The 57,671-nt window shown below is 43.8% G+C and carries 51 protein-coding genes (1 of these 51 cut by a window edge); 25 read left to right on the top strand and 26 right to left on the bottom strand.

Translation table 11 applies throughout. The features are described from left to right. Positions 1–161: 161 nt before the first annotated feature. From map to CLV51_RS26985, 3 genes are all read right to left on the bottom strand, one after another. Positions 162–926, bottom strand: a complete 765-nt coding sequence (gene map, locus CLV51_RS26995) for a type I methionyl aminopeptidase (protein WP_106531228.1) — start codon at positions 924–926, stop codon at positions 162–164. A gap of 30 nt (positions 927–956) precedes the next feature. Beyond that, a complete protein-coding gene (locus tag CLV51_RS26990) occupies positions 957–1,388 on the bottom strand; it encodes a preQ(1) synthase (RefSeq protein WP_106531227.1) in 432 nt (143 codons plus the stop codon). Positions 1,389–1,503: 115 nt separating this feature from the next. Then, entirely contained in the window at positions 1,504–2,046 is a 543-nt protein-coding gene (locus CLV51_RS26985; protein ID WP_106531226.1) for a riboflavin biosynthesis intermediates N-glycosidase, read from the bottom strand. Between the two features lie 346 nt (positions 2,047–2,392). On the opposite strand from CLV51_RS26985, the gene CLV51_RS26980 reads away from it, so the two are divergent. The 7 genes from CLV51_RS26980 (at position 2,393) to CLV51_RS26950 (ending at position 7,267) form a co-directional block, all read left to right on the top strand. Beyond that, a complete protein-coding gene (locus tag CLV51_RS26980; RefSeq protein WP_211302134.1) occupies positions 2,393–2,818 on the top strand; it encodes an organic hydroperoxide resistance protein in 426 nt (141 codons plus the stop codon). An 11-nt stretch (positions 2,819–2,829) separates the two neighbouring features. Beyond that, positions 2,830–3,507, top strand: a complete 678-nt coding sequence (locus CLV51_RS26975) for a type 1 glutamine amidotransferase domain-containing protein (protein WP_106531225.1) — start codon at positions 2,830–2,832, stop codon at positions 3,505–3,507. Positions 3,508–3,531: 24 nt separating this feature from the next. Continuing rightward, positions 3,532–3,960 (top strand): MarR family winged helix-turn-helix transcriptional regulator, encoded by a 429-nt coding sequence (locus CLV51_RS26970; protein WP_106531224.1) that lies wholly within the window; start codon positions 3,532–3,534, stop codon positions 3,958–3,960. Between the two features lie 163 nt (positions 3,961–4,123). Continuing rightward, complete coding sequence (locus CLV51_RS26965; protein WP_106531223.1) at positions 4,124–5,284, top strand: glycoside hydrolase family 172 protein; 1,161 nt, start codon at positions 4,124–4,126, stop codon at positions 5,282–5,284. 185 nt (positions 5,285–5,469) lie between these two features. Beyond that, positions 5,470–5,889, top strand: coding sequence for an SRPBCC family protein (locus CLV51_RS26960; protein ID WP_106531222.1), 420 nt, complete (start codon positions 5,470–5,472; stop codon positions 5,887–5,889). 150 nt (positions 5,890–6,039) lie between these two features. Then, positions 6,040–6,492, top strand: coding sequence for a MarR family winged helix-turn-helix transcriptional regulator (locus tag CLV51_RS26955; RefSeq protein ID WP_106531221.1), 453 nt, complete (start codon positions 6,040–6,042; stop codon positions 6,490–6,492). A 97-nt stretch (positions 6,493–6,589) separates the two neighbouring features. After that, entirely contained in the window at positions 6,590–7,267 is a 678-nt protein-coding gene (locus tag CLV51_RS26950) for a hypothetical protein (protein ID WP_106531220.1), read from the top strand. An 87-nt stretch (positions 7,268–7,354) separates the two neighbouring features. Here CLV51_RS26950 and CLV51_RS26945 read toward each other — a convergent pair whose 3' ends face one another. From CLV51_RS26945 to rhaT, 4 genes are read right to left on the bottom strand one after another with little or no spacing between them, the layout of a single operon-like run. Next, positions 7,355–8,740, bottom strand: a complete 1,386-nt coding sequence (locus CLV51_RS26945; protein ID WP_106531219.1) for an FGGY-family carbohydrate kinase — start codon at positions 8,738–8,740, stop codon at positions 7,355–7,357. 16 nt (positions 8,741–8,756) lie between these two features. Continuing rightward, a complete protein-coding gene (locus tag CLV51_RS26940; RefSeq protein WP_106531218.1) occupies positions 8,757–10,031 on the bottom strand; it encodes a sugar isomerase in 1,275 nt (424 codons plus the stop codon). 47 nt (positions 10,032–10,078) lie between these two features. Beyond that, the gene (locus CLV51_RS26935; RefSeq protein ID WP_106531217.1) at positions 10,079–12,205 is read right to left on the bottom strand and encodes a bifunctional aldolase/short-chain dehydrogenase; all 2,127 of its coding nucleotides are present in this window, start codon (positions 12,203–12,205) and stop codon (positions 10,079–10,081) included. 44 nt (positions 12,206–12,249) lie between these two features. Beyond that, entirely contained in the window at positions 12,250–13,305 is a 1,056-nt protein-coding gene (rhaT, locus tag CLV51_RS26930) for an L-rhamnose/proton symporter RhaT (protein ID WP_106531216.1), read from the bottom strand. Positions 13,306–13,498: 193 nt separating this feature from the next. Between rhaT and CLV51_RS26925 the strand changes: the two genes are divergently transcribed. Then, positions 13,499–14,530, top strand: coding sequence for a GntR family transcriptional regulator (locus CLV51_RS26925; protein ID WP_106531215.1), 1,032 nt, complete (start codon positions 13,499–13,501; stop codon positions 14,528–14,530). 49 nt (positions 14,531–14,579) lie between these two features. Next, positions 14,580–14,816: a VF530 family protein gene (locus tag CLV51_RS26920; RefSeq protein WP_106531214.1), complete on the top strand. Its 237-nt coding sequence runs from the start codon at positions 14,580–14,582 to the stop codon at positions 14,814–14,816. A gap of 74 nt (positions 14,817–14,890) precedes the next feature. Here the strand turns inward: CLV51_RS26920 and CLV51_RS26915 are convergent, their stop codons facing one another. Then, complete coding sequence (locus CLV51_RS26915; RefSeq protein ID WP_106531213.1) at positions 14,891–15,409, bottom strand: 3'-5' exonuclease family protein; 519 nt, start codon at positions 15,407–15,409, stop codon at positions 14,891–14,893. Positions 15,410–15,715: 306 nt separating this feature from the next. Beyond that, complete coding sequence (locus CLV51_RS26910) at positions 15,716–16,477, bottom strand: SGNH/GDSL hydrolase family protein (RefSeq protein WP_211302133.1); 762 nt, start codon at positions 16,475–16,477, stop codon at positions 15,716–15,718. Between the two features lie 399 nt (positions 16,478–16,876). On the opposite strand from CLV51_RS26910, the gene CLV51_RS26905 reads away from it, so the two are divergent. The 9 genes from CLV51_RS26905 to CLV51_RS26865 all read left to right on the top strand — a co-directional run bounded on the left by CLV51_RS26905 (position 16,877) and on the right by CLV51_RS26865 (position 33,765). Next, a complete protein-coding gene (locus CLV51_RS26905) occupies positions 16,877–19,999 on the top strand; it encodes a SusC/RagA family TonB-linked outer membrane protein (protein ID WP_106531212.1) in 3,123 nt (1,040 codons plus the stop codon). Positions 20,000–20,023: 24 nt separating this feature from the next. Further along, the gene (locus CLV51_RS26900; protein WP_106531211.1) at positions 20,024–21,505 is read left to right on the top strand and encodes a RagB/SusD family nutrient uptake outer membrane protein; all 1,482 of its coding nucleotides are present in this window, start codon (positions 20,024–20,026) and stop codon (positions 21,503–21,505) included. Between the two features lie 97 nt (positions 21,506–21,602). Then, complete coding sequence (locus CLV51_RS26895) at positions 21,603–24,296, top strand: c-type cytochrome (protein ID WP_106531210.1); 2,694 nt, start codon at positions 21,603–21,605, stop codon at positions 24,294–24,296. 69 nt (positions 24,297–24,365) lie between these two features. Continuing rightward, a complete protein-coding gene (locus CLV51_RS26890) occupies positions 24,366–25,430 on the top strand; it encodes an aldose 1-epimerase family protein (RefSeq protein ID WP_106531209.1) in 1,065 nt (354 codons plus the stop codon). Positions 25,431–25,450: 20 nt separating this feature from the next. Beyond that, positions 25,451–26,653, top strand: coding sequence for a cupin domain-containing protein (locus CLV51_RS26885; protein ID WP_106531208.1), 1,203 nt, complete (start codon positions 25,451–25,453; stop codon positions 26,651–26,653). Between the two features lie 25 nt (positions 26,654–26,678). After that, on the top strand, positions 26,679–27,719 hold the full coding sequence (locus CLV51_RS26880) for a sugar phosphate isomerase/epimerase family protein (protein WP_106531207.1): 1,041 nt from the start codon (positions 26,679–26,681) through the stop codon (positions 27,717–27,719). A gap of 57 nt (positions 27,720–27,776) precedes the next feature. Further along, positions 27,777–28,925 carry a Gfo/Idh/MocA family protein gene (locus tag CLV51_RS26875; protein ID WP_106531206.1) on the top strand — a complete coding sequence of 383 codons (1,149 nt, stop codon included), beginning with the start codon at positions 27,777–27,779 and terminating at the stop codon, positions 28,923–28,925. Between the two features lie 54 nt (positions 28,926–28,979). Next, complete coding sequence (locus CLV51_RS26870) at positions 28,980–29,741, top strand: 3-keto-disaccharide hydrolase (RefSeq protein ID WP_106531205.1); 762 nt, start codon at positions 28,980–28,982, stop codon at positions 29,739–29,741. Between the two features lie 331 nt (positions 29,742–30,072). Then, positions 30,073–33,765 (top strand): M43 family zinc metalloprotease, encoded by a 3,693-nt coding sequence (locus tag CLV51_RS26865; protein ID WP_106531204.1) that lies wholly within the window; start codon positions 30,073–30,075, stop codon positions 33,763–33,765. Positions 33,766–33,860: 95 nt separating this feature from the next. Here the strand turns inward: CLV51_RS26865 and CLV51_RS26860 are convergent, their stop codons facing one another. Both CLV51_RS26860 and CLV51_RS26855 read right to left on the bottom strand, forming a co-directional pair. After that, positions 33,861–34,772: a PorP/SprF family type IX secretion system membrane protein gene (locus tag CLV51_RS26860; protein ID WP_106531203.1), complete on the bottom strand. Its 912-nt coding sequence runs from the start codon at positions 34,770–34,772 to the stop codon at positions 33,861–33,863. Between the two features lie 402 nt (positions 34,773–35,174). Next, the gene (locus CLV51_RS26855; protein ID WP_106531202.1) at positions 35,175–36,563 is read right to left on the bottom strand and encodes an aminopeptidase P family protein; all 1,389 of its coding nucleotides are present in this window, start codon (positions 36,561–36,563) and stop codon (positions 35,175–35,177) included. 157 nt (positions 36,564–36,720) lie between these two features. Between CLV51_RS26855 and CLV51_RS26850 the strand changes: the two genes are divergently transcribed. After that, the gene (locus tag CLV51_RS26850) at positions 36,721–38,439 is read left to right on the top strand and encodes a peptide MFS transporter (protein WP_106531201.1); all 1,719 of its coding nucleotides are present in this window, start codon (positions 36,721–36,723) and stop codon (positions 38,437–38,439) included. 50 nt (positions 38,440–38,489) lie between these two features. Beyond that, the gene (locus CLV51_RS26845; RefSeq protein ID WP_106531200.1) at positions 38,490–39,017 is read left to right on the top strand and encodes a 5' nucleotidase, NT5C type; all 528 of its coding nucleotides are present in this window, start codon (positions 38,490–38,492) and stop codon (positions 39,015–39,017) included. Positions 39,018–39,026: 9 nt separating this feature from the next. Here the strand turns inward: CLV51_RS26845 and CLV51_RS26840 are convergent, their stop codons facing one another. From CLV51_RS26840 to CLV51_RS26825, 4 genes are all read right to left on the bottom strand, one after another. After that, a complete protein-coding gene (locus tag CLV51_RS26840; protein ID WP_106531199.1) occupies positions 39,027–39,707 on the bottom strand; it encodes an ABC transporter ATP-binding protein in 681 nt (226 codons plus the stop codon). A gap of 1 nt (position 39,708) precedes the next feature. Next, positions 39,709–40,968 carry an ABC transporter permease gene (locus CLV51_RS26835; RefSeq protein ID WP_106531198.1) on the bottom strand — a complete coding sequence of 420 codons (1,260 nt, stop codon included), beginning with the start codon at positions 40,966–40,968 and terminating at the stop codon, positions 39,709–39,711. Continuing rightward, positions 40,965–42,056, bottom strand: a complete 1,092-nt coding sequence (locus tag CLV51_RS26830; RefSeq protein WP_245898972.1) for an efflux RND transporter periplasmic adaptor subunit — start codon at positions 42,054–42,056, stop codon at positions 40,965–40,967. The genes CLV51_RS26835 and CLV51_RS26830 overlap by 4 nt, the downstream gene beginning before the upstream one ends. 116 nt (positions 42,057–42,172) lie before the next feature. Further along, positions 42,173–42,781 (bottom strand): hydrolase, encoded by a 609-nt coding sequence (locus CLV51_RS26825; protein WP_106531196.1) that lies wholly within the window; start codon positions 42,779–42,781, stop codon positions 42,173–42,175. Positions 42,782–42,909: 128 nt separating this feature from the next. Here CLV51_RS26825 and CLV51_RS26820 point away from each other — a divergent pair, with 128 nt between their 5' ends. Then, the gene (locus tag CLV51_RS26820; RefSeq protein ID WP_106531195.1) at positions 42,910–43,407 is read left to right on the top strand and encodes a GNAT family N-acetyltransferase; all 498 of its coding nucleotides are present in this window, start codon (positions 42,910–42,912) and stop codon (positions 43,405–43,407) included. A 5-nt stretch (positions 43,408–43,412) separates the two neighbouring features. Continuing rightward, positions 43,413–43,895: a MarR family winged helix-turn-helix transcriptional regulator gene (locus CLV51_RS26815; RefSeq protein WP_245898970.1), complete on the top strand. Its 483-nt coding sequence runs from the start codon at positions 43,413–43,415 to the stop codon at positions 43,893–43,895. An 11-nt stretch (positions 43,896–43,906) separates the two neighbouring features. Here the strand turns inward: CLV51_RS26815 and CLV51_RS26810 are convergent, their stop codons facing one another. The 6 genes from CLV51_RS26810 to CLV51_RS26785 form a co-directional block, all read right to left on the bottom strand. Continuing rightward, positions 43,907–44,518 (bottom strand): hypothetical protein, encoded by a 612-nt coding sequence (locus tag CLV51_RS26810; protein WP_106531194.1) that lies wholly within the window; start codon positions 44,516–44,518, stop codon positions 43,907–43,909. 259 nt (positions 44,519–44,777) lie between these two features. Then, a complete protein-coding gene (locus CLV51_RS26805) occupies positions 44,778–46,250 on the bottom strand; it encodes a RagB/SusD family nutrient uptake outer membrane protein (protein ID WP_106531193.1) in 1,473 nt (490 codons plus the stop codon). A 12-nt stretch (positions 46,251–46,262) separates the two neighbouring features. Then, complete coding sequence (locus tag CLV51_RS26800) at positions 46,263–49,532, bottom strand: SusC/RagA family TonB-linked outer membrane protein (RefSeq protein WP_106531192.1); 3,270 nt, start codon at positions 49,530–49,532, stop codon at positions 46,263–46,265. A 450-nt stretch (positions 49,533–49,982) separates the two neighbouring features. After that, positions 49,983–50,285 carry a hypothetical protein gene (locus CLV51_RS26795; protein WP_106531191.1) on the bottom strand — a complete coding sequence of 101 codons (303 nt, stop codon included), beginning with the start codon at positions 50,283–50,285 and terminating at the stop codon, positions 49,983–49,985. Between the two features lie 42 nt (positions 50,286–50,327). Then, complete coding sequence (locus CLV51_RS26790) at positions 50,328–51,224, bottom strand: DUF6929 family protein (protein WP_106531190.1); 897 nt, start codon at positions 51,222–51,224, stop codon at positions 50,328–50,330. Between the two features lie 19 nt (positions 51,225–51,243). Next, a complete protein-coding gene (locus CLV51_RS26785; RefSeq protein WP_106531189.1) occupies positions 51,244–52,014 on the bottom strand; it encodes a GDSL-type esterase/lipase family protein in 771 nt (256 codons plus the stop codon). A gap of 147 nt (positions 52,015–52,161) precedes the next feature. Here CLV51_RS26785 and CLV51_RS26780 point away from each other — a divergent pair, with 147 nt between their 5' ends. Together CLV51_RS26780 and CLV51_RS26775 are read left to right on the top strand one after the other, a co-directional pair. Further along, positions 52,162–52,491, top strand: coding sequence for an ArsR/SmtB family transcription factor (locus CLV51_RS26780; protein ID WP_106531238.1), 330 nt, complete (start codon positions 52,162–52,164; stop codon positions 52,489–52,491). Between the two features lie 35 nt (positions 52,492–52,526). Further along, the gene (locus CLV51_RS26775) at positions 52,527–52,961 is read left to right on the top strand and encodes an SRPBCC family protein (RefSeq protein WP_106531188.1); all 435 of its coding nucleotides are present in this window, start codon (positions 52,527–52,529) and stop codon (positions 52,959–52,961) included. 95 nt (positions 52,962–53,056) lie between these two features. On the opposite strand, the gene CLV51_RS26770 is transcribed toward CLV51_RS26775, so the two are convergent. Continuing rightward, the gene (locus CLV51_RS26770; RefSeq protein WP_106531187.1) at positions 53,057–53,737 is read right to left on the bottom strand and encodes a YiiX family permuted papain-like enzyme; all 681 of its coding nucleotides are present in this window, start codon (positions 53,735–53,737) and stop codon (positions 53,057–53,059) included. Positions 53,738–53,788: 51 nt separating this feature from the next. Between CLV51_RS26770 and CLV51_RS26765 the strand changes: the two genes are divergently transcribed. After that, positions 53,789–54,319 carry a GNAT family N-acetyltransferase gene (locus tag CLV51_RS26765; RefSeq protein ID WP_106531186.1) on the top strand — a complete coding sequence of 177 codons (531 nt, stop codon included), beginning with the start codon at positions 53,789–53,791 and terminating at the stop codon, positions 54,317–54,319. A gap of 68 nt (positions 54,320–54,387) precedes the next feature. On the opposite strand, the gene CLV51_RS26760 is transcribed toward CLV51_RS26765, so the two are convergent. The 4 genes from CLV51_RS26760 to CLV51_RS26745 all read right to left on the bottom strand — a co-directional run. Beyond that, positions 54,388–55,029: a murein L,D-transpeptidase catalytic domain-containing protein gene (locus CLV51_RS26760; RefSeq protein ID WP_106531185.1), complete on the bottom strand. Its 642-nt coding sequence runs from the start codon at positions 55,027–55,029 to the stop codon at positions 54,388–54,390. Between the two features lie 75 nt (positions 55,030–55,104). Continuing rightward, on the bottom strand, positions 55,105–55,467 hold the full coding sequence (locus CLV51_RS26755; RefSeq protein WP_106531184.1) for a hypothetical protein: 363 nt from the start codon (positions 55,465–55,467) through the stop codon (positions 55,105–55,107). A 62-nt stretch (positions 55,468–55,529) separates the two neighbouring features. Next, a complete protein-coding gene (locus tag CLV51_RS26750; RefSeq protein ID WP_106531183.1) occupies positions 55,530–56,435 on the bottom strand; it encodes an SMP-30/gluconolactonase/LRE family protein in 906 nt (301 codons plus the stop codon). 450 nt (positions 56,436–56,885) lie between these two features. After that, on the bottom strand, positions 56,886–57,671 hold the 3' portion of the coding sequence (locus tag CLV51_RS26745) for a helix-turn-helix domain-containing protein (RefSeq protein WP_106531182.1). Its footprint extends 42 nt past the window's final position; 786 of the gene's 828 nt are visible here — the last part of the coding sequence; the start codon falls outside the window, past its right edge; it ends in the stop codon at positions 56,886–56,888.

The following is a 57,671-nucleotide window of genomic DNA, read 5'->3' as shown; positions in this document are numbered from 1 at the left end:
AATTAAATAAAATCCTAATTCAGGCATCGACGCTGTTACTACGTCCAAAGGCTTGCAGGTATTGATTTACAATCCGGCGGTTACTGGAAAGGAATAGTTCAACGGCCGTAATGTTCGCGGGTAGCGGTTTCCGGGATGGTATACTGCAACTGCAGGAATAATTAATTCCATATATCGTTGGCAGCCGTCAATATAACAGGTTTGCCTTCTGTTACCACAATGGTATGTTCGTGTTGCGCTACAAAGCCGCCATTGTTGCCAATGAGCGTCCATCCATCCTTTCCTTCATTGGCGAAAGAAGACTCAGTGGCAATAAATGTTTCTATGGCTACCACCGTATTCTTTTTAAAACGGGTGTTGTTAAAGCGTACGTAGCAATTAAGAATATCATCCGGCGCTTCATGCAAACTTCTGCCAACACCATGACCAGCCAGGTTACGGATCACGCGATAACCTGATTTTTTTGCTTCCGTTTCTATTAACCGGCCTATATCAGATACCTTCACGCCTCCTTTAATGTGGTGTATTGCCTTATAAAGTATTGCTTTGGAAGCGTTGACCAGTGGCTGATGTTGATGAATATCCTTTCCCAACACAAAAGAGCCGCCGTTGTCTGACCAAAAGCCATCCAGTTCTGCAGACACATCTATATTCACCAGGTCACCTTCCTGCAAAACCTTTGTGGCAGAAGGAATACCATGTGCAATTTCTTTATTAACGCTGATGCAGGTCCACCCGGGAAAGCCGTAAGTGAGCCTTGGAGCTGACTTTGCGCCTAGCCTGTTTAAGATATCACCGCCAAAATCATCTACTTCTTTTGCGGTCATACCTGGTTTTGCATAGTTTCTCATTTCCTTCAGGGTGATAGCTACTACCTCACTGATTCTTTTCATCCCCTGCAATTCTGCTTCTGAAGTAATTGACATGATTTTTTATTTAAAAGTACAGATTTATGATTACATCAGAATACCCCATTCATCATCACGTTCCGGGTAATCTTTAAAACGTTCGGTGCCACCTCTGTCTTTCCAGTCGGAGTCAATTACCAGCTTGGAACTGATACCACCTCTGGGATTACAGATGAGCGTAATGCGCAAACGGTCTGCCTCGTAGGTTTCCATCATGTGATCATAAACGATATTGATAAGGCGCTCGTAAGACACAATGATATCACGCAGATGATATACATAATGTTTGAGCGATTTTAGTTCGATGATCTTGTTTTTAGGATAAAAAGTGATGTACAGTTTAGCAAAATCCGGTTGCTCCTGCATGCCCAGGAAGGTAAACTCAGGCACCTTTATCTTCATCTCATATTTTTCTTTCGACGGATTGGGTAATCCTTTCAGGATTGTTTTATCAATGTGGTGATAAAGTTTTTTAGTCATAATAGGCTTATGAATGATAGAATATTACAAATGTAATATCTCTCCCGGACAATAACCAAAGCATGATCCCGGGAATTATATTACCTATAAAATCTATACTTGGGCCTCGTTCATATTATTTTAATTGATCCCTTACCACCATTAACGCGTAACCAAGCAGGTTCTCTCCGCGCCACTGTAAAGGGTTTTCCACGTGTTCGTCAGCAGCTGACATACCAATACCCCAGATGCGATCCATTGGACTGGCTTCTACCAGCACACGTTGATGTGTATTTAATAAAAAATCTTTTAAGGCGGGGTGTTGTGAAAACTTGAGCAGATTGCCAGCTACCACCAGTTCAAACTTATGTGCGTCCCAGATGGCAGGATCAAAATTTTTCACTTGTCGTCCCAGCTTTTTTGCTTCATCCGGTGAATTAGCCAGGAGTATTTTTTCCAGCGTTACATTGTCATTGAATAATTGTGCTTTACCCGCCATCATCCAGTGCTCCGCGGTTTTATAAACAACGCCGTTCTTTTCAAAAGCGGATGGCATCCACTGGCTAAAACAGCTTTGTGTAATGCTTCCATCTGCTGAAGGCTGGTGGCCCCAGAAAAAGATGAATTTAATTTTTTCTTTGGCTGTATATTTTGTTATCAGCCATTCATTATTATACATCACTTTGTTGAAATTTATCTTTGAAAATATTAAAGGTGTCCTGCTTTTCAGATGTATTATATACCACGAATACAATGCCTGAAAATGCTTTGACTATTTCTATTCATGTCATCTTTCTTTTCCACCAGCGTACAGGAATTATAAATTGGAATAACAATTCTTTTGGATAGTGAAGGGTTTATCATTTGTTTACGTCAATATGACGCAAAGTAAAAGAATATTTATTTAACGGCCATATTTTTTTATATCTCGGGATAAAATATACGCAACAGGGTTCTTTCAAAAATAAATTTGGAATTAAATTGTACACAATCTAATTTTACAAAATAAATATAAAACAAACATCATGACATCCATAGAAAAATTATACACGGCACATGCAACCGCTACCGGTGGCAGAAGCGGACACGTAAAATCCTCAGATGGCGCATTAGACCTGGAAGTAAGAATGCCAAAGGAATTAGGCGGCAGCGGCGGCACTTACAGCAACCCGGAACAATTGTTTGCAGCAGGCTATGCGGCTTGTTTTGACAGCGCACTCAACCTGGTTATCAGGACCGCTAAAATTCAGACAGGCACCACTACCGTTGCGGCGGAGGTTAGTCTTGGTAAGAACAATACCGGCGGTTATGGGTTATCTGTAAAGTTAGATGTAGCTATTCCGGATACAGACAGAACGGTAGCGCAGCAATTGATGGAAAAAGCACACCAGGTATGCCCCTACTCTAATGCTACACGAGGTAATATTGAAGTTGAATTAACACTTATTTAAATTTTGATCTCATGAAAGTATTGATTGTACTGACCTCACATAGTGAGTTAGGTAATACTGGTCACAAGACCGGCTTCTGGATTGAAGAATTTGCAGCACCTTATTATGTACTGGCAGACGCGGGTGCGGAAGTAACCATTGCTTCTCCTAAAGGCGGACAACCACCTATTGATCCGAAAAGTGAACTGCCGGACTTTCAAACAGCGGCCACCAAAAGGTTTGATCAGGACGACACTTTAAAGAAAAAACTGGCTAATACAGCGAAACTGAACGAAGTGAACGCTGCAGATTATGATGCCGTGTTTTATCCCGGTGGTCATGGCCCGCTGTGGGACTTAGCCAACGACCCCAGCTCTATTGCACTCATTGAAACTTTTTACAAACAACACAAACCTGTCGCCTTTGTATGTCATGCACCGGGTGCATTGATTAAAGTGAAAGGCCCCAATGGCGAACCGCTGGTAAAAGGCAAAGAAGTAACCGGTTTCAGTAATACGGAAGAAGAAGCAGTACAGTTAACGAACGTTGTGCCGTTCCTGTTAGAAGATGAATTAAAAAAAGAAGGCGGCATTTATAGCAAAGGCCCGGACTGGCAACCTTATGCATTAAAGGACGGATTGTTGATCACTGGCCAGAATCCAGCCTCCTCTGAAGAAGTAGCGAAAATATTACTGGAAACATTAGCTTAATTTCGTGTTGTTAAATTTTTACAATTGAAACAACTAAAGTTATCCAACCAGCTTTGCTTTCCTATTTATGCATTGTCAAGACTGGTCACATCACACTACCTGCCATTGCTCAACGAGCTGGATCTTACCTACCCGCAATACCTGGTAATGCTATTATTATGGGAACACCAGACCTTGTCTGTAAAAGCACTGGGGAAGGAATTACGGCTGGACTCCGGCACTTTAACCCCATTGCTGAAAAGACTGGAAAGTAAAAAGATGATTAAGCGGGTACGCAGTAAAGAAGATGAACGTATTGTGAATATTCATTTAACCGAACAGGGATCGCAACTAAAAATACAGGCAGCAGATATTCCGAATCAGATACAGTGCAGCATGGGATTTACTGCTGAGGAGTTTAAAACATTGAAGTCGGTGATTGGTGGGGTTTTGCGACGGCACGCAGAAGAATAGTTTTTGTCTTTCTCCCGATTAGGCTGATTATACTGATTATCCTGATTTTATTTTGATTATAAAATCAGGGTAATCAGTATAATCAGCCTAATCGGGAGAAAGACAGCTATGATCTTTAACATTAATCTATTATCTTTCTTTCCTGCTTAAACCACGTTATAGTATGCGAAAGATTCCATTTTTATTGCTGCTCCTGGGCTGTGCCCTGCACTTACGTGCACAAAAGGCCGGTTCCTTTAATGGCCTTGACATGCATCTTGGTAACCTGTACCGCTTATCTGATGCGCAGACGCGATCTGTCAGTCCGGAGAATATTACCGGTGAAAAAGGTAAGGGTGGCATGGCTGTACCACAACAAAATGCGGCACCTAATACTGCCAATGCCTCTAATGCCGCCAGGGACCTGGGTCAGGGCTGGAAAGTAAATCCCTTTGTTATTATAAAGCCTGGTCAAACCTTTACCATGGCGGAAATCAGCGGCGCCGGCGCCATTCAGCATATCTGGATGACACCCACCGGCGTATGGCGTTATTCTATTCTGCGTATTTACTGGGATGATGAAACAACACCTTCTGTTGAATGTCCTGCCGGCGATTTCTTTGGCATGGGCTGGAATGAATATGCACCCTTGAATTCATTGCCTGTTACCGTTAATCCGGGTAGCGCCTTTAACTGCTACTGGATGATGCCTTTCCGTAAGAAATGCAGCATTACTATGGAGAATATCAACACAGAACAGATGACGTTATACTACCAGGTAGACTATACGCTCACGCAGGTACCTGATGATGCCGCCTATTTTCATGCACAGTTCCGGCAGTCGAAACCCAATACTACTTCCGATTACGTGCTGCTGGACAATGTCCGTGGCAAAGGGCAATACGTGGGTACATATATAGCAATGGGTGTAAATAATAACGGCTGGTGGGGAGAAGGTGAAATCAAATTTTTTATGGATGGAGATACGAAGTTCCCTACCATTTGCGGCACAGGTACAGAAGATTATTTTTGCGGCTCCTACAATTTTGACCGCGGTGGTAAGTACACCCCCTTCTGTACACCTTATACGGGTTTGCACCAGGTGATTGGTCCGGATGGCACTTATAAAGCGAGGCAACGTTTTGGAATGTATCGCTGGCATATTATGGACCCCGTGCGTTTCGACAAGGATCTCAAAGTTACTATTCAGGATCTGGGATGGCGCTCCGGTGGCCGTTACCTGAAACAGCAATCGGATATTTCCTCTGTGGTGTACTGGTATCAAAGCGAGCCCCATCAAGCATTTCCGAAGTTACCATCGCGTGAGGAGCTGGAAATATTGTAGGTCATATCGGTTGCAGCAACCAGCGTATAAAATCTTAAATGACAAAGCAATAGCGTCTTTACATAGCCCTCCTGAGCGCATCTGGTCGTTTCCTTAAATCTTTCTGAAAATTTATTTTGATACACTAAGTATACTTATTATATTTACACTTATAATATAACTACTAACTGTAAAACAACAATACTATGTGGTCAAAATCTCACACCATCGTAACAAAAGAAGTTACCAAAGAACAAATGTGGAAGCTGTTTGCAGATGTTAACAGCTGGCATACCTGGGATAAGGGCATCGAATACGCCAGGATAGACGGCGAATTTAAAAAGGGTAACCATTTCCTGCTAAAGCCAAAGAAAGGCCCCAAAGTGAAGATTAAAATATTGGAAACAATAGAGAACAAAAGATTTACAGACCTGACCCATTTCCCGTTAGCTAAAATGTATGGTGATCATACGTTTGAAGAAACAGCAGCCGGCTTAAAGATCACCGTTACCATGACCGTTTCCGGCGTATTAGGATTTTTATGGAGGAAGATTGTAGCACAGGAAATTGTAGACGGTTTACCTGAAGACATGCAGAACCAGGTAACGTTTGCCAGTAAATTATAAATGATGAGTACTACAAAATATTGGGTCGTTGTTGTTTCAAAGGAGCATGCGGGGCGGGGCTGGTGGATTTATGGGGTTATCCTTTCCACACCCGCTTTTTTGAGATCGGGAAAAGGACTTTAATCTTATTTTTGCAAAAATGATAGGGTCATGAAAAAAGATGAAAATGCATTTAGTTTTGAAGCGGCAGAGGAAAGTCCGGGTTTCTTATTGTGGCAGGTAACAAGTCTTTGGCAGAGAGAAATCAGAAAGGCACTTGAAAAATATGACCTTACCCATTCGCAATTTGTTTTGCTGGCCAGCATTATGTGGTTATCGCAACAGCAAGAGCCGGTTACGCAAATACTGCTTTCCGCCCATTCCAAAATAGATCCCATGACTACCTCCACGGTACTTCGCACCTTGCAAACAAAAGGATTGCTGGAACGAAAGGAACACGCCACAGATACAAGAGCCAAAACAGTTGTACTCACCGAAACAGGTATAAAAACAACGAAACAGGCCATTAAAATAGTGGAAAAGTTTGATGCGGAGTTCTTTGAGCCACTGGGTGCGAAAGTGAATGAGTTTAATAAAAAATTAAGGTTGCTGCTGGGGCAGTAAAAAGGTGTAGCCTGCGTTATTCTCTGCCCTCATTTACAGCGGCATCTGTAAAAGGGTTATATTTACGCCCTCGCATGTTACCAAACCTAACCGCATTATGAAAAAGGTTGATTTTCCTGACAGTGGCTTTCATAACACCTGGTATTTTTATGAAGATATACCTGCAGGATATCCAACAATACAAGCACTTCAAAAAGGTGCACCTATACCAGATGCAGTATTTGAAGATATACGGCATGTATTGGCCATTACTATCCAACACGAATTACTGATACCCACCTACATCCGGTTAGATGATGTCATTGAAATAGAGAATGATTCCCTGGATACATTCATGGCCGGGCTGAAAAAAGTGTTGGCCGATAAACAGGTCCTGAGCATTTTCAGCATTGGCGGCTATGGAAAAGTATTACTACCAGATGACGAACCCGGATGGCAACAGGATTTAATAACACTGGAAGATGTGCTTTTTTTTGACAGAGATCTGAATATATCTACCGCCAAAAGTGTGTGGGTACCAATATCTATAGACGATAGTCATCAGTTTCAGTGGCAATTACCACTAGCCAAACTAAATGCCGGCAGATTAGAACTGGCCCTGCAGGAAATTAAGCAGGCTTTGAAAATAAGCGATGCTCCCCCTGATGAACCAGACCCTGATAGCCCCTTTGTAATAAAGGATTTCAAGCTATTTCTCCGCCCGGAAATTATCCGGAATAAAAAAGATTATGATATCCTGGATGTGGATTTGAGCGAGTTTATAGTGGAGGAGTAAACAAATAAATCTCCTTAATCAACACTATGCCATTCATGTGTGATGTTTGTCATTAGAAGGGCATCGTTAATTGTGTTATTATGCCCATTACTTCATAACAGCATAATATTTTAATTCGATAATGTCGTTAGGCAACACTTTGCTATTCCACGATGAATGTATTGCCAGTGCTGCACCTACTGCTGTTGCCTGTGCCATAGAAGCAGCAAAAATTTCTATCTCCGGAAAAAGTGCAGCCAGTAAATTCATGTAGATGGCATTTTTACTGAAACCACCGTCAACGAATATACGTTTTACGCTTACACCTTTTAAAACCAGTCTGGTGGCCTTATACTGCTGAATAGCAATATCCATCATCAGCTGATGATAAGCTTCTGTGTCAGATGAAAAAGTATGCAGATCCCTTTGTGAGAATACTGATGCCTGCAATAGTTTTTTATCCGGCGGCATAGCAGGTGTATCCTGTTTATTCCGTTCTTTTAAACGAGTAACGATGGTTGCATCAAAATCAATGGAACGATAACGTCCGGTATGTTGATTAAAATGTGCCGCAATCCGTTTCACCTGTTGCTCATGCTCATAACCGGCAAATAAGCGGGAAGCCTTTACCGGCTTGCCCTGAAAGGTCATATAACACAGGCAGTCTTCCGCCAGCTCTTCATGGGTGAGGGGCGTATCATTAAAAGGATTAAAGCTGATACACCAGGTACCGGTGGAGAGCAGTACAAAAGGTTCGTGAAAATTTACGAGGTATGGAATAAGTGCTGCGGAGCTGTCGTGTAAACCGATACCCACCGCATAATTATTTCCGGGAAAGGTGGCCGGCAGCACTTCTCCGGAAGAAAAAAGAGGCGCCAGTTTATCCAGCACCCCTTCTTTTGTTACCCACATATGATATTGATTTTTAGAAAAGTCCCATAAGTTAGTATGACACCCGATGCTGGTGATATCAGAACAACCCACACCAGACAACAAATAGCTCATATATTGCGGCAAATGCAATGCATATTTCATCTGACTGAAAATAGCAGGCTGCTCATGCTTTATGCGATACAACTGCATCCCGGAGTTCAGGCTACCCAATACCGGCGAAGCTGTTTGCACGGAAAACTTTTCCGCCCCGCCGTATTTTTTATAAAACTGCTCACTCAATGGAGCAGGATATTCTTTCAGGTAATTGTACAGTGGTGTTAAGGAACGTCCTGCTTCATCTATATATACCAGGCTGGCGCCGTAGGTAGAAAAATTAATTGCTTTTACTGCCAGGTCTTTCCTGCTGAATACTTCTCTTAATGAATCAAACACAGACAGACGGAGGCTTTCCAGGTTTTCACAGGGCGCCCCGTCTTCATCTGTTGTTTCCGTAAAACGAGCTGTTCTTTCAAATATAATACGGTACTGTTCATCAAAGAGGAACAGTTTTTTGTTGGTTTTACCAACATCGAAAATTGCTATAACGGGAATTTCGCTCATAAAGGGAATTATTACGCTACAAACCCGTAGCCACTGTTTTCATACCTCTTTCATGTATCAGCTGTTCTCTTACCTTTTCTGTACGATACAATGCCAGCGGCTGTAAGGCGCCACCAGCCTGCAGGCGCGCTGCTGCCACCAATGCACGCACATCTGTACGAAAGGCATGTTGCAGTACTTCCTGAGCGGTTACCACATCATTGTTTTGTTGCGCTTCGGCTAATTTTTTCCTATCTACCAGCAAAGCCTGCGCATAGGTAATCATGATTGCTTCTATGGATTGCAGCAGATCTTCCAGCGGATCCTTTACATTATGTGAAGCATCAATCATCCAACCCAGGCCGGTGGCGTGGTTCATGCCTTTGGCATCCATACCTTCCACCAGCTCATTAAAGATAAGGAACAGCTGATAGGGTTTGATACTACCGACGGTAAGGTCATCATCACCATATTTGGAATCATTGAAATGGAAGCCTCCTAATTTTCCTTCCATCAGCAGCAGGGAAACAATCTGTTCAATGTTGGCATTGGGTAGATGATGCCCCAGATCCACGAGTGTAAAGGCTTTGGGGCCAAGCTTACTGGTATATAATAATGACTGCCCCCAATCGCCTACTGTGGTGGAATAAAAATTAGGTTCCGCTGCTTTGTATTCTACAAATATTTTCCAATCGTCCGGTAAGGCGGCGTAAATTTCCTGCAAGCTTTCCAGTGTATGCTGAAATGCCTGCCGGAAATTTAGCTGCCCCGGAAAGCAGGACCCATCTGCCAACCACACGGTGAGTGCATCTGAGCCCAGTGCGATACCATGGCGTATGACTTCTATATTGTGTGCTATTGCCTGCTTACGGATGTCTTTATTGACATGTTGCAGGGAACCAAATTTGTAGCTGAATACTTGTCCGGGTTGATCCTGAAAAGTATTGGAATTCATGGCATCAAAGCGCAGTCCATACTGTGCAGCCAGGGCTTTAATATGCGACGGATCTGATGGAATATCCCAGGGAATATGTAAAGAGATGGCACCACTGGATTGATTGAGCTGGTGCAGTAATCCGATGTCGGTAATTTTTTCTTCGAGACAACGCGGCTCACCGCCACCGGGAAAACGACCAAAGCGTGTACCACCGGTACCCAGCGCCCAGCTTGGAATAGCTACCTGGAAGGCGGCTAATTTATTGACAATATCGCCGGCATTTTCCACTTCACCTGCGATGTAATCGAAGGAACGCTGATGAGTGGCCAGTAATACGTCATTATGTATTGCTATCCTTGATTTCTCAATATTCATAAAAGATAATATTACAGCAGATAAAATAATTCTTTTAACGGTATTTTTTATCTGACAAAAGCCATCGTTACGCCACCATCTACATTCAGTACATTTCCGGTAGCCTTGCTGAGTAAGCCGCCAACAAAAACGAAGCAGGCATTGGCAATATCTTCGGGTACAATAATTTCGTTGAGTAAAGTACGTTTAGCATAAAAAGCCGGCAGCTCTTCCACTTTTATACTGTAGGCTTTCGCCCTTCCTTCCGCCCAGGCACCTGCCCATATTTTGCTGTCGGAAATTACTGCGTCCGGGTTGACTACGTTCACGCGTATACGATCTTTTCCCAGCTCGGCAGCATTGAGGCGGCTGAGGTGCAACTGTGCCGCTTTAGCAGAGCCATAGGCGGCGTTATCAGGACCAGACACCAATGCATTCTTACTCACAATATTCAATACATCTCCGCCTTTTCCCTGCTTGCGCATGATCTCTACACCAGCCTGTGTAACCAGGAACTGTCCTTTTACCAATACATCGTACAGCAGATCCCAATCTTTTTCTGTGTGTTCTTCCAATGGTTTTGAAATGGAGAGGCCTGCGCAGTTGACAAGAATATCTATCCCGCCAAAGGCCAGTACAGCTGTGTTACAGGTTTTATGGATAGATTCCACATTTGTTACATCAAGTATATCCGCGGCAAAAACATCTTTTCCATATAGTTTTGTAAATTCTTCTGTAGCCACTGCGAGGCGTTGTACATCATTATCATTGATGACTACCACCGCTCCTTCATCTGCAAATTTTTTAGCGATGGCTTTGCCGATACCGCCTGCGCTACCTGTTACCAGCGCTATGCTGCCAGTCAGCGCTTTAGGCTTAGGCATACGTTGCAGCTTCGCTTCTTCCAGCAGCCAGTATTCGATATTAAATGCTTCCTGACGCGGCAGCGCCATATATTCAGAGATAGCTTCGGCACCTTTCATTACGTTGATAGCATTGATGTAGAACTCTGCTGCTACCCTGGCCGTTTGTTTATCTTTTGCAAAAGTAAACATCCCTACACCGGGATATAATATCACCACCGGGTTAGGATCCCGCATAGCCGGGCTGTTCGGATGTTTGCAGGTATTATAGTAATCCGCATACATCATCCTGTAATCCCCGAACAACGGTGAAAGACAGGCTTTTATCGCAGCTACATCACTGAGATCTGCTGTAGCAGGTAAGTTCAGCACCAGCGGACTAATTTTAGTGCGCAAAAAGTGGTCGGGGCAACTGGTCCCTAATGGTGCCAGTCTGTCCAGGTCGTTGGAGTTAATAAATTCCAATACGCGCTGGTCATCTGTAAAATGACCGATCATCTTCCTGAAAGAAGAACAGTAACCCCGCAATACCGGCGCCAGTGCCACAGCCTGTGCCAGCCGGGCCTCTTTTTCCAGTGACGCTATTTTTGTTCCGCCGAAAACCAGTTTATGCCGGCCGGTGTTTTCCTGCAGGTATTCCGCACAACGTTCTATTACTTCCAGGGTGTTGGTATAGCTTTCATAGGCGGTATCGCCCCAGGTGAACAGTCCGTGCGAGCCCAGCATGATCCCGCGTATACCGGGGTTCTCCGCCAGGCATTGTTTTAATTGCAATCCGAGGTCGAATCCGGGCTTTTGCCAGGGCACCCACCCTATTGTGCCACTGAATAGTTCCTGCGTGATTTTTTTGCCGTCTTTTGCCGCCGCAATAGCAATGGCAGCATCGGGGTGCAGGTGATCAATATGTTTGAATGGCAAAAAGCCATGCAGAGGGGTATCAATAGAAGGCACTTTTGAGTTCAGATCGTAAATGCAGTGGTTAAATAATTCCACCATTTCATCTTCGTGCGCAATGCCCCTGTAAATATGTTGCAGGCTGTGAAGGCGATCTACATATAACGCCGCCAGGCCACTTCTTTTTAATGTGCCGAGGTCGCCGCCGGAGCCCTTTACCCACATCACTTCTGTGGGAGCGCCGGTGAGCGGGTCTTTAGCGATAACTTTGCATGATGTGTTGCCACCGCCATAATTCGTGAGCCGGAGATCAGCACCGAGTAAATTGGAACGATAGATCAGTAAGGCTACTTCATCACCCGCCATGGTAGCGGCGGTTGCGTCATCCCATAAATAGCTGACATGCCTGAATCGTGTAGTGGTTCCATCTATAGACATACAATATAGTTTTAACGTTTTTAAATACGATGGGGACCGGGACATTAATTGTTTAATGAATTGCCATACCCCACCAGGATTACAGAGAGAATGATAGTGATGATGCCGAGGGAAATAGCGCCAACAATTTTTTTGCTGACACCCTTCCATTCTTTCAAAACAAAGCCCCACATACTGGAAACGAGAATAATAAAAGCCATATGCAGGATCCAGGAGCTGGCATCATTGCCTAACTTACTTTCACCCATGCCATAAAAAAAGAATTGCAGGAACCAGGTAGTGCCGGCCAATGCAGCAAATAAATAGTTTTTTGCCAGGGGCGTTTTCCTGTTTGTATAATCAGTAAAAGATTTGTTCCGTGTGTTCAGGATCATGCACCAGATAAAATTAGTGGTAAGGCCACCCAACATGATCACTACAAAAATAACATTGTTTTTAAACAGCGGATTTACATGATTAGCTACTGCTGCTTTGCCCATGGTACCTCCTGCCGTGATAGCAAAACTCATACAGGCACTTAATATACCTGATACAATGGCTACCAGCAGCCCTTTACGAAGATTAAATTCTTTGATACCGGCCGTTTGCTGTTCTGCCGAAAGCTCCCGTTCCTTAAGCATACCCGCCCTGCCGCTGATGGCAATACCCACCAGGCATACTACTACGCCCAATAAAACAAACAGTCCCTTATTGGTGTGGAACATGGCTTCCAGTGTGTTAGGATCGTTTGTGAAGAGCCCTCTGTAAACAGGTGGTATTAAAGCGCCGAAAGCAGCGCAGAAACCCAGTGCCACCGCCATACCCAGCGACATGCCCAGGTAGCGCATAGATAACCCAAAGGTTAAACCACCAATGCCCCATAAAACGCCCAGGAAATATGTCCGGAATAAGATACTGTTGTTTGTGCTGCGGATAATTTCCATAAAGCCCGGAACAGTCCACCACGCAGCAATGAAGGGAACAACCAACCAGGAAAACAGGCCGCCGGCGATCCAATAACTTTCCCAACTCCATCCCTTTACTTTTTTATAGGGGATATAAAAACTTCCGGATGCGAATCCACCAATAAAGTGGAATAAAACTCCCAATAAAGCCTGCATAATTACGACTGAATTTGTAACGTGGAAAACAAAACTTTCATAAAAATAAAGCATGTTCATTTTTAAACTGTCATGCACTGTCATGCTTCCATCATCATGTATCAACTTTACAATTAAATCACTATCATTGTTTACGAAAACAGTAATACCAATACCAGCGTACTATTTCCACGTGATAAATGCCGACTGAACCATGAAACAACATCCGATCTTTAAGTATTTGTTTATTGATGATTTCTCTGCTACACCTAAATACTATCAGCTGGCCAATTCTATTATCAAGGCCATTGTAGACCGGAAGCTGCAGCAGGATGACATTTTACCTTCTATCAATGAAGTAAGCTATGCTTTTGAGATTTCCCGTGATACTGCTGAAAAAGCCTATAAATACCTGAAGGGGCTGGGCATCCTGGGTTCTGTACCCGGCAAAGGCTATTATGTGCAGCATACCAACCTGGATCAACAGTATAAGATACTGCTCTTATTCAACAAACTCAGTGAACATAAAAAATTAATTTATGATTCCTTCGCCGATAAATTAGGCGAACAGGCCAACATCGACTTCTACATCTATAACAGTGATTTCAGTCTCTTTAAGAAACTGCTCTCACAAAAAATCAATGAGTACACACACGTGGTGATCCTGCCGCATTTCCGGGAACGCTGGGAACATGTGGACGAAGTGATTAATACCATTCCAAAAGAGAAACTTATTTTGCTGGATAAAAAGCTCAAAGGTGTTACCGGTGAATATGGCGCTGTATATGAAAATTTTCAGCAGGATATTTACGGTGCACTGGAACAGGCAAAAGATAAGCTGCAACAGTATCATACCATCAAAATCATTTATCCGGAAAACACTTATTATCCGGAAGAGATCTATGAAGGATTCATTCAGTTTTGTCAGAATTATGCCTTTACCAGCAAAATAGTAAATGAGATTGCAGATGAAGATATTCAGCCGGGTGATGTGTACATCAACCTGCGGGAAAGCGACCTGGTAGAGCTGATCGAGAAAATCATCTCCCTGAATTTACAAATCGGGAAAGACGTAGGGGTGATCTCCTACAATGAAACACCGCTGAAAAAATTCATTTTAAGCGGCATCACCACCATCTCTACCGACTTTAAAGCCATGGGAGAAATGGCCGCGCAGCTGATCCTGGATAACTCCAGGGCTCAGATAGAAGTGCCTTTTTATGTGACCATGCGGGCCTCTTTATAGTTTTTCTTTGTTGTTTCTCTTTATCTTTGTGGCGATTAAACGGTAAAGCATGCAAACACAAGGACCATCCAACGACCCACTGCACGGACTCACACTGGAGAAAATAGTTACCCACCTGGTAGAGAGTTATGGCTGGGAAGAGTTGGGACAACAGATCAGAATTAACTGCTTCACAAGCAATCCTTCTATACAAAGCAGTTTAAAATTTTTACGGAAGACGCCATGGGCGCGGACCAAAGTAGAAGATTTTTATAAGTATTCTTTGCGGAAGCATAAATTGAAATAGGGTGTTCAAAATCAGTCTGTAAAAGCAGGATTGGTGAACCCAGTGAAAAGTTTAAAGATGTGAGATGATCTTCTCTAAAACTTAATTTTCAATCCCCGCTCCTTTTTCATCGTTAGCAATGCTTCGGCATTGCCTTTAGCATCATCTACCGGATGATGGGTGTGTTCGGTTTTTCGTAGGTGCTTAAACGTTGTAAATGTATCTTTTTCCAGTCCTTTATATAAGCTGCCAAGGTTTTGTGAGCTATGTCCGAACGGATTAGCGCCAAGGAAGTGATGGAAATACCAGCAGATAAACATCCAGTCGAAACCGTTATTATCACTGATAAAAATGGGCCTGTCCTTGCAAACGGAAGTTATCCAGTTCTTAAAATCAGTCATTACCGCCACCGGATCTTCAAAGGTCAGTGTTTCTTCACGGGTATGTGTGGATACGGCGAGTGCTTCCGGAATGTATTTATCGGATATAGGTTTGAGTTGTCCGTAAAAAGACTGATCCAGCTGTTCATCTACCAGTACAGCGCCAAATGAAATCATAGAATAATCTCCGGGTATAGGTCCGTCACTTTCCATGTCCACCATTATGTAAGCCATAATTTTTTTAATTTTTATTTTGATACAGATTTAATGAGAAAGGCATCCCGGCCAAGCCAGGATGCCTTTAACGCCAAAGCGTTAACAGATTTCTTTGATGGAGAACCCGGCTAAACTAAATTAACCGATGGTGTCCATGAATATTCTGTAGATAGCATGAATACCTCCTTTTCTTTGGTGAATAATGAAATTAAGATAAAATATCCGGATTTGACAGCACCGCAGAAAAAAAATGAGATATGGCAGCAGTCAGAATGGCTATTCCGGTTAACAGCAGCCAATGGAGATGTTTGCGCATATAAGATTTTATTTACTTTTTAAAGCTGCAGCAATAGCCTTTTCGGCCAATGGCCCCATTACCTGGTAGCCTGCTTTATTAGGATGTACACCATCGTAAGTCAGCGCTGCTTTTAATCCTTTTCTTTCATCTGCCATTGCAGTATAATAATCCAGGTAGATGAAGCCTTTTTTAGCAGCATAGCTTTTTATGCGCTGGTTGAGATCTGCAATCTTTTCTACTGGTTGCAGGCCTTTGCGCCAGGGGTAATCAAAAACAGGGAGTACAGAAGACAATACTACTTTAATGCCGTTGGCTTTAGCCAATTCCGCCATAGATGCGAGATTGCCGAAAATAGTTTCTATAGCAGTATAGCCGGTATTACCAGCAATATCATTGGTTCCTGCCAAAATCACCACCACTTTAGGTTTCAGATTAATAACGTCCGGGCGGAAACGAATCAGCATTTGTGGGGTTGTTTGTCCGCTGATGCCTCTGTTGATATAAGGTTTACCGGTGAAATATTCCGGGTCGAGGTTCGCCCATCCGATGGTAATAGAATTGCCCATGAATACCACGCGTTGCTCACCTGGCTTAGGTGCTGCTACCGTAGCATTGGCATCCTGAAAACATTTTAAACAGGCCCAGTCCTGGCTCATTCTTTCTGCGTCCTGTTGCTTTTGACGCGCTGTGGCCTGAGCGGTGGAATCATTGACGTTCTGCGCATATGTAGTTGTTACCAACATAACAGACAATGCCATTAATGGCATCATTACTTTTCTAATTTTCATAAGGCACTTATAAGTTTGGGGTATAAAAATAATTGAAAAAAATTATGAATGGTGTGTTTGTGGGGAAGGCCTTCGGCCTTTGTCTTTTCTTTAGCAGGATTAGACTGATTTAGATGATTTTTCTGATTTCATTTATTTCTAATCATTAACCCATACTAATTTTCTAAAAGCTTACCGTATAGAGATGCCATATTTTACAGAAGAAAACAAAATCAGGGTAATCATCTAAATCAGCCTAATCCTGCTAAAGAAAAGACAAAGGCCGAAGGCCTTCCACCTCGCTAATACAGGACAGTACAGGACAGTACAGGACGCAACAGGACAGGAATCTATGATTCTTCAATTAAATTTATTGCTGTAAAACCAAATGCCCTTTCACCAAATCTAATTCCACTCGTTATGATTAAAGTTCCCATCCTTTATCATAAAGGATATTCCCGTCTTGTTCGTTTCGGGGAAATCTTTTTCGTGCTGTTGTTCATCTGCTCCTATAGCTATGCACAAAAAGGTAATGCTGTTACCGGACAGCTCACCGATGCCGGTAGCGGTCAGCCGCTGCCCAGTGTTACCATCGGCATTAAAGGTACCGGTCAGGGTACTTTCTCTGACGCTAACGGCAGGTATACTATTTCAGCTGCTGCTACAGACTCACTGGTATTTAGTTTTGTAGGATATGTTACAAAGACGGTACATGTAGGCAACCGTACTAAAATTAATATGCCACTGGAATCCAGTAATAAATTGCTGAATCAGGTGGTAGTAGTGGGATATGGTACACAACAAAAAAAGGATGTTACCGGTGCAGTGGGCATTGTTTCCATGAAGAGCATCAAAGACATGCCTGTAGCGGGTCCTGACCAGGCACTCGCCGGGCAGATTGCAGGTATCCAAGTAAGTACTTCCAATGGTATTCCCGGAGGCGGGCCACAGGTACAGGTGAGAGGTATAGGTGCCGTAGGTGCCGGCAGTCAGCCTTTGTATGTAGTAGACGGTTATCCGCTCGCTTCTTCTTCCGAACAGATATCTGATCCGATGAACGCTATTAACCCACAGGATATTGAATCCATGGCGGTGTTGAAAGACGCCTCTGCTACTGCTATCTATGGCTCCAGAGGCGCTAACGGCGTGGTACTGATTACCACTAAAAGAGGATCAGCCGGCATCCCACTGATACAGGTATCTGCCAATTATGGTACACAGGTTATTCCGCAAAAAGGCAGACCCAATCTGATGAACGGGCAGGAATTTGCCCAGTTCAGAAAAGAAGCCATTGAAGATAATATCCGCTTCACCGAACACAGGGAACCTACGGATGCAGATATTCCTGCAATTTATCGCCACCCTGAGCTGATTGGCAAAGGCACCAACTGGTTTGATGCAGTAACACGCGTAGCACCTATGGAAGATATCAATCTTAGTATGAGTGGTGGCAACGAAAAAATCAGGACTTATATTTCTGCCGGATACTTTAACCAGGATGGTGTAATTATTAATAGCGGGTATCAGCGGTTTAGCGTAAGAGCCAATGTGGATGCCACTTTATCAGACAGATTTAAAGTTGGTTTTAATGTGGCGCCCTCCTATACTACCCGGAAAGGCAGTGCCAACGGTGAAGGAAGAGGCGAAGTTTTTGGTATCGCCAGTCCTATTGAACCGGTGTACAATCCTGATGGCACTTACAATGCATTTATTCAAAGCCCCGGTACTTTTGGTTTGCCTAACCCGGTAATGTCGCTGAATGAAACGGTGAACAGGTCAAAAAGCAGTCGTATACTTTTTAATGTTTACGGAGAGTATGAAATACTGAAAAATTTAAAGTTTAAATCCACTTTCAACACAGACTACCAGGAAGGCAGCAGTGAATATTTCAGGCCATCTACATTGGGAAATACCAATGCAGCGCCACCAAGCATTCCCAGTGGCAGTTACGGCAATGGCAACTACTTAAACTGGCTGAATGAAAATACACTGACCTATCAACATACCACTACCAGCGGGCATGCTTTCACCGGATTACTGGGATATACTATCCAGTCGCAGAAAGAGCAGTACGCTGGTTTTAACGGCGCCAATTATCCCGATGATGATATTAAAACCTTAAACGCAGCAGCTACTATTACAGGTGGTACAGATAAAACAGAGTGGGCATTATTATCTTATCTGGCCAGGGTGAATTATGCTTATAAAGATAAATACCTGGTAACAGCTACTGTGAGAAGCGATGGTTCTTCCAGGTTTGGACCCAACAACCGCTGGGGAACGTTCCCTTCTGTAGCCCTTGGCTGGCGTGTATCACAGGAGTCTTTCATGAAATCCCTGACAAACATCAGTGATCTGAAGTTAAGAGCATCCTATGGTTTCTCCGGTAATTTCAACATCGGGAATTATTCCTACATGAGCAGTATCGGTACCAGCGATTATGTATTAGGTGGTTCCCTGGCTGGTGGCCGCGTGATGAATTCACTCGGCAATCCTAAACTGGGCTGGGAAAAAATGAAAGAACTGAATATAGGTATCGATATAGGTTTGTGGAAAGATCGCGTATATATTACTGCAGATATCTACAAAAGAAATACACAGGACCTGTTGTTAAACGTGGAAATACCACAATCCAGTGGATTTGGTACGGTAACAGAAAACAGGGGTGATATGGAAAACAGGGGACTTGAAATAGGTATCAGCTCCCGCAATATTGAAACCAAACGTCTTATCTGGACCACCAACTTCAACATTTCTTTCAACAGAAATAAAGTACTGGCACTTGGAAAAGATAATGCACCAATTTACTCCGGCAACAGCAGTGAAGGTAATCCTACCAACATAAGCATGGTAGGCAAGCCACTGGCTATGCTATACGGTTATGTTTTCGACGGCATTTATCAGAACCAGGGTGAAGTAGATAAGGGCCCTGCTTTTCCCGGTGCTATTCCCGGTAATATCCGTTTTAAAGATATCAATGGTGATGGTGTTATCACACCTGTACAGGATTTCGCTATTATCGGTAACCCCTATCCTGATTTCAACTGGGGCATGACCAACATCCTGAACTACAAAAATTTTGACCTGCGTGTATTGGTGGTTGGTTCTATGGGAGCCGACAGATTACATGCTACCAATGATTACAACGGCAACATAGATGGTGTGTTTAATGTAAGAAAAGATGTAGCCCGGAGATGGAGATCCGAATCTAATCCGGGCAACGGGAAAGTACCTACCACCAATGGTTCCGGCCGTGGCAGGGTAATGTACAGAGATGTTAGTTCGCTCACTGTAGAAAAAAATAATTATGCATGGGTTAAAAATATCACACTTGGTTATAGCATTCCAAGAAGAGGATTTGTACAGAGTGCACGCGTTTATGTGAGTGTACAAAATGTCATTCTTTTCACCAAATACAGCGGCAACCCCGAAGTAACCAACTACCTCGGTAAAGGAGGAAGCGGTGCACTGGTACCGGGTATCGATTATTCCAACTACCCTGTTCCCAGAATTTTTTCACTGGGCACCAACCTCACCTTTTAATTCAGTTTCTAAAAGAATAGCAACATGAAAACGAAAATATCTTTTATTGCGCTGTTGGCGCTCACACTGAATAGTTGTAATAATATGCTGGATGTAAAACCCAATTCGTTCTCCAGCGGTTCTAATTATTATACTACAGAAGCACAGGTACTGCGTGCTGTAAATGGCTGCTATGGCGTATTACAGAATTTTTACACCAGCGACTACTGGGCCCTCTCTGAAATGAGAGCAGACAATACCAACTATCAGTATGATGAAAGTGACCGTGGAGCACAGCAAAGAGAAGAAATCGACGAGTTCCTGATTACTTCCAGTAACAACTATGTAAATATTACTTGGGCGCAGATATACAGGAACATACAACAATCCAATGTGATCATCAGTCGCATTGATGCGGTGAAATTTGCCAGTGATGCTACCAAAAAACAGTACCTCGGTGAAGCTAAATTCCTGCGGGCATTATACTACTTCCACCTGGTGCGCCTATTTGGCGGTGTTCCGTTGCTGGTAAAAGAAGTATCCGGTCCGGAAGATGCTGCCACACCTAAAAGAGCAACCGTAGCAGAAGTATATGCACAGATCATTGCAGATGCTACCGATGCCGCCGCCGGCTTACCGGCAACCCATAGCAGCAGCGAAACAGGAAGAGCTACCAGGGGAGCAGCATTAACACTGTTGGGAGATGTGTATTTAACGATGAAAGATTTTCCCAAAGCTGTAGCTACGCTGCAACAGGTAACCACCCTGAACTATTCGCTGGTACCTGTCTATGGTGATAATTTTGATCCTGCCCAAAAGAACAATGCAGAATCGGTTTTTGCGGTACAATTTAATTCCGGGCTGGAAACAGAAAGCAGCAATTTTATTTTTGTATTTGGTCCGCGTAATGGCAAAAAAGATTTAACCGGCTTCAATGGCAACCTGGGCGGGAATAATATTCCTACACCCAGTATTGTGAATGCTTATGAGGCGGGTGATAAAAGAAAGGATGCATCTATCTATATGTATGATAGTCCTACCAATGCTGCGTTTGCAGAATCTGTTGCTTTTGGTGGCAAAATGCCGTTGATCAAAAAATTCTATCATCCTCCGTATGCGTTGGATGGACGGGCTAATGAAAACTGGCCGGTGTATCGTTACTCGCAGGTATTGCTGATGCTGGCAGAAGCCATCAATGAAACCGGTACCGGCGATCCTAATCAATATATTAATACGGTGCGTGTTCGTGCCGGCCTGGCTCCTTTGCCGGCCTTAAACCAGGCTGCTTTCAGAGATACCGTTTTTCACGAAGAAAGAGTGGAGCTGGCTTTTGAAGATCAGCGCTGGTATCAGCTGCTACGCACCGGTAAAGCAGTATCCATAATGACACAACATGGCACAGAAGAAAAGAAACGGTTATCGCGCCTCAGTGCTGCTTCTTATAATATTCAACCGTTTCAGCTATTGTTTCCTATTCCTGAAAGAGAAGTACGTTTAAATGGATTTGCACAAAATATAGGGTGGTAAAAAATAGTCAAAAAAACAGGAAAACGTTTGCTTATATTACCATAGCGAACAACCCATACCCATTATACCAGATCAGGAAACTTTTTAAGTAAATATTATGACCACGTTACGAAAATCATCACTCAGGCTACTATTGCTGTATGCCGCCGTTATTATTACAGGAGTAGCCTGTCATAACGGGAATGACTCAACGTCAAAAAAGAATAAACCTAAAAACCCGAAAACGGATGCGCTGAAGTTGCCCGACAACTTTGTAGCAGAACATTTGTACAGCCCCGGCGACAACAAGCAGGGCTCCTGGGTTTCCATGGCATTCGACAACAAAGGCCGCCTCATTGTATCCGACCAATATGGCTTCCTGTACCGGCTGCATCTTCCGGCTGTTGGAGAAGATTCCTCTAAATTTAAAATTGAACGGCTGATCATCGGCCATGATACGAGTACACAACACGTATCCATGGGCTATGCACAGGGATTGCTGTATGCATTCAACAGTCTTTATGTAATGGTGAATCATAACAGTGATGATAAATTTAATAAAGGCAGTGGCTTATATCGTTTGCAGGATACTGACGGAGATGATCAGTTTGATAAAGTTACCCTGCTAAAGGCATTGGATGGAGAAGGCGAACACGGGCCACACAGCGTGGTACTGTCGCCTGACAAAAAATCCATTTATGTGATTGCAGGAAATTTCACCAAAATACCGGAGATGAATTCCTATAAGGTGCCCCCTTCCTGGAACATCGACAATATACTGCCATTGATCAGGGACCCTAACGGTCACGACAATACGGTAAATACCCACGGCGGATGGATTGCTCACATAGATTCTACCGGTTCCAACTGGGAGCTGATCAGCTCAGGTTATCGCAATCCTTTTGACCTCACCTTTAATGATGCCGGTGATATGTTTACTTATGATTCAGATATGGAATGGGATTTTGGTACCCCCTGGTATCGTCCTACCCGTATTTGCCAGGTAACCAGCGGCAGTGAATATGGCTGGAGGCCCGGCACCGAAAAATGGTCGCCTGCCTATCCTGATAATTTACCACCGTTATTAAATATAGGCCAGGGCTCTCCTACTAACCTGATCTATGGCGGTAATGCACGGTTTCCGGAGAAATACCGCAAATCATTATTTGCGTTCGACTGGAGCTTTGGAATCATCTATGCTATTCATTTACAGCCGGAAGGCGCTTCTTATAAAGCAGATGCAGAAGAGTTTTTATCCGGTTCTCCGTTGCCTTTAACAGACGGTGTGATTGGTCCTGATGGTGCTTTGTATTTCCTCACCGGTGGCCGCAGACTGGAATCAGATCTATATCGTGTTTATTATAAAGATAACCAGGAGAATGCCACGCAACTCGCTGCCACAGCGCCTAATGAAGCTTCCAAAATCCGCAGACAGCTGGAAACATATCATGGAGGACCAAAGCCAGGTGCAGTAGATTTTGCGTGGCCTTATCTGAAAAACAGTGATCGTTTCATTCGTTTTGCTGCAAGAATTGCGATAGAAAATCAGCCTTTAAGTGAATGGCAAAATAAAGTATTGCAGGAAAAAGATCCGGAAACACTGATCCAGTCGAGCATTGCACTGGCACGCCAGGGAAAGGAAGATGTAAAAAAATTCCTGCTGCCACAACTCATGACCATCAATTATGCGCAGTTATCTCCATCTCAGCAAATAGATCTGCTGCGTGCTTTTGAGCTGGTATTTGTGCGCATGGGAAAACCCGATGCTGCGCTGAGGGACCAGATAGCAGCCTATCTTGATCCACAGTATCCTGCCACCACTAATGACCTGAACCGATCCCTGAGCAAGGTACTGGTATACCTGGATGCTCCAAAGGCAGTAGAAAAAACCATGGCCTTGCTGGCTACAGCAAAAGACGATACCGCTGCCCAAAAAACAGCGATGCAGTCTGCCGATCTGATTCTCCGCAATCCGCAGTACGGACTGGATATAGCCGGCATGTTATCTAAAATGCCGCCACTGCAGCAAACGTGGTACGCCACTGTATTGAGTCAGGCTAAAAATGGCTGGACACCGGAATTACAGGAAGCCTACTTCCAATGGTTTTATCATGCATTTACTTTCAAAGGCGGGCATAGCTTTATTGGCTTCATCAACATTGCCAGGAAAAATGCGTTGAAAAATGCACCTAAAAACCAGTTCGCACATTTTAACAAGCTCTCAGGCGATTCGCTGATAAACAATAGTGGTAGCCTTGCGCAGGGATATCCGCAACCTAAAGGTCCAGGCAGACAGTGGAAACTGGCAGAAGCAGTAGCCGTGGTAGATAGCGGATTAACCCAACGTAATTTTGAACAGGGCAAGGCCATGTTCGCCGTATCGCTGTGCAGCTCCTGTCATGGTATGCGTGGCGAAGGTGGTGTAGCGGGTCCTGATCTAACGCAATTGGGTACACGTTTTTCTACAAAAGATATCCTGGAATCAATTATTGATCCGAGCAAAACAATCTCTGATCAGTATGCTGCTACGGTGTTTTCGCTGAAAGATGGCAGCTCTGTTTTAGGCCGTTTGGTGAGCCAGGATAAGGATAAATATATCATCTCTCAAAATCCTTTTGCCCCACAGGCACAGCGGGAACTGCTGAAAAAAGATGTAGCCGGCACCAAGGTATCTGCCGTTTCTGTAATGCTGCCAGGGCTGATCAACCGTTTAAATGAAGATGAATTAAGGGATCTCATGGCTTACCTGAAATCTGGTGGTAATAAGCAGGATTCTGTATTTATGTCTTCCAGACAGTTGGGCAGTAAATAATATTGTCATTCAGACAATTAATCTGATTTTATTTTATTATTTTTTAGGAAGATAAAAAACGATGCGCGGATGAATTCTAAAAATCAGGATTGGCACCATAAGCTATCACATCATTCGCAGCTGGGTGGCATAGAAACTGCTGTGCTGGATAATGGCGCCGGGCGTGGCACCCGCATTGCCTGGATAAATACGGGAACGGGCCTACGCTATAAAGTAGTCATAGACCGGGCCATGGATATTGCAGATGCTTTTTACAATCAGCATAGCCTGGCCTGGCTGAGTCATGGCGGTATCACCGCCCCGCTGCGTTCATCAGATAAAGGTTTGGACTGGCTCCAAACCTTTGGTGGTGGCCTGATGACCACCTGCGGCCTTATACACGTGGGTGGTCCGGAAACAGATGCCTTCGGGGAACGTGGGCTGCACGGCCCTATCAGCAACACACCGGCAGAAATTATTGCTATCATACAACCCGATCCTGTAGCCGGCCATATGGAAATGAGTATTACCGGTGTTATGCAACAGGCCAGGGTATTGGGCCCGCAGCTGGTATTAAAACGTACCATCTCCGGCACGCTGGGGCAAGCCACCATTCGTATTCGCGACGAAGTGATCAACAGGGGCAATACCATTGCTCCGCATATGCTGCTCTATCATTTTAATTTAGGGTGGCCGTTGGTGAACGAAGGCGCCAGCATCTGCTGGCAGGGCGCCTGGCAGCCCAGAGATGGAAATCCGAATCACATCTTCCAAAATAAAAATAATTACCACTTGTGCCCCGCACCTATGGACAGCCACGCGGGTACAGGAGAAGAAGCCGCTATCATAGACATCCGGGCAGCTGCCGATGGATGGTGCACTTGTGGCATTCATAATCCGGCATTAGGCATCGCGCTCTCTTTACGCTTTCAGAAAAAACAATTGCCCTGGCTCACCAACTGGCAGCATTGGGGCAAAGGCGAATATGTAACCGGGCTGGAACCCGGCACCCATCCACCTGTTGGCCAGTCTAAAGCACGGGAGCAAGGCACGCTCCTGTTTTTGGAACCCGGCGAAAGCAGGTCGTATGAATTGCAAATAGACCTCTTACACAGTGACGATAAAATTGCCTCTTTTTTAACTGATCTATCATAATCCATATTTAATTAAAGCCCATGGAAAAATTAAGTTTAGCCGAAAAAGCACTGGAGCAGGGACAAGGAATTTTGCGTTTGGCGCCCACCTGGGTGCCCAGGTCGTTTTGCGTACCAGGACGGAGAATAAAATTACATCCGGACGATTATTACATATTGGGCGGGCAACGTGGCGGCATTGACGAACGATGGTTATCTTCTACCACACCGGCAAAAAATGGCCCGTTGACCGGCGAAAATGAAGGGCTCAGCAAAGTGATAGTAGATGATGCAACTATTTTATTAAAAGATGCCATCAGCGAATTAAAAGATAAACTGATCGGCAAAAGATTGTGGGATGAACACGGCGCATGGCCTATGTATTCCAAATTCTTTGATAACATGGGACCACTCCCCCATCATATTCATCATAACGATGAAAAGGCCGCCCTCATTGGGCAGGCAGGTAAACCGGAAGCTTATTATTTTCCACCACAACTGAATAATCATGGCGGCGATTTCCCCTATACCTTCATGGGTATTGCACCTGGTACTACCCGCGAACAAATCCGTGAATGCCTGGTAAACTTCACAAAAGGAGATAATAAGATCACCAGTTACTCGCAGGCGTTTAAGCTGGAACCCGGCACCGGATGGGATGTACCGCCTGGACTGTTACACGCACCGGGTAGTATGTGTACTTATGAACCACAAAAAGCATCCGATGTATTTGCGATGTATCAGTCGCTCGTAAATGAGGCCATCATCCCGGAAGAACTACTGTGGAATGGCACCCCCAAAGAAAGCATCGGTGATTTTGAACAACTCCTCGATGTGATTGACTGGGATCTTAATCAGGATCCTGATCTCTACGCCAACCGCTACATGCATCCCAAACCGGTGAAGCCGCTGGCAGAGATAAACGCTAACGGCTATACGGAGAATTGGGTATGCTATAAATCAGATGCTTTCAGTGCGAAAGAGCTTATCATCCAACCTGGTGCCACTGTGGTGATCAAAGACAGTGCTGCCTATGGTATCATCATGATGCAGGGACATGGTAAAATGGGCGTATGGGACATTGAAACACCCGCCCTTATCCGTTACGGACAGCTCACCCATGATGAGTTCTTCATCAGCGAAGCCGCTGCGCTGACAGGTGTGAAAATAGTCAATGCCTCCACTACAGATCCTATTGTAATGCTAAAACATTTTGGTCCGGGTAACCCCGACCTCGTGTTGTAAAATATTCCTGCATTAATGCTACATTATGAAAGAAAATAATTATCCAAAGCTCCACAACGCCACCTGGCCGGGCATTGTAGGCAAAGGGGCTGATTCAGAGCCTGTCATTGCATTTGATACCCTATTGGAAATGACTGCCGCTGCCGAAGTAGACGGCGTTAAATTCGACGGCATAGACATCGGTCTTTTTGATCCTCATTTTCCTGTTGACAGTTCCGCAGACGGCATCAAAAAGCTGGCAGACAAAGTAGCTTCCTTTAACCTGGAGATAGGCAGCCTGGTAGCACCTATCTGGCCACCCAGTGGTGGTTCCGCCATGGGCAGCAAAGAAGAGCGGGCGCAATTTGTAACGCAGGTACGCAAGTCGTGCCAGATAGCTCAACAATTGCGTGAGCTGGGTATTCGTCCCAATGGTGTCATACGCATTGATTCTGCCAGCACACCCGAAAGCTGGACAAAGGACCCTGCTACCAATACCAAACTCATTGCACAAACATTCCGGGAAGCGGGTGATGTAGCCGCTGACTATGGCGAAAAATTAGCAGCAGAGGGCGAAATTTGCTGGGGCGGCATGCATAGCTGGAAAGCTATGATCGAAACATTAGAAGCCGTAAACCGGCCTAATATTGGCTTCCAGGCGGATATGGCACACACTCTGCTCTACCTCCTGGGTTATAATAGTCCAGCAGACCGCATATTACCGGCTGATTTCAACTGGAATGACAGGGACGCACTTGCTGCCGGACTGCGTACATTAACGCAAGCGCTGCGCCCATGGACCACAGATTTTCACGTTGCGCAAAATGATGGCACCGTGCATGGTACCGGTTCACACGATAAAACAGGGCGGCATTGTTTAGCTACTGATCCAAACGGCAAGCTGGATATTGCCACCGATGCGGGCTACTGGCTGCGTGATGATAAAGGTGCGCTCACTAAGGCATTCCGCCACATTTGCTGGGATGGTTGCATGTTCCCTAATGAAGTGATGACGCAACCGAAGACATGGAACGATATTCTGGCGTCGATGGTACAGGTGCGGCAGCTGCATGGATGGTATGAATAGTTTATTAAGGAGAGGCCCGGATGAAAAACATTTCAGGCCACATAATCACTCACAACTATGACAAAAAAGAAAGAACTGAGGATAGGCTTAATAGGATGTGGCTTTATGGGCAGAACACATTCCAATGGTTACCTGCGCGTGGGAAACTTTTTCCCGGAGCTGACTTATCAGCCGGTGCTGAAAGCGGTTTGTTCCCGCACCGAAAACAAAGCGCAGGCTTTTGCCGGTCAATGGGGTTACCAGTCTGTAGAAACAGATTGGAAATCCATGATTGCACGTGACGATATTGATGCTATAGATATTTGTACACCCAATGATAAACACGCAGAAATTGCTATTGCAGCTGCAGCAGCGGGTAAAATGATCCTCTGCGAAAAGCCGCTGGCGCGCACGCTGGACGAATCACGTGGAATGGTGGACGCTATTGAAAAAGCAGGTGTAGCTAATACCGTATGGTATAATTACCGCCGCATCCCGGCAGTTACACTGGCCAAACAAATCATTGATTCGGGTAAGCTGGGCCGTATCTTTCATTATCGTGCTAACTTCCTGCAGGATTGGACCATCAACGCTAATCTGCCACAAGGTGGAGAAGGCTTATGGCGTATGGATGCCGATGTAGCCGGTTCCGGTGTGGTAGGTGATCTGCTCTCCCACTGTATTGACACAGCCATATGGCTTAACGGCAGTATCAAAAATGTGTCCGGCATGACAGAAACATTTGTGAAAGAACGTATGCATCAGCTGACCGGTAAAGTAGAAAAAGTAAATATTGATGATGCGTGCGCTTTCATGTGCCGATTTAACAACGGCTCCCTTGGCCTGTTTGAATCAACCCGTTATGCACGCGGACATAAAGCTTTATATACATTTGAAATCAATGGAGAAAACGCTTCTATCCGCTGGGACTTACACGATTTAAACCGCCTGGAATATTTTGATAACGCAGACGCATCTACGTTACGTGGGTGGCGTTCTATTCATGTTACAGACGGGGATCAGCCTTACATGGATAAATGGTGGGTACCCGGACTGGGTATCGGTTATGAGCATTCGTTTGTACACCAGGTAGCAGATTTTCTCCGGAGCCTGGAAACAGGCACACCATGTTCACCTACCTTCAGGGAGGCATTGGAAACACAGCAGGTATGCCAGGCAGTACTGGATTCTGCAGCTTCCGGCACCTGGAAAAATACCAATGCCTGACAAGGTACCGTTTATGGCTATACGAAAATTAATCATCATCTTAAAAAAATAACTATGCTGAAAAGACCGCATGCTTTATTTGCTCCGCTCGCAGCCATTCCTTTCCTGTTCATGGCGGGCAGCTGTAATACCAGCAACGGCATGGACAATAAAAATGGCTATGTACAAATTTTTGATGGCAAAACATTAAAGGGCTGGGAAGCTGATGGTACTCACTGGCGCGTAGAAAATGGTAATTTAGTAGGTGAAGTGACGCCTGCTACAGCAATAAAAACCAACAACTTTATTATCTGGAAAGGCGGACTGCCAGCTAATTTCGAGCTCACGCTCGAATTTAGGATTTCAAAAGACGGTAACAGCGGTATCAATTACCGCAGTGAAACTTTACCGGATATACCGTATGCTTTAAAAGGCTACCAGGCAGATATAGATGGCGCCAACCATTACACAGGACAGAACTATGAAGAACGCGGACGCACTACACTGGCGTATCGCGGACAAAAAACAACTATCCCGCCGCCAACAACATCTTTACAGGATGGGATAAAAAATAATGCCTGGACCGCCGCCAAACCCACTGCATCACTGGGCAATTCAGATTCCCTGCAAAGGCTTATTAAAAGTGAGGATTGGAATAAATGTCATTTAGTGATAAAGGGCAACCATTTACAGCACTATATCAATGGTGTTTTAATGAGCGACGTGACAGATAATGATAAAGTGAATGGCAAGTCGAAAGGCTTATTGGGCCTGCAAGTACACGTAGGACCTCCTATGAAAGTGGAGTACCGCAATATTATGCTGAAACAAAAATAAACGGTGAATGCTGAGATAGACTGTGTCAGAGGCTAACACCTTTGACGCAGTTTTTTTTGCGGAAATAAAATAAACACCTTCTTTATTATCTGTCCCGGATAACTGCCATTTTCCCGCATTGATCTCAAAAAATAAAAAAAATTTAATACTGGTTACACCCATTTTCTCGTACTGGTTGTTTATGTATCACCGGTATTGTTGAAATACCGGTTGGGCGATCGTTCAAACCAAAATCAAACCTTTTAAAAAATAGTTTCACGTATGAATTTAACTGTCCGGATTTCCGGGCCAGGCATTGCTATGCCGCTGTAACCACTAAAATCCCTTTACAATGAAAATCTATCTACACAAGTGCAGGACGCTGGTTGCGCTCCTGTTATGTTTAACTGTCCACGTAAGTACGGCGCAAAAAAAGATTCCGCCGCTGCCCGATCACTGCGCTTCCAGCAGGGTTATGAAAGATTTGTATCATCAAATTCCATCAACACAAAACGCTGCTAATAAACAGGAGGCTTTTACACGCCAGTTTATCAGCAACAAACAAAATCAGCGCCTCGCGGCAACTGCAGTACCGGTGGAATACGTGATACCGATTGTTTTTCACGTGAATGATGCGGTGAATCCCGAAAAGGTTACCATGGCCCAGATAGAGTCTGCTATGGACATCCTCAATGAAGATTACAGTGCCACCAACTGGGATTTTTCCGCTATTGATCCACGTTTCAAGTCACTGGCAGCCAATCTTCATATCACTTTCAAACTGGCTGATATTGATCCGGATGGTAATCCTACTACAGGTGTCACCTATCATTACAACGACCTCGATGGCCGTTCTCCTGATGGTTACGGCAGCGCCGTGAAGCATATCTCTTACTGGCCAGGTGAAAAATACCTGAACGTATGGGTTGTAAATGAAGTAGAGAAAAAAGGCGTCTTCAATAACTCAGGCTGGGCTTTTCTTCCGGATGACTGGGTATATAACAATAAGCTGGATGGGATTATGTACAACTGCCGGTACCTGGGTGCTGAAGGCGTAGGTTGTTCAGAAGTAGGCTACCCGGGCATGAAACGGGTATTAACGCATGAAATAGGGCACTTCCTTAATTTGCTGCATACCTTCGAGAACGGGTGTAATGCACCCGGTGATTATGTAGACGATACCCCGCCTACTACTGTAAACTCCGGTTGTGACGTGAATGCGCACCCCTGTGGCCCTGTAGCCAATATTGAAAATTACATGGACTACGCTTCCTGTACCAAAATGTTTACCCTGGGGCAGAGCGACAGGATGATAGCTGCACTTAATAGTAATACAGGCCGGCGCAGTAACCTTTGGTCAGCCACTAATCTTGCAGCCACCATTATCACGGCGCCGGCTAAACGATTTTTATTTTCTACTGTACAATTTGTTGAAAGCGATAAAAACGATGGTAGTGTAGGCGTAGATATGGGAAATGGTACATGGGGCAAAGCTACTGTTACTGCCCTTGATGGAGCAAAATTTGTTAACAGCACAGGGCTATTGGTGAGTGGTGTGGATTTCACCACCCAAAACCTGCCTGCTGGTCTTGCTGTTAAAATTGATCTGCAAACAGACAGCACTGCGCTGCTTTCCTTCACTGGTAAAGCGCTTCAACACGGTGTTGCCAACAATACAGACAGCCTGAAAATAACATTCCTGAACCCTGCCATTGCAGGAGGCACAGCCGGTTTGTTTAATCCAACAACTACGCTGAGTATTCACTTTATTGATCCCTATAAGATAGTTTATAAGGACGTGGATGATGTAGTTATTGATCAGAATAATAACTTTGTTTACTTCAGTATGGGTGTGGGAGACGCTAACTATGGAGGATGGTGGTACCAGGGCAAATTAAGATTTGAAACCTACCAGAAAGCAGCGGTATGTGAGGATCGTACCGTAAATATCACACCACTGGAGGCTAATACCCTGATCGGCCTAAATTCAAACTTTGTAAATGGTGGTCCGTTCCCCTTCGAGCATGATATTTATTCCCCTACTTATAATCAATGGGATGGAAAAACAGCCTTCATCGGTGTTCGTTTTACCATTAAAGGAAAGTATCATTATGGCTGGATGAGAATGACCGTCTTCCCCGGAGGCAATAAATATATCATCCGCGACTATGCTTACAATGAAGCTCCGGAGGCAGATATTCGTGCCGGAGAAGTATCGTCAGTCGAAGTATCCTGGTCTGGTGGCAATTACAAGGAAACATTGGCCAACGATGGCAGCATCGGCGATACCACTGATCTTTTCATGTACAGCACCCGGTTTGCTATCGGCACAGGTAATTTCATAAAGAATACGCATTATACGGTGAGTAATTTACCGGCAGGACTGGAAGTACAGCTGGTAGCTACTGACAGGAAAAATGCACGGCTATATTTTAGCGGTAAAGCCTATGACCATACCACTGCCAACAATACCAATAATGTGGTGGTTACATTACTCCCTGCTGCCTTTGAAGGCATCAGTAAAACATTTGGCACTGCTTCCAAAACGTTGAGTATCACCTATCGTAATCCATATATCATCAAGTATGTAGATGTTCCGGATACGACCGTCAGCCCATCCAATCCATGGTCATTCTTCTGGCTGGAAGATGCGCCGGACATAGGTTATGGCATCTGGATACAAAACGGGCAGGCACGTTTTGAAACCTATAACCGTGAAATGGTTTGTGTAAACGGTACAAAAAATATCACCCTGATTCCTGCCAATACCGTCATTGACAGTAGCGCTAATTTTGTAGCCGGTGGTAATTACCCTGATGAACATAATATTAATGCTGCCAATTATACTACCTGGAATGGACAAAACGGCTACGCCGGATTCAGGTATGTAAATGCAGGAGAAACCAATTATGGCTGGTTCCATTTTAGTGTTGCGGCAGACGGGCATTCCTATACCCTGCTGGATTATGCTTATAATACCAAACCTGGTGCCCCTATCACCACAGGACAACATACGATAGACAGCAGCATTATTCCGGTAGCGGCATTCACGGCGGATAGCAGTACTACCATTAAAAAAGGTAAGACCGTTGGCTTTACAGATCAAAGCACCGGCTATGTACTTCACCGCAACTGGACTTTTACAGGCGGTTCTCCTGCTTCAGACACCAGTATGCATCCGGTGGTTACTTATCTTAACAAGGGCGTTTACCTGGTAACGTTAGTTGTAACCGGAAAATCAGGTAACGACACGCTTACCAAAGCAACTTATATCACCGTAACAGATGATTCGCTTGCACACGTTGGTGATTACTGTACAGCCAGTACTGCACTTAATTACAATAGTATTACCAATGTTAAATTTGCAGGGATCGATCAGCCTTCTTTGTGGAATGGATACAGCGACTTCACTACTGATAAAGCAGTAGTTGTTCCGGGACGTTCGTATGACCTGGAAATTAGTACACAGATTGATTACTGGAATGACATTGCGGTAGCGGCATGGATAGACTGGAATGGCGATAAGGTACTGGATGAGGCTACGGAAAAAGTATATGTAAAACGCGGTACCGGTCCGTATAAACAAACCATTACAGTGCCGGCCAATGCTGTAACCGGGCCTACGTTGATGCGTATACGTTTGGGTTACGGCTATGATTTAATCAGCTGTGGCCAGGATGCTTATATGGGAGAGGTAGAAGATTATTCCATCAACATTACTACTGATACCCTCGCCATGGCAACTGCAAGGATGGCTACAACTTCCGTTATTGCCATTGTTCCTCATCTTCAGTCAGTTGATGGTTTGAAAGCAACCAATCCGTTTACAGATAATATCAGTATATGGTATACAGCAAAATCTGAAGGCAAGGCATTGATCAGGTTATTTGATCTGCAAGGGAACATTATAGTTCAAAAAATAAAATATGCTAACAAAGGACAACAGGTCTTCCGGCTGGAAGGATTGTCTGGCTTGCCTGCGGGATTTTATATCATCGATATAAATTCATCCGGAGAACATGCCCGTACGAAGGTGGTGAAATAGATATGTGTGGTTATAAAATGAGGGAGGCCGTCTCAGAACAATGAGACGGCCTTTTTTATTTAAAACAGCCTGATTCCGGGCAAATCAGACCAGACTTACCTGATATTCAAACGCAGATTGATCTCAAAACTATTAGCCATAATAGTGCTATAACCGGTTGTTTGGGTAATATAGACAGCCTGTAAGGCAATAAATGACTTATAATTAAACCCGGCACCGGCACTAACACTGCCACTGCTGTGATACATGCCAAATACATTGGCCCAGTCGTTGAGTAAACCTATGTTGGCACCGGCATCAATAATATTTTCTTCTCCCCTTACACCCCTGTAACAAACTTTAGGCTCAATGCCGCTGATCTCATTACCCAGGTTAAATTTATAGGCAGCAGCGCTGAAGAAAGTGGCCAGTCCTGCTATATTCTTCTCATCGTTCTTAACCTGTCCTATCAGGTTAGGCATAGCCACCTGTATAGTGAAATGATGATCTGTATAGGCCATTCCGAAATCGCTTTCAAAATAATTATCCCTGCGGTTAAAAGCGCCCAGAGACGGGTCATTCATATCTCCGTTCAGGTCTTTGATATTAAGGCGCTGCACTTCAACGGCGAGCGACAAACCAAAACTAAGCGACTGGTCATTCATTCCCACCGGAAGATGGTATGCATAGGTAAGCGCCGCTTTGGTACGCTGTAATAAACCGGCTTTATCGTTGTATACATTGAAGCCCGCTCCTACCCGATGTCCCATGTAAGCATCCACAGAAGCCGTTTGTGTAACCGGTGCACCGGGAATACCATCTGATGGACGGCGGTAAGATACATTGATATGTATACCTGAATCCAGGCCGGCCATAGCCGGGTTAGCCAGGTACTGATTAAAAAAATACTGGGCGGCAGGAGGATCAAACACACTAACAGTCCTGCCTACCGTCTGCGCCTGTAGCGTATGCACAGAGAACGTCATCAGAAAAAAAACAACCGCGTATAGGGGAGTACAAAATTTCATATTGTTTTAATTATTATTAGAAGCATTTTTCTAAGCATAGGAAAGAAATGATGCCAAAATAGCCATGGGACTTGTTTCAACTTAAAATAAATCAGCTGCACTATTGGAGTTCATCTTGGGATATGGGTAAATTTCTTCGACTCTTCAGACTTATAAGGATGGTTGATACTATATGATCCGATAGAAGTGGATGCAAGTTTATGATAAAAACTTACATATACAAGTTTTTAATACAAAAAATAAATGGTAGCCTTATTGCTGCAGGGAGGAAGCAGGAGAAAACAAAACGGGGTATCCTGGCTTTTTAAAAATCTTTACAGGCAGCTACATAAAAATTCCATGCAACTGCCTGTAAAGTAATCTAAAAATTATTTGATAGCCAACATCCTATGGGACACACGGTCAGGAGGCTATTTCTTTTTCAATTTCAGCAGCAGTAGCAGCCAAAGGTCGTCCTAATAAACGGCTGCCAGTTGCTGTTATCAGGAAGTTGTTTTCTACACGCACACCGCCAAAATTTTTATACCCGGCTAATTTTTCATAATTGATGAAATTCGTATGTTTCCCGGCAGCCTGCCATGCATCGGTTAACAGCGGATTAAAATAAATGCCTGGTTCTACGGTTAACACAAAACCGTCTTCCAGTGCACGTCCCAGGCGAAGAGACTTCAGACCGAAATCAGTACTCTTTTTCAGGTCATCTGTATAACCTACGTATTCCTCTCCCAGATTCTCCATATCATGAATATCCAATCCCATCATATGCCCCAGGCCACAGGGAAAAAACAGCGTGTGCGCCCCTGCCTGTACGGCTTCTTTCGCATCACCTTTCATGACACCAATCTGCGCCAGCCCCTCTGCCAGCTTTTCACAGGCCAGCAAATGTACCTCTTTAAATAAAATACCTGGTTTTAATGCATTGACAGCCGTCTGATATGCATTAAATACGATATCATAAATTTCCCGTTGCACAGTACTGAACTTTTTATTTACCGGATGGGTACGGGTAAGATCACCGGCATAGTGCATAGCACTCTCTGCTCCGCAATCACATAAAACTAATTGTCCGTTTTGCAGCACATGATTACCGGGATGATTATGCAAAAACTCTCCGTTCACGGTCAGGATAACAGGAAAAGAGAGGTTGCCCCCTGCCCCTACAGCAACGCCCTGCAACTGACCGGCGATCTCGGTTTCTGTGACACCTGCCTTTGCCAGCTGCATGGCTTTCAATTGCATATCAATAGTTGTATTCACTGCAATTTCAATCTCCTGCACTTCTGCTACCGTTTTTATTGAACGCTGTTTTACGATAGCCTTAATTAAAGTAAGCGATGCCTGCTCCGCTAACAAAGCCACCGGAATATTCAGGTAACCACTCAACATCACTGCGGTATCTGCTTTGTATGGTGGCAGGAAGTGAACAGTTTGTTTTTTACGCAGCGCATTTTCCAGCAAAGAGGCTAGCGCAGACAAAGGCTGTACATCCGTAATCCCCGACCATGCGGCTTGTGCAGCTAATGTATCCGTGGGGCCTGTCCACATGATCTCTTCTATTGTCAGGTCATTGCCAAATAATACTTCCCGGTCGTTATCAACATCAATAACGAAAGTAAGGCCTGGTCTGTCTATTCCAGTAAAATATAAAAAACAGCTATCCTGACGGAAAGGATACAGGTTATCCTTGTAATTCATACTGCTGTCTTCATTTCCGGGGAGTAAGATGATGCCGTTTCCCAGATCTGACTTTAAGCGATTTCTTCTCGAGATATAAGTTTCTTTTGAAAACATACGGATGCTTTTAGATGATATTGCATCAAAAGTATTTAACAAAAATTAATAAACACCAGTTAGGTTAAAATAAGCAGACACCTGGTTAATTATTGCAAACAGATATCTGCGCAGGAAACGCATATTTGAATAAGTATCATCGTACTGCCAAAACACTATGCCTGTAAATATCAACCAGCAACCGCACCCCAAAGGACTTTATATTTTATTTGCAACAGAAATGTGGGAGCGGTTTAACTACTATGGCATGCGTGCTGTACTTATCCTGTTCATGACCAAAGCATTATTATTTAATAAGGTTTTTGCGTCTAATCTTTATGGCAGCTATACCGGGCTTATTTATCTTACACCACTGCTGGGAGGCTATATTGCCGACCGCTACTGGGGTAATTCCCGCGCTATTATTGCAGGCGGGATCGTGATGGTCATAGGAGAAATCATCCTGTTTATGAGCAGCACCGTTTATCATACGATGCCGTCCCTTTCTATCCTGCTCTTTTTCTCCGGATTGGGATGTATGATTGCAGGCAATGGTTTTTTCAAGCCTAACATATCTTCCCTGGTAGGACAGCTGTATCCTGCGGGTGATAAAAGAACAGATGTTGCTTATACTATTTTTTACATGGGCATTAATACCGGTGGCGCCTTAGGTCCTGTTATTTGTGGACTTACCGGAGATACCGGTGATCCTTCGGATTTCAAATGGGCCTTCATGGCTGGCGGTATCAGTATGGCGCTCAGTGTGGTGGTACAAAAAATATTTCATCACAAATATGTAGTTGATCCTGCAGGAAAAGTGCTTGGATTAACGCCGGAAAATGCATCTCCCAAAGCATTACAGCCCCTGTTAATGATCGGCGGGCTAATGCTGACCTCATTCCTGATGATTGGCTTATTATACATCGACGCCAAAGTGGTAAATTACCTGTCATATTTGATGCTGGCGGCGGTAATATTCATTGCGGCAATTATTTTTGGTGACAAATCGCTTACCCGTATTGAGCGACAACGGATCAAGGTTATTTTTATCATCTCTTTCTTTGTTATATTTTTCTGGAGTGCTTTTGAGCAGGCAGGTGCTTCGCTTACCTTTTTTGCAGATGAACAAACCAACAGGCACCTGGGCTGGAAGATCCCGGTCTGGTGTATAGGTATCATATCCTGTTTTTTACTATACATTGTATACCGGCTTTTCAGAAAAGCACAACATCACTTATCATCAGCGGCAGACCGATTATTACGCAATACCATGTATGTATTGTTATTGCTCTTCTTCATTGGTATTGTTGGCATTAATAGTTATCTCTTTTTGCTGCATGGCGCCTATATTTTACTCGACGATGTACCTCCCAGTCTGTTTCTTTCCCTGGGCTCTTTCTTTATCGTAATTTTTGCGCCTCTCTTTGCCTGGTTATGGACGCGATTAGGGAAATATGAACCGTTGCCACCCACCAAAATGGCTATAGGCTTGTTATTCCTATCTCTTGGATATTTATGGATTGCTTTTGGCGTAAAAGAAGTACAGCCCGGTGTTAAGGTGAGTATGATCTGGATTACCGGTATGTATGCCCTGCATACTTTTGGAGAACTGTGTTTGTCGCCGGTTGGGCTTTCACTGGTAAATAAACTCGCACCCATTAAATTTGCTTCCCTGTTGATGGCAGTATGGTTTCTGGCTACAGCGGCGGCCAACAAGCTCGCCGGTGTATTAAGCACCCTGTATCCTGAGAAAAACAAGGTAATTATGCTGATAGGTCATCCTATTCGTAATGCTTACGATTTCTTTATGTTGTTTGTATTTATGGCAAGTTTCGCTGCAGTCATACTTTTGCTGATTACCAAACGGCTAACCGCCATGACAATACTGAAAAAATAGCACAGCGTATGCAGTAATTATTATCTTAGTAGTCATAAAATGATGAACCGATGCAGCTATCTATTGCCATAGACATGGACGAAACCATTGCCGATCCTATTAAAAAAGCCAGAGAATGGTATTACAGAGATTTTGGTAAAACCTTTACTACAGAAGAATTACACGGCAAATCACTAACAGATATATTGCCGGCTGAGCATAAACTCAAAATCAGGGAATACCTGAATACGCCCGGTTTTTTCCGTGATATCGATGTATTTCCGCATGCACAGGAAGTGTTGGAAGAACTGAATAAAAAATACAAATTGTTTATTGTGTCTGCTGCCATGGAGTTTCCTACTTCGCTGAAAGATAAATACGACTGGCTGCAGGATAACTTTCCGTTTCTGAGCTGGAAACAGTTTTGTTTTTGCGGCGACAAATCCATTGTACAAACGGATATTATGATTGACGATCTTACCCGCAACTTTGCGCATTTTAAGGGCAAACCTTATTTATACAGCGGCCATCATAATATTCATGCAGAAGGCTTTGAGCGGATCCTTGACTGGCAGGACGCAGTAGCCAAGCTATTGTAAGCAGCTTTGTCACTGCCTGATAATTTTACCATCTTCCATTTCTATAATCCGGTTAGTATGATCGGCAAAGGTTTGGTCGTGGGTTACGATCAGTAGCGTTTGATTGTATTCTGCCGTCAGTTGCTGAAAAATATCAAATACAATTTGCCCGTTTTTTTTGTCAAGATTGCCAGTAGGCTCATCACCAATAACTATTATAGGATCATTGATGAGTGCCCTGCAAATAGCTACCCTTTGTTTTTCACCACCAGATAACTGGTTTGCATTTTTTAACGCCAGCTGATCAATATGCAACATTTTCAGGCGTTCAATGGCCCGGTGCTCCACTTCTTTTTCTGCATACCTGTTCAGCTTGAGCCCCGGCAGCATTACATTTTTGAGCACACTAAACTCATTCAGTAAATAATGGAACTGAAACACAAAACCTATTTTTTCATTGCGGATACGCGCCAGTTGTTTTTCTTTTTTGTTGGTGATACGTTCCTGATCAATAAATAATTCTCCTTCGTAATCAGTGTCCATAGTAGAAAGGATGTACAGCAGCGTAGACTTACCACAGCCGGATTTCCCTACTACGGAAACAAATTCTCCTTTATTAACAGCAATATTGATATCATGTAGTACCGGTACCGTTACCGGGTCATGAAAAGATTTATTAATATGCCTCGCCTGCAAAATAACCTCGTTCATATTATTTTCCTCTTATAATAATTACAGGATCTACCCTGCTGGCCTTTCTGGCAGGAAAGAAGCCGGCAAAATAAGTAGTGACCAATGAAAACGTTGCGCCTATGAAATAAAAAGCAGGATCATAATTCACCGGATAGGTAGTAATAGTAGGCAATGCAGCCGTTTTAAAGGGGATCTGATCAATGACATTTGACAACAAAAAACCAAAAAACAATCCTACTATTCCGCCAAAAAAACCGATACTCAGCGCTATCACTAAAAACACGCGGTTCACATCACTGCCGGAAAATCCGGTTGCTTTTAAAATGGCGATGGAATCCATCTTCTCATAAATCATCATGTTTAAAATATTATAGATCCCGAATCCGGCTACTATCAATAAGGTGATACCTACTGCATATGAGATGAGTGTTCTGATAAAACTACCTGTTTCAAATTGTGAATTAGCTGTTTGAATATCTTCTGTATCAGCCTGAAACAATGTGCTGTATTCCTTTGCCACAGCGGGCGCCAGGTTTATATCCTTTAACTTTACCTGTATATCAGTAATATAATTATTAGGTTTCCCTAATAATTTTTGTGTGGTATTAATAGATGCATAACATTGCACTTTATCAAAATCCTGTAAGCCGGATTGAAAGAAGCCTACTACTTTTAATGGTACAATGCCGCCCTGGGAAGTGGTTACCTGTACTACATCTCCGGGTTCTGCCAACAATTTCTCCGCTACGCCTTTTCCCAGGATAATACTATTGGGCACATTATTAAGATCAACGGCTGCACCTGTAATGATATAATCATTAAAATGAAACAGGTTACTTTCTGCCAGCACATCAATACCATTAATCACACCAGTGATATCGATGGTACCGGTATTGAAGAGAACAGGCGCCGTTATTCTGGGTGCAAAACCCAGTACACGCAGATCGCTTCTGATAGATTGCATAACAGCGCCGCTGTTGTAGATCTCCTGCCGGCTGCCGGTAGCCTTTATCGACTTAATAAAATTGTAGGATTTTTTATATTGACCAGATACATTTACCGGTTGATTTTTGTTAGGCTTAATTTCATTATAGATACGCACATGAGGTGTTCTGTTCAGAATTAATCCATCCAGCAAACCATTCAATCCTGTCATAAAGCTCAACAAAGTAATGAACATGGTGATACTGAATGTAACGCCAATAGCTGCTACCAGCGTTTGTTTCCAGCGTGCCAGCAACAGTGATGCCGATATATTAAAAATTAATTTGTAATTCATTTCACCGGTTTAATAATTACATCTCCCGCTGTAAGTCCGCTGACTATTTCTACTTTCTGATAATCTTTTAATCCGGTTGTTACTTTTCTTTTTTCCTTATTCTCCAACAAAACGTAGGCATCTTCTACCAGGTAATTACGCGGAATAGTTAATGCTTTATCTTTTGTTTGTATGATGATATTTGCTTCCAGTGTGAGGTTGGGATAGATGACCGGTGGTTGTGTCACAAACCGGGCATCTACTGTAAATGACCTGGAACGTTCGTTCATGATGGGGTATATTTTTTCTACTGTTGCCTCAAAGGCTTGTCCCTTATAGCTATCCAGGGTAATCAATACTTTTTGTCCTAACCTGATCCTGGCAATATCATATTCATCGGCCTGTAATTCCAGGTAAAAGTCGCTGGCATCACCAATAATAGCCACCGGAGCTTGTGTGTTTACCATTTCACCGGCCTTCTTCAACACACTGTATACTTTACCATTGATATCGCTTTTCACTGTATAATCATTGCTCATGGTAGTGCTGATCTGCAAATTTTTACTGGATTGTTTAGCTGTAAAGTTCAGCTGCTTCTGCAGGTCGTTGTATTTGAATACCGCTGCATTATATGCGGTGAGTGAGCTTTTATAGGCCAGTTCCGCCTGTTCCACCTGGTGTAAGCTACCAATTTGTTGCTGCCAGAGGCTGCGTTGCCGGAACAGCAACAGGGAGTCATTGGCCAGTTTTACTTTAGCGAGGTCAATATTTATTTTCAGCTCATTGAGTTTATCGGTATTGGCGCTCACGGCTGCATATGCGGCGGATAGCCTGGCATTCTCTGTATTTAATTCCGATGTTTCATTTAAAACCTTCAGGATAGGATCTCCTTTTTTCACCGTATCCCCTTCTGTTACCGCGATGCTTACTATCAGGCCGTTTACCTTAGAATACACCTGGTACTGGTGCCTGCTTTTAATGATGCCGGATGCGTACACCGACTCTGAAATATTTTCTACCACAGGCTGTGTCTTATCCCATTTGCTTTTACAGGAAGCCAGCATAAAAATGACCAGTATAGCGGAAAATAATATTTTCATCGTCTTCATGCAATACATTTTTCCCGGTAAACAGGCTTTTGCCTTCGTTGATACAAGGGCGTTAGTGATCTTTACCGGTTTACCAAATGTAGCGATTATAAGAGAAATAGCGGTCCGGTAAATAGTTAAAACAATACCGCTGACGGCTGGTGTTTCACTATAAATGCAATCAGATCGTCCTGTGCGATGGCTGCGCGTTCGCAGGCATCCTGGATATCATCACGCGATACATTCGCAGCAAAAGATTTTTCTTTCAGTCTTTTTTTAACTCCCTTTACATCCATACTATCATAACCACCAGGGCGCATGAGCGAATAAGCGTGCACCAATCCTGATAGCTCATCGAAGGCATACAGCATCTTATCCATTTGTGTGACGGGATCTACACCAAAATAGGCCGGACCATGGGAGGCAATGGCCCTGATTATTTCCGGGCATATCTTCCGTGATTCCAGTTCTGTAATAATTTTAATACAATGCTGATCCGGCCACTGGTCCCAGTCTGCATCATGTAATAGTCCTGCCATTTCCCAGCGCCATTGTCCCTGCTCATCAAGCCCTTCTTTTTCAGCTGCCCATCGTTGCATCAGGTAACCCACCTGTTGCATATGCACGCGCAGCTTTGTGTTGATTACCCAGCTGAGTAATAGTTCCTGTGCGGCCTCTTTTGTTAATGTATTCCCCGCATTTTCGGGCTGCCCAAATTCATTTCTTCCAAGATTCAAATTCGCCATAACATAGTTGTTTACATCTATCTAAAAATATTGCCGGTACTGGCAATATCTAATTTTTTATCTGTTAAAAAAATTTTATTTTGATTTATGTAGTCAACTACGTAGTTTTGTACTATAAATCCATGGTAATGACTACAGTACCCACTATCACAATGATTGATAATCGATTCTGCAAAGAAATTATTGACATTATCCTGCCTATCCAGCAAATTGAGTTCAACGTGCCTATCACCCTGGAAGATCAGCCGGACCTGTTGGATATTGAGGCTAACTATCATCAGACAGGCGGCGGTTTTTGGGGCGCCAGCGTAGACGATGAGCTGGTGGGCACTATTGCCTTGATTGCCACCGGGCACCAGGCAGGCGCCATCCGCAAAATGTTTGTAAAAAAAGCGTTCCGGGGAAAAGAGCTGGGCCTCGCCCAACAGTTGCTGGAAACCCTCATTGCTTATTGTAAGTCCGTACAGATAACAGATCTTTACCTGGGAACAGTAACCAAGCTACAAGCTGCTATGCGCTTTTATGAACGTAATAATTTTAAAGAGATAAAAAAAGCGGATTTACCATCGTATTTTCCGGTGATGAATGCCGATAATATCTTCTATCATTTACACCTTAACGATTAATAAGCATGATAAATGTTATTGACCAATCGGGTATCCTGGCTATTTCTACCCGGTTACAAAGACTCAGCGACCAGCTACGCAAAGATGGACAGCTGATCTATAAGGCTAATGGCATTGACTTTGAGCCCAAATGGTTCCCCGTCATTTATACCCTGCACCAAAAAAATATTCTCAGCGTGGTGGAAGTAGCCCTTGAAATAGGCTACTCCCATCCTTCCACCATCAGCCTGCTCAAAGAACTGGAGAAACAAAAGCTCATCCGTTCTAAAAAAGATAAAACGGATGAAAGAAAACGTTTGATACAACTCACTGAAAAGGGGAACCTGTTAGTAATACAGATGCAACCGGTATGGAAGAACATGGTAAAAGCGCTGACAGCACTAACGGATACAAAAAACAACCTGATGAAAGCGATTGATGAGGTAGAGAAACAAATGAGGCAACAAAGTTTTTTTGAGCGGGAGCAGTTGATCAATCGGGATAAATAGCCGGCTGTTATTTAGCTTAAAATGCCTTCCACCAATGCCTTCCATTGGATCTTTGATACACTCATCGCACTGGAGGAGCCTATTATTGCATTCCTGATCTTATCGGCTATATCGGCTACTTTGGTATTAGGCACTTCATTGCGCCCGTAAACACTGGCCGTTACGGTGTTATGATCCCTGGTTATTACAAATGAACTGCTGGCTTCCTTGCGTAAAAAATGAGCAATGCCGGAATGCTTTTGAACGGGATGCTCGCTGGGTCTGGCCCTGATGAAAAATACTTCCTGGTGTGTGTTGAGGATCACATGTTCTTTCTGTTCAATCTTTACCCAGTCGAATCCCTTGCCGGCATTGGTTCCCGGACCGGGGATATCTATTCGTATATACATGCCCGTTTCTGCAAAACCATCTATCGGTTTATCGGCAGCATTTACCAGCTGAAATGCAGATAACAAAGTGCCGCACCAGTTTGCCCAATGATTTACATCTACCAGTCGTTCCATTGCCTCCTGAAAAAAACGTCTGGCTGCAGATTCATCCTCCGCCTTCCTTATAGCAGAAGTGGCGGTTTCTTCACCAGTGTACTGTGCAGGTATAAACGGTGCTGCAATATTATTTCCCATATCAAAAATTTTATTAGTGGAAAATATGCGGGCCTGATCAGGCAGAGAGGAGATCAGGGGCTACTACCCTTCCCTCTATCTCAATATAGGCAAATCCTGCGAATCGTTGTACAATAAAGTAGACGCAGCCATACATGTAGCGGCGTTGTTTTACTCACACAGCGTCACTGGCATGCTGCGCCTCTGCCGGGAAACAAGCCAATGCTCCCGGCAACATAAAACGCTTCTTCCTTGTCTGTTTAGTTCAAACCGGCTATCATCATGGATTCTGAGGAAAGTTAGCCGGATCGTTGTGAATATCAATTTCGCTTTGCGGAATAGGGTACAGCAACCGGTTAGCCGTTAGCACCGGTGTTTGTAATCCATACTCTTTCAGCAAATGCGCCTGCATAATAGCTAACCCTTTGGAATAGCGGATGAGATCAAACCAGCGGTTGTTCTCAAAGGCAAGCTCCACGCGCCTTTCGGCAAAGATGGCATCCCGGAAACTGTTCTGGTCCGGTAAGTCGGCGGCCGTTTTTGCATTCAACCCTGCTCGTCGTCTTACCTGGTTCAGGTAATCAAAGGCAGTACCAGCACCGGCAGCGGGGCTATAACCCTGTTCATTTAATGCCTCAGCGGCCAGCAACAGTACATCTGCATAACGCAATATCGGGAAGCTGCTGCCTCCATCTGCGGTAGCACCCGGAGGATCTAAATATTTCTTTACATAATTACCTTTCTGCTGCGTAGTGGCGTTACTGTTAGACACTGTATCCAGCGATGCTATCAGGCGCTTATCACCCCCTTCATAAGCAGCAACGATGTCGTGTGTAGGCCGGTTGTTATTGGAGCCGCCGTAGCTGGCGCCATTAAAGTAAAAGGAAAATGGTACCATATCCGAAAAAAAGTTGTTGCCTTCGGAAGGGCTCAGGCCCTTTTTAAACCGCACGGTAAACAGCACTTCCGGGTTGATAACATTGGCCGGCGTATACAGACTGGCATAATCCGTCAACAACGTATAGCCGTTTACGTTTTTTAATACATTGGTGGCATCACTCCACTTTTTTTCCGTTACGTATACTTTACCCAGCAAACCATTGGCACTGCCTGCGGTAGCTCTCCCATAGTCGTTTGCGTTAGTGTATGCAGCAGGAAGCAGTGTAGCCGCGGATTGCAGATCTTTTTCAATCTGTGCATATACCACTGCTACATCATTTCTTTTATCATTTAAAGCTTCGGAGGTAGATTCTGTTTTAATCACCAGCGGCACCTTGCCGTAGAGCCGTACCAGGTCGAAGTATACGAGGGCTCTCAGAAACAAGGCCTCCCCTTTGAATTGTTTTTTTGAGGAGTCCGGAATACCTGCTGCATCAATATGATCCAGTACTGCATTGGCTCTGGAGATGGTTACATAAGAACCGGCATATACATCTGTAATAAAAGAGTTGCTGCTGGTTTCTGTAAACAGGTCCAGTTGTGAAGCGCCGCCGCCGAGTGCTGCCCTGTCCTGAATATCTGTATTATCACTTCTCACTTCCATCAGGTAATAACTGGATTTACCATAGGTGCGTATGCTCTGTAACCCATCGTAGACGGCATTTACGCCTTGTTGAAAGTCTGAGGCCGACTTAAAAAAAGTAGCCGTCGTTTGATTGGACACGGGTGCCAGGTCAATAAAATCTTTTTTGCAGGAAGATACTACCGTTGCCAGCGACATTGTGATGAATGCGATTGTTATATTAAACTTCATAAGTTCCTGTTTTTAGAATGAAAGATTTAAACCGGCAGTGAATGTTTTGGGTAACGGATACGTACCATAATCTTCTCCCTGTGATAAAGGGCTGTCCGGTCTGGCATTGACTTCCGGGTTATAGCCCGTGTAATGTGTCCAGGTATAAATATTCTGACCGGAGAGATAAATGCGCAGGCCCTGTATTTTGTTATGCACCAGTTTTGGATTGATGGTGTAACCGATCGTCAGGTTACGTAAACGCACATACGAACCATCTTCTACAAAAAAGGAACTGATCTGTGCACTGTTGCCGCTGGTAGCGCGGTTGGCCCGCAAAGAATTACCATCACCGGGGTCTGTAGGGGATTTCCAGTAACCAAGCTCTCCTGCCATCTGGTTAGCATTACCTTCTCCGTTATAAAGATACCTGCGTTGCAGGTTCATCACCTGGTTACCTTGTGTTGCCTGTAGTGCCACTGTCAGATCAAAACCTTTGTACTTAAATTCGTTGGTAAGCCCCCATATAAATTTGGGAAAATAGCTGCCTATATCGGTTCTGTCTTTTGCATCAATTTTATTATCCTGGTTCACGTCTATGAATTTGCGGTCCCCTGGTTTAGTGCTGGCATAATGCGGATAAGCATCTATTGCTGCCTGATCTTTATAAGTGCCTCCGTTCACATAGCCGTAATAGCTGCCTATGGGCGATCCTACCTTAGTGATGAACAATTGAGAGATAGTACCGTTACCGCCATCAGAGATGATAGGTGCGCCGTTAGCACCGAGCTGCAACACTTTGTTTTTATTAGCTGAAATATTGAAACTGGTATTCCAGATAAAAGCATGGGTAAAGTTGCGGGTAGTAAGACCAAACTCCACACCTGTATTCCGTACCTTACCGATATTCTTTAAAGCAGTACCAAAGCCGGAACTCAGCGGCACCGGTACATTCAGTAACAGGTCTGAAGTAGTAGCCCGATAATAATCTGCGCTGAGATAAATTCTGTTGGTGAATAATCCTATATCGATACCTGCATTCAGTTGTACCGTTCTTTCCCAGGTAAGATCTGCATTGGCAGGCTGTGATAAACCTACGCCATTTACCGCAGTACCGGTACCACTGCCTAATACGTAGTTGTTGGATGACAATAAATCATATGATGCATAATTCGCAATCTGGAAATTACCGGAGGTACCATAACTTACCCTGGCCTTCAATTCAGAAATAGCAGGCACTTTAAAGAAAGGCTCATTGCTGATGAGCCATCCGCCTGAAACGGAGGGGAAATAACCCCATTTATTATTAGCACCAAAGCGGGAAGATCCGTCACTACGAATGCTGGCAGATACAAAATATTTATCTGCATAATTATAATTTATTCTTCCCAAAAAAGATAACAACGACCATTGCGATGTGGTGGAAGTACCGCTGGTAATAGTTGCCGCATTCAACGTTTGCACTGCATCGTTAGGAAAACCGGTACCATCTGTTTCGTTGGCTTTGGTGGTATTCTTCTGCGAAGTGTAACCTGCCAATACATCAAACTTATGTTTACTGTTGAGCGCAAACTGGTAGTTCAGGGTATTTTCCCAGAGCCAGTTGGCAGACAATGCTGTTTGCGCAGCACCTTTAGGGATAGTGGGGGCCGACTGCTGCACGGGTTTATAACTACCCAATGTAGAAGGCCGGAAATAATTGCGACTAAAATAATTGATATCTGATCCGAAGAAAGTTTTAAACTTTAATCCTTTTATGATTTCATATTCGCCATATACACTTCCCAGGTTGCGCACATGATCCATTTTATCTTTGATCTGCGTAGCCAGTGCTACCGGGTTTTCGCCACCTGAATAACCATATGCCCAGGAGTTTTGTTTGTTGGTAGCAAAAGAGCCATCGGGGTTATACACGGGGAATACCGGGGAGGCTTTCAGCGCATTACTGAGGATGCCGTCGTAGGTCCATGGTCCTTCTGTATTGATCAGGTCATAGTGATCAAAAGTAGGGTTTAATGACACACCTACTTTTAATTTTGAAGTAAGATCTGCGGTGAGATTTACCCGTACACCATATCGCTTATAACCTGATCCGATAACGATACCGCTCTGATCGAGATAGTTACCGGAGATGTAATACTGAAACTTATCATTACCACCGGAAGCCGACAGCGTATGATTTTGTATAGGTGCTGTTCTGAACAATGCACTTTGCCAGTCGGTGTTTGTTAAGCCGCTGTTACCCGCCAGGTAAGGCAATATTTCAGGCGGGATCTGGAAGTTGGCATTACTGCCACGGGTAGCATTGTCGTCTGTAATTTTACCGGTGGGTATTGCGTCCAGGTAAGCATTGTTTTTGGCATCAAAGGAAAATTTAGACCACTGATATGCGTCCATTACCTTGATCTTTTTAGTTACCTGCTGAAAGCCCGCATACATGCTATAGGAAAAGGCGGGAGGCCCTTCCCGCTTTCCTTTTTTAGTAGTGATCAATACAACACCGTTAGAGGCACGCGAGCCGTAAATAGAGGCGGATGATGCATCTTTCAGGATGTCGATAGATGCAATATCGTCGCTGTTTAAAGTGCTAAGCGGATCAGGTGATTTCTGGAAAGATGCCTGCCCGGTGATGTTTACCACATCTGTGCTGCCCTGTAAACTTTTCAGGTCATTGGAAAGGGGAATGCCATCAATCACGTACAAAGGATCAATGCCTGCGGAGATAGAGTTCAATCCCCTGATGCGTACGCTGATGCTTCCTCCCGGTGCGCCCGTGTTTTGCAACACCTGTACGCCTGGTACTTTGCCCGCTATAGCTTGTTCAAAGCTCGTTACCGGCTGATCTTTCAGGTCGGCGGAGCGGATAGAAGCAACGGCGCCGGTAATTTCCTTGCGGCGTTGTACACCATAACCTACCACCACTACCTGGTTCAGGGAAGAAGTAGATTCTTTCAGCGCGGCAGATACTTGCTGTGGCTTATCGGTGGTTATTGTAACACCTGTTACAATAACCGGTTCGTATCCTACCGAAGTAAATTTAAAACTGTAAGGTCCGCCGGCCGCCAGGTTAGTAAACTGAAAAGCTCCGGCACCATTGGTTTGCGTGGCCGTAGTCACACCCGTACTTTCATTTTTTGCCACCACAGACACGCCCGGCACCACTTCGTTGTGCTCATTTCGTGCCATACCGGTAACGCTTATACGTTTTTCCTGTGCCCATAAGCTTACAGGAGATAGTAGGGTGAGGAGCAGGAAGATGCTCAGCCATTTTTCTTTGAAAGCCCGAAAGTAAAAAAGATCCATAGGTGTTTTTGATTTTAAGCTCTACCCCAGTCCTTTTCCGCCCAAAGCGAAGGTGGTACTCAGATAGTTGCCAGCTGTAAATGCTTACGAATTTTATAAAGGTTGTGTATGATGATTCAGGTTGAATGCGTGCGACAAGAACAACAAATTGATGAATACATGCTAATCATTTTATTATCAATATGGAGATAAAAGTAATAACAACTTTTTAGTCTACCAAATTAATAGACTATTAAACACGAAGATATTTTATGAATGACAGTCGCGCTCCTGTTGAAGGAACAGCAACTGGATAAGATTAGTAACGGCTTGTTACTTTAAGTTACAATATAAGCAACCAGGAAAAAAGAATGATTGATAAATGGCGAAGGCATTCATCGGCACTATCCCGCAGAACAGTGCCTGTAAGGGTTATTCAAATATTGTCGGGAGATTTTTTTGAGGAGATGCTTACTTTGTATAAAGCATGATATCATCTTCGCCGGGTTCAAATGCGGTGAGTTGTTCCTCCCATCCGGCAGGCAACTTAAAGATGGTATGCAAACTGCCCAGCAGTTCCAGCCACCCGCTCATTTCATCGGAAACCTCCAGCGATTCACCATCAGCGGTATCAAACACCAGGAAAGTAACTTCACCGGGATATCCGTACACTTTGTAAGCGGATATACGGGTCACATCTTCCCACATCAATGTATTATCGATGTCCTCATCATATTTTACCGAAAGCTCCTGTTCATCGAAAAGTATGTCCATAGTGCGAAGGTATTAATTTTGGGATAAATCAAAAAGGCAACACTATTGAAATGTCATTGCCACCTTAAACAGGCGGCTCTCTCCGCTATCGTTATCGGATACCAGGTGAAGGAGCAATTCATTGCCACTGATGCGTTCCAGGCAGAGACCTTCAATTTTTTCGCCTTTAAAATCATCACTGATGGCCGGCAAATTGATGAGTCCATCTAATGCAAGTGTGGGCAGATGAAGCTTTTGAGAGATCCCGTTGATCCAGCCGATATAACTATCTCCGATGGCCCCATCATCGTAGGCATTGGTGGTAGCTTCGCTGGACAGGCTCAGCAACAACAGGTCTTTTTCTCCCACATAACACAATTCAGATACGCCCGTAAATACAGGCGTGGACGTTAGTAACGTTAATGGTACTACGAACATCACCTTTCCTGCACCTTGCTGCCAGAAATCAGGCGTGGTGAAGATCAGGTGGTTTACCGGATGCGTTTCATTGCCACGGTTACTTAAAACAAGGGCATCGTGGATAGCAGTAGCCCCTTCTATATTTAATTCATGAATCCCCTTTTTACTTAACTGCTGTATAAATTCATCGGGGTAAGCTGCGGTAAGAAAAGGTGTGTATGCTGCTTCCAATAGCGGAACCAGGATTAATTTTTTCCGCTTTTCTGTAGCGGCAGAGCCTAACACCATCAAGTAGGTTTTACCGGACAGGTTCACGATCACCGATGCTTCGAAATCTGCTTTTTCTGTTTTGGGTATTCTTTTCTCCGGCGCATCAAATAATGGAATGGCAGTGACTTTGTTATAGGCGGTATCCAACACCAGAATATCACAGGCATCATCCCCGATGAGGTATATATTCCCTTCATGATATTCAATGGCTGATCCTGAAGGGAAGCCGGGCAACAGTAAGGAGTGTAATAAGGTAATGTCAGCTTTCATTTGATAGCAGGTTTATTAATCAGATAGATAACCTGTTTTTTATAGCTTTTCCCCATAATAGTCCCAATGCAGCCGCGCCTTTTTCATTGGGATGCAATAGGAAAATACCTGCTTTGCCCTGCTCCTGTTGAAAAAATTCCGGATGTTTTTTAAAGTAAGCAAAGCCTTTCACATCTCCGCTGAAAACCTGTTTGGGATTGGTAAGCTGGTAATCTTTCACTATTTTATCCAGTACAGGAAAATAGCTTTGTAGCCTGGCTAACCCTTCTACCAGGTACCTGGCGCCATTTTGCGTGTTGGGGCTATACCAGATGGGACGATGCAGGATGATGATACAACCCGGATAATCTGCCAGTAAACGGTTCATGATAATTTTTACATTGGCTTCATAATCGGCCGGTGATACGGGAGAACCATTAGGGCCTTCACTGGCGCTATCATTGGTGCCCAATATCATGGAAAAGACGAGCGTTGCATCTTTATCACTTTTAAATGTGTTAGCCGCTTTAATAACATTATTAAACAAGGAATTGGTAGCCGGCAGGAAATCTACGGTGGTGGCCCCGCTCACGCCCTGGTTACTATATGCCACCTGCATAGCCGGCATTTTTTCCCTCAGCCAGTTGCAAGCCTGTACCGGCGGGGCATCCGTAAGTGGATTGGCCAGCCCGGCGCCATGGGTAATACTATTACCAATAAAAACGATATTTAGTTTTTTTGACTGGGCGGCAGCAGTAACGCCTGTCAGCAGGCTAATAACGAGTATAATAAATGGTCGTTTGATCATCATGTGGAATGTGCATTTATAATTAAAATAACACCACAAAATACTCGTTCACCTCAAAGAAATGCCTGCTATCTGAAAAAAAAATTTTACGTAACTAAATGGTTACTTATATTTGTAACCAAATGGTTACCTAATATAAAACAATATTTAGTGAGAAGAGATGTATTTCAGGCGATAGCAGATCCTACCAGGAGAGAAATTATTGGTTTACTGGCGAAAACGTCGTTAAACCTCAATGCCATTGCCGATAACTTTGATATCAGCAGACCGGCCATATCCAAACACATCCGGATCCTGACGGAATGCGGGCTAATAACGATCAAACAAACAGGCAGGGAACGCCATTGCAGTGCGGACTTGCGCAAATTAAAAGCGGTGGCCGACTGGACAGCGCAATACCATGCCTTCTGGTCTAAAAAGCTGGATTCACTGGAAGACTTCCTGGCAAAAGAGCAAAAGCCCCGCAAAAAAAAGGGATAACAATACCGCCATATTCATCTTTAAATAAATTGATCATGAGTAACGAACCTTTTGTAATTGAACGTATGCTGAATGCGCCTTCAAAAGCTGTGTGGGAAGCCATTACAGACAAAGACAAAATGAAACAATGGTATTTTGACATTACTGCATTTGAGCCCAAAGTAGGATTTGAGTTTACTTTTACAGGATCAAAAGATGATACAACTTATGTGCATCTGTGTAAAATAACAGAAGTTATATCTGGCAAAAAACTTAGTTACAGCTGGAGATACAAAGGCTATGAAGGCGATTCTCATTTAACATGGGAATTATTTCCGGAAGGAAACAAAACGAAACTGAAGCTCACCCATGCGGGCTTGCACAGCTTCCCATCTACCATCGACAGTGCTTTTGCAGTAGAAAGTTTTGCCGGCGGTTGGGAATATATTATTGGCAAGAGTTTGCCGGAGTATCTGGAGAAAGCCGCATAATTATTCTCCTGACAAAAAAAATCTGCCCAATCCTTTCTTACCAGGAGCATTGGGCAGATTTTTTACAATTATTTCTTTCGTCTATGCTCCTTGTCTTACTTTGTACTATCATCCATCACCGTTACCAGTAATGGTGAATTAAACATACTCACAGGAGAAATGATTTTTTCCGTTGCAGGAATATGATCTCCATAAATTTCTTTCATCTTCTTTTTAACAGGCGCACTGCTCAAATCGAAATCCTTTAAAGGCTGCAACACGCCTACTTCCAGGCCAGTAGCTTCTTTATAAATTTTCCACACCAGCTCTGAACAGTACATTCTTTCATCTGACCAGCCAAAATAAAAATCGTAATCTTTACCATCGAATCTCTTCCCTGCTTCTTTCATTTTATCTATCACTGAAGGCGTGATCACCGTACCCGCATTTTTGAGGCGTTTGATAACAAAATGTTTATCCTTTCCACGTGCTATCCATGTTGCCAAAGGTGTAAAACGAACCGGCTGCAATGCTTCATAGACATACAACTGATCATCTTTTTCCTTAAAAATTATTCCGCAATGGCTATACTTCGAATGTGTAGCCAACTGAATAGCCGTGCTTAATTCCGACTCAGAAATCTGAAATATAATATCTCCTTCGTGTATATCAGCCTTGGCAGCAGACAATTGTTTTACAATACTTTTACCAACAAATAATTTATCTTTTGCCAATACACCACCAGCAACAATAGCAACCGGTAATACAACTAAAATGATCTTCTTTAATAACAACATACACCAGATATTTATGTAAATTTAAAGGCATTATTTATAAACAGGCTATAAATGAACAGTATTCTTATCGTACCCGCCATCACCGCTGAGGTAGAGCTATTACAACAAATTGGTAAACAAAGCTTTCTGGAAACATATGCTGCTGTAAATACGGTAGAAAACATGGAGCAATATCTCCAGGAAAATTTCAGTATCCAAAACCTGACAGCGGAAATGACCAATCCCAATTCCGAATTCCATTTTGCGATGCTAAACACGCAGGCCATTGGTTATATAAAATTAAATTTCAAAGATGCGCAAACAGACCGGAAAAACTGGCAGGCCATAGAAATAGAAAGGATCTATGTGCTGAAGGCATTTCAGGGGAAAAAAGTAGGTCAGCAACTTTTCGAAAGAGCCCTCGAAATAGCCAGGCAAGCCAGGGCCCCTTATTTGTGGTTAGGCGTTTGGGAAAAAAATACAAACGCAATTGGCTTTTATAAAAGAAATGGATTGGTGGAATTTGGCACCCATACCTTTACTTTGGGTACCGATGAACAAACAGATCTGCTGCTGAAAATTGATTTGCCACTCAGCAAATAAAATTCTACTCCCGATATATTCTCCCTACGGGAGATGTTGTGGTATTATGATATGTATCAATTAGGCGATCAATGATAGATCCAGAGGAGAACCGGTTTGTCTGACTGATCCAGGTAAGGTTGCAAGGTAGCAAAATAAGCCGGATTTAAAGTAGGACAACCATCACTCCGGCAGATGCCCATATCCTGCGCTGTTCCCGGCACACAAACATGACTGTGCAGCACTACAAAACGATCAAAAGCATTACTATTGGTCTTGTCTAATCCGTGCAGCTTATAAGCAGTACCAAAGCGGCCGCTGTACTTAGTGCCGATCCGGTATTTGCCTAACGAAGAACAAAGACTACCTACCTCATTGGAAAAAGGCACTACCTCGGCCCTGAAGTCGGGCCCCTGCCCGTGAGCCACCAGTCCGGTACTCAGCGTTTTATTATGCTCCAGGTCATAACATATAAATCGTTTGCCACCGGAAAAAACACCGAAATCAATGAAGAAGGCATAACGGGTGCTATAACCATGCGTTTGCGCGTACTCCCGCAGCGCTATCACTTTTTGATGTAGTTTTTCTTTATCAGGTGCTGCTGCGTAAGGAAGCCGCTCAGGAGCAGGTGCTGCTTTGGAAGGTGCCGTTTTCTTTTCTTTACAACCGGTTAAGGAGGCCGTAAATAGCAACCAGGCAAAACAAAGCGGTAAGAGTTTTGAAAACAACATGCTTTACAGATGCAACCATTAATTTTTTCCATATCAACCAGCAAAAAAATTTGCTGATTGACAGGAACGATGCTGCTATGCCCAGATATCCCTTACATGAATAAGGATGGAATACCGGCCGGTAGCAGGGTAATCTGCGATGTTCAGTTGTGCTTCGTTAAAGGGCTGCAACAATTTATCCTGGTACTGCTGGTACAGTTCTTCCACTACGGCAATAGCTTCTGCCTTATTTTCCACTACCCAGGATTTTGACGTTTTATTATTATCGAACAACTTATTAAATTCCTTTCTGCTTACTTCAGTGCTTTCAAAAGGAACCACTTTTAATGTCCACACCTCTCCTATTTTTTCCGGTTGTACCGGGGTGTCCAGGTTAATTTTAAACCGCTCCAATCCTGCAGGATCCAGCGCACGCATGATATCCATGGCAACTGACATAACAATAATTTTAGTATCACAAAACAGCTGTAAAAGCTTTCAAACCGCAATATTACGAATTCTTACTCTCCTCCTTTCACCTTCATCTTCAATGTATATATCCCCTGCATGGCAGTAATGAATAAAATATCATTGTTCCTGCCCCCAAAACAGGCGTTGGCGGTCCAGCTCTCCGGAATATCAATATGCCCTATCTCTTTACCAGCTTTATTAATAACTGTAATGCCATTACCGCAGAGGTATAAATTCCCCTGGTTATCCAGTGCAAAGCCATCTGTAAACTTTTCCGCAAATAGCTGCTGGTGGCCCAAGCTGCCGTCTTTATTAACGGTGTATTTATATATTTTGCCGGCACCGATATCTGCTACATACACCAATTTGCCATTGCGGGTACCGATGATGCCATTGGGCTTTTGTATGTCGGCAGCCGCCACCACAGGCTTTTTAGCACCAGGCGCCAGGTAATACACTTTCTGTTCTTTTATATCCGGTTGTTGCCTGTCCCAATAATCGCGCTGATAATAAGGGTCTGTAAAATATATACCGCCGTTGGGGGCTACCCATACATCGTTGGGGCCATTGAGCCGGTGACCGCCAAAATTATTCACCAACACGGTCACCTTTCCTTTTGGAGAGATGGACCACAATTCATCCTTTTCATCGGCACAGGCTATCAGATTGCCTTTAGCATCAAAATACAATCCGTTGGAGCGCCCTGCTTTTTCCAGGAAAACAGACAGTTTACCGTTAGTATCATATTTCCAGATCTTATTATTAGGCTGGTCCGTAAAAAAAATGTTGCCTTTTTTATCTGCTGCCGGGCCTTCCGTAAAAGCAAACTGCTTTGAAATCAGCTCCGGGTGGGCGTTATTAGCAATTATACCAGGAATTGTATCCGGAACAGCGCCCATGGCTGTATAAAAACAGGTAGAAAGGAATATAAACGTGGAATAATATTTAATACGCATACTGACGTCAGTTTCGCAATTGTAATAATTATAGCGGAGAATATTTTCGAAATCTTAAGATGAGCGCTCACTGTAACAGAGTGGATACCTGCATCAAAAAATAATTTGCCGGCCATGGAAATAGCCGGCTTATACAATATTAAGGGTAAATAGACTTTGAATAAGCATTGTGCTTAATTGAATGAGATCTTTGATAATACAATATAAGAGTTGGTGTAAACAGTAAGGTGATGTTGTGCTGCCTGATTCAACAGCTGCAAGGCTGTTGAGCAGTATATAAATATTATTCGGGTAACAAAATTTGGGGCAACTAACGCTGGATAAATTATTATACCTGCATTTAGAATGGCGTTCGCATCAGGTATCTGCTATTCAGTTAACTGATTTCCTGACGGCAAAGCTATCTTGATTATATACCGGTGCATAGTACAAAAGCGACATTTTTGAGGATTATTGCATCAATCCGTGGAGGCGTATGGTGGTCTTCAGCTCTTCTTCCTGAATAAATGAAGGCGTGATACCTGCAAATCTTTTGAAATCCCGGATAAAGTGCATCTGGTCGTAATAACCACTGATATAGGCTATTTCCGTCCAGGTTTTGTGGGGGAACTGTTCTTTTAACTGGTAGGCTTTACAAAACCTGATTAAGCGGGCGTATTGTTTGGGAGGCATACCAAGACGTTCCATACATTTTCTTTCAAACTGGCGCAGGCTCAAACAGGAAAGAGCCGCCAATTGTTCCATGGTTACATTACCGGAAGTCTTTACCATTTCATTCATAGCTATATCAACCGGTAACAAAGGCTTTAGTTGAGATATTTTTTTAAGGAGATAACATTCAACTATATTTATCATGTGATCCCAGTCGCCGGCTTCTTTCAATCGCGCTGTGATTTCAGCTATCTCACTACCCAGTAGTAGCTGGGTATCAAAATCCTGCTCATACATTTCGGACATGGGTATCTTTAATAACCGGAATAATCCACCGGGCTTAAAGGCGATGCACAGGGCCAGGTGTTTGGCGCCCATATCCAATGTAACGGCCTGGTCCTGCGGACCTATGGTTACGCAGGTAGCTTTTTTTACAAATCCCTCCTTACCTGGTTTCATTACCATAATCGGGTCTTCCAGGTAAAAAATAATGTAGCGTTGATAGGCAGGAACGAAGCGGTATATATTGGAAAGTGCAGCAGGTTGGGTAAAATCTGCACTAAAAATACTTATACAACTCACAAA

Origin of the sequence: Chitinophaga niastensis, from assembly GCF_003014755.1 — a bacterium.
Lineage (GTDB): Bacteria > Bacteroidota > Bacteroidia > Chitinophagales > Chitinophagaceae > Chitinophaga > Chitinophaga niastensis.
Note: the sequence above shows the minus strand (reverse complement) of the source record. Positions and strands in the feature narration are given on the sequence as shown.

Bases quoted from the DNA above. Each gene is read 5' to 3' on its own strand.
- map (WP_106531228.1), bottom strand. From the start codon at position 926: ATGTCAATTACTTCAGAAGCAGAATTGCAGGGGATGAAAAGAATCAGT.
- CLV51_RS26990 (WP_106531227.1), bottom strand. From the start codon at position 1,388: ATGACTAAAAAACTTTATCACCACATTGATAAAACAATCCTGAAAGGA.
- CLV51_RS26985 (WP_106531226.1), bottom strand. From the start codon at position 2,046: ATGTATAATAATGAATGGCTGATAACAAAATATACAGCCAAAGAAAAA.
- CLV51_RS26980 (WP_211302134.1), top strand. From the start codon at position 2,393: ATGACATCCATAGAAAAATTATACACGGCACATGCAACCGCTACCGGT.
- CLV51_RS26975 (WP_106531225.1), top strand. From the start codon at position 2,830: ATGAAAGTATTGATTGTACTGACCTCACATAGTGAGTTAGGTAATACT.
- CLV51_RS26965 (WP_106531223.1), top strand. From the start codon at position 4,124: ATGCGAAAGATTCCATTTTTATTGCTGCTCCTGGGCTGTGCCCTGCAC.
- CLV51_RS26960 (WP_106531222.1), top strand. From the start codon at position 5,470: ATGTGGTCAAAATCTCACACCATCGTAACAAAAGAAGTTACCAAAGAA.
- CLV51_RS26955 (WP_106531221.1), top strand. From the start codon at position 6,040: ATGAAAAAAGATGAAAATGCATTTAGTTTTGAAGCGGCAGAGGAAAGT.
- CLV51_RS26950 (WP_106531220.1), top strand. From the start codon at position 6,590: ATGAAAAAGGTTGATTTTCCTGACAGTGGCTTTCATAACACCTGGTAT.
- CLV51_RS26945 (WP_106531219.1), bottom strand. From the start codon at position 8,740: ATGAGCGAAATTCCCGTTATAGCAATTTTCGATGTTGGTAAAACCAAC.
- CLV51_RS26940 (WP_106531218.1), bottom strand. From the start codon at position 10,031: ATGAATATTGAGAAATCAAGGATAGCAATACATAATGACGTATTACTG.
- CLV51_RS26935 (WP_106531217.1), bottom strand. From the start codon at position 12,205: ATGTCTATAGATGGAACCACTACACGATTCAGGCATGTCAGCTATTTA.
- rhaT (WP_106531216.1), bottom strand. From the start codon at position 13,305: ATGCAGGCTTTATTGGGAGTTTTATTCCACTTTATTGGTGGATTCGCA.
- CLV51_RS26925 (WP_106531215.1), top strand. From the start codon at position 13,499: ATGAAACAACATCCGATCTTTAAGTATTTGTTTATTGATGATTTCTCT.
- CLV51_RS26920 (WP_106531214.1), top strand. From the start codon at position 14,580: ATGCAAACACAAGGACCATCCAACGACCCACTGCACGGACTCACACTG.
- CLV51_RS26915 (WP_106531213.1), bottom strand. From the start codon at position 15,409: ATGGCTTACATAATGGTGGACATGGAAAGTGACGGACCTATACCCGGA.
- CLV51_RS26910 (WP_211302133.1), bottom strand. From the start codon at position 16,477: ATGAAAATTAGAAAAGTAATGATGCCATTAATGGCATTGTCTGTTATG.
- CLV51_RS26905 (WP_106531212.1), top strand. From the start codon at position 16,877: ATGATTAAAGTTCCCATCCTTTATCATAAAGGATATTCCCGTCTTGTT.
- CLV51_RS26900 (WP_106531211.1), top strand. From the start codon at position 20,024: ATGAAAACGAAAATATCTTTTATTGCGCTGTTGGCGCTCACACTGAAT.
- CLV51_RS26895 (WP_106531210.1), top strand. From the start codon at position 21,603: ATGACCACGTTACGAAAATCATCACTCAGGCTACTATTGCTGTATGCC.
- CLV51_RS26890 (WP_106531209.1), top strand. From the start codon at position 24,366: ATGAATTCTAAAAATCAGGATTGGCACCATAAGCTATCACATCATTCG.
- CLV51_RS26885 (WP_106531208.1), top strand. From the start codon at position 25,451: ATGGAAAAATTAAGTTTAGCCGAAAAAGCACTGGAGCAGGGACAAGGA.
- CLV51_RS26880 (WP_106531207.1), top strand. From the start codon at position 26,679: ATGAAAGAAAATAATTATCCAAAGCTCCACAACGCCACCTGGCCGGGC.
- CLV51_RS26875 (WP_106531206.1), top strand. From the start codon at position 27,777: ATGACAAAAAAGAAAGAACTGAGGATAGGCTTAATAGGATGTGGCTTT.
- CLV51_RS26870 (WP_106531205.1), top strand. From the start codon at position 28,980: ATGCTGAAAAGACCGCATGCTTTATTTGCTCCGCTCGCAGCCATTCCT.
- CLV51_RS26865 (WP_106531204.1), top strand. From the start codon at position 30,073: ATGAAAATCTATCTACACAAGTGCAGGACGCTGGTTGCGCTCCTGTTA.
- CLV51_RS26860 (WP_106531203.1), bottom strand. From the start codon at position 34,772: ATGAAATTTTGTACTCCCCTATACGCGGTTGTTTTTTTTCTGATGACG.
- CLV51_RS26855 (WP_106531202.1), bottom strand. From the start codon at position 36,563: ATGTTTTCAAAAGAAACTTATATCTCGAGAAGAAATCGCTTAAAGTCA.
- CLV51_RS26850 (WP_106531201.1), top strand. From the start codon at position 36,721: ATGCCTGTAAATATCAACCAGCAACCGCACCCCAAAGGACTTTATATT.
- CLV51_RS26845 (WP_106531200.1), top strand. From the start codon at position 38,490: ATGCAGCTATCTATTGCCATAGACATGGACGAAACCATTGCCGATCCT.
- CLV51_RS26840 (WP_106531199.1), bottom strand. From the start codon at position 39,707: ATGAACGAGGTTATTTTGCAGGCGAGGCATATTAATAAATCTTTTCAT.
- CLV51_RS26835 (WP_106531198.1), bottom strand. From the start codon at position 40,968: ATGAATTACAAATTAATTTTTAATATATCGGCATCACTGTTGCTGGCA.
- CLV51_RS26830 (WP_245898972.1), bottom strand. From the start codon at position 42,056: ATGAAGACGATGAAAATATTATTTTCCGCTATACTGGTCATTTTTATG.
- CLV51_RS26825 (WP_106531196.1), bottom strand. From the start codon at position 42,781: ATGGCGAATTTGAATCTTGGAAGAAATGAATTTGGGCAGCCCGAAAAT.
- CLV51_RS26820 (WP_106531195.1), top strand. From the start codon at position 42,910: ATGACTACAGTACCCACTATCACAATGATTGATAATCGATTCTGCAAA.
- CLV51_RS26815 (WP_245898970.1), top strand. From the start codon at position 43,413: ATGATAAATGTTATTGACCAATCGGGTATCCTGGCTATTTCTACCCGG.
- CLV51_RS26810 (WP_106531194.1), bottom strand. From the start codon at position 44,518: ATGGGAAATAATATTGCAGCACCGTTTATACCTGCACAGTACACTGGT.
- CLV51_RS26805 (WP_106531193.1), bottom strand. From the start codon at position 46,250: ATGAAGTTTAATATAACAATCGCATTCATCACAATGTCGCTGGCAACG.
- CLV51_RS26800 (WP_106531192.1), bottom strand. From the start codon at position 49,532: ATGGATCTTTTTTACTTTCGGGCTTTCAAAGAAAAATGGCTGAGCATC.
- CLV51_RS26795 (WP_106531191.1), bottom strand. From the start codon at position 50,285: ATGGACATACTTTTCGATGAACAGGAGCTTTCGGTAAAATATGATGAG.
- CLV51_RS26790 (WP_106531190.1), bottom strand. From the start codon at position 51,224: ATGAAAGCTGACATTACCTTATTACACTCCTTACTGTTGCCCGGCTTC.
- CLV51_RS26785 (WP_106531189.1), bottom strand. From the start codon at position 52,014: ATGATGATCAAACGACCATTTATTATACTCGTTATTAGCCTGCTGACA.
- CLV51_RS26775 (WP_106531188.1), top strand. From the start codon at position 52,527: ATGAGTAACGAACCTTTTGTAATTGAACGTATGCTGAATGCGCCTTCA.
- CLV51_RS26770 (WP_106531187.1), bottom strand. From the start codon at position 53,737: ATGTTGTTATTAAAGAAGATCATTTTAGTTGTATTACCGGTTGCTATT.
- CLV51_RS26765 (WP_106531186.1), top strand. From the start codon at position 53,789: ATGAACAGTATTCTTATCGTACCCGCCATCACCGCTGAGGTAGAGCTA.
- CLV51_RS26760 (WP_106531185.1), bottom strand. From the start codon at position 55,029: ATGTTGTTTTCAAAACTCTTACCGCTTTGTTTTGCCTGGTTGCTATTT.
- CLV51_RS26755 (WP_106531184.1), bottom strand. From the start codon at position 55,467: ATGTCAGTTGCCATGGATATCATGCGTGCGCTGGATCCTGCAGGATTG.
- CLV51_RS26750 (WP_106531183.1), bottom strand. From the start codon at position 56,435: ATGCGTATTAAATATTATTCCACGTTTATATTCCTTTCTACCTGTTTT.